General features: G+C 39.2%; 65 protein-coding genes and 5 pseudogenes. 29 read left to right on the forward strand and 41 right to left on the reverse strand.

All coding sequences use genetic code 11. The annotated features are described in order from the left end of the window. Positions 1-198: 198 nt before the first annotated feature. The gene (locus tag ACQVGS_RS12145) at positions 199-1596 is read right to left on the reverse strand and encodes an alanine/glycine:cation symporter family protein (RefSeq protein WP_106021643.1); all 1398 of its coding nucleotides are present in this window, start codon (positions 1594-1596) and stop codon (positions 199-201) included. A 457-nt stretch (positions 1597-2053) separates the two neighbouring features. Between ACQVGS_RS12145 and ACQVGS_RS12150 the strand changes: the two genes are divergently transcribed. After that, positions 2054-2404, forward strand: coding sequence for a hypothetical protein (locus ACQVGS_RS12150; RefSeq protein WP_044155717.1), 351 nt, complete (start codon positions 2054-2056; stop codon positions 2402-2404). 24 nt (positions 2405-2428) lie between these two features. Next, positions 2429-2554, forward strand: a complete 126-nt coding sequence (locus ACQVGS_RS12155) for a hypothetical protein (protein WP_010334426.1) — start codon at positions 2429-2431, stop codon at positions 2552-2554. Positions 2555-2604: 50 nt separating this feature from the next. On the opposite strand, the gene parC is transcribed toward ACQVGS_RS12155, so the two are convergent. From parC to ACQVGS_RS12170, 3 genes are all read right to left on the reverse strand, one after another. Continuing rightward, positions 2605-5022, reverse strand: a complete 2418-nt coding sequence (gene parC, locus ACQVGS_RS12160; RefSeq protein ID WP_491830270.1) for a DNA topoisomerase IV subunit A — start codon at positions 5020-5022, stop codon at positions 2605-2607. 3 nt (positions 5023-5025) lie between these two features. Further along, the gene (gene parE / locus ACQVGS_RS12165; protein WP_095713928.1) at positions 5026-6993 is read right to left on the reverse strand and encodes a DNA topoisomerase IV subunit B; all 1968 of its coding nucleotides are present in this window, start codon (positions 6991-6993) and stop codon (positions 5026-5028) included. A 390-nt stretch (positions 6994-7383) separates the two neighbouring features. Next, entirely contained in the window at positions 7384-7791 is a 408-nt protein-coding gene (locus ACQVGS_RS12170) for a CoA-binding protein (RefSeq protein ID WP_024121592.1), read from the reverse strand. Positions 7792-7958: 167 nt separating this feature from the next. Between ACQVGS_RS12170 and plsY the strand changes: the two genes are divergently transcribed. Further along, positions 7959-8540 (forward strand): glycerol-3-phosphate 1-O-acyltransferase PlsY, encoded by a 582-nt coding sequence (gene plsY / locus ACQVGS_RS12175; protein ID WP_316961247.1) that lies wholly within the window; start codon positions 7959-7961, stop codon positions 8538-8540. 93 nt (positions 8541-8633) lie between these two features. Further along, positions 8634-8921, forward strand: a complete 288-nt coding sequence (locus tag ACQVGS_RS12180) for a HesB/YadR/YfhF family protein (protein ID WP_024121590.1) — start codon at positions 8634-8636, stop codon at positions 8919-8921. A 32-nt stretch (positions 8922-8953) separates the two neighbouring features. On the opposite strand, the gene ACQVGS_RS12185 is transcribed toward ACQVGS_RS12180, so the two are convergent. From ACQVGS_RS12185 to acnA, 7 genes are all read right to left on the reverse strand, one after another. Beyond that, entirely contained in the window at positions 8954-9253 is a 300-nt protein-coding gene (locus tag ACQVGS_RS12185) for a hypothetical protein (protein ID WP_024121589.1), read from the reverse strand. A 14-nt stretch (positions 9254-9267) separates the two neighbouring features. Next, entirely contained in the window at positions 9268-9684 is a 417-nt protein-coding gene (locus tag ACQVGS_RS12190) for a YbgC/FadM family acyl-CoA thioesterase (RefSeq protein WP_316961246.1), read from the reverse strand. A gap of 80 nt (positions 9685-9764) precedes the next feature. Further along, a complete protein-coding gene (gene tlp, locus ACQVGS_RS12195) occupies positions 9765-10016 on the reverse strand; it encodes a small acid-soluble spore protein Tlp (protein ID WP_105991921.1) in 252 nt (83 codons plus the stop codon). A gap of 34 nt (positions 10017-10050) precedes the next feature. Further along, the gene (gene sspN, locus ACQVGS_RS12200; protein WP_024121586.1) at positions 10051-10197 is read right to left on the reverse strand and encodes an acid-soluble spore protein SspN; all 147 of its coding nucleotides are present in this window, start codon (positions 10195-10197) and stop codon (positions 10051-10053) included. Positions 10198-10261: 64 nt separating this feature from the next. Further along, positions 10262-10387: an FbpB family small basic protein gene (locus tag ACQVGS_RS12205; RefSeq protein WP_003244964.1), complete on the reverse strand. Its 126-nt coding sequence runs from the start codon at positions 10385-10387 to the stop codon at positions 10262-10264. A 79-nt stretch (positions 10388-10466) separates the two neighbouring features. Beyond that, entirely contained in the window at positions 10467-10976 is a 510-nt protein-coding gene (locus ACQVGS_RS12210) for a redoxin domain-containing protein (protein ID WP_024121585.1), read from the reverse strand. A gap of 70 nt (positions 10977-11046) precedes the next feature. Further along, positions 11047-13776, reverse strand: coding sequence for an aconitate hydratase AcnA (gene acnA, locus ACQVGS_RS12215; RefSeq protein WP_283913007.1), 2730 nt, complete (start codon positions 13774-13776; stop codon positions 11047-11049). 227 nt (positions 13777-14003) lie between these two features. On the opposite strand from acnA, the gene sspO reads away from it, so the two are divergent. From sspO to ACQVGS_RS12235, 4 genes are all read left to right on the forward strand, one after another. After that, on the forward strand, positions 14004-14150 hold the full coding sequence (sspO, locus tag ACQVGS_RS12220; RefSeq protein WP_003221239.1) for a small acid-soluble spore protein SspO: 147 nt from the start codon (positions 14004-14006) through the stop codon (positions 14148-14150). A 31-nt stretch (positions 14151-14181) separates the two neighbouring features. Beyond that, positions 14182-14328 (forward strand): small acid-soluble spore protein P, encoded by a 147-nt coding sequence (locus tag ACQVGS_RS12225; RefSeq protein WP_003221237.1) that lies wholly within the window; start codon positions 14182-14184, stop codon positions 14326-14328. A gap of 78 nt (positions 14329-14406) precedes the next feature. Beyond that, positions 14407-14799: an outer spore coat protein CotM gene (gene cotM / locus ACQVGS_RS12230; RefSeq protein ID WP_081638313.1), complete on the forward strand. Its 393-nt coding sequence runs from the start codon at positions 14407-14409 to the stop codon at positions 14797-14799. Between the two features lie 232 nt (positions 14800-15031). Beyond that, a complete protein-coding gene (locus tag ACQVGS_RS12235) occupies positions 15032-15460 on the forward strand; it encodes a DUF2621 domain-containing protein (RefSeq protein WP_024121582.1) in 429 nt (142 codons plus the stop codon). A 30-nt stretch (positions 15461-15490) separates the two neighbouring features. Here the strand turns inward: ACQVGS_RS12235 and ACQVGS_RS12240 are convergent, their stop codons facing one another. The 3 genes from ACQVGS_RS12240 to ACQVGS_RS12250 all read right to left on the reverse strand — a co-directional run bounded on the left by ACQVGS_RS12240 (position 15491) and on the right by ACQVGS_RS12250 (position 17222). After that, positions 15491-15982 (reverse strand): CcdC family protein, encoded by a 492-nt coding sequence (locus ACQVGS_RS12240; protein ID WP_081638316.1) that lies wholly within the window; start codon positions 15980-15982, stop codon positions 15491-15493. An 80-nt stretch (positions 15983-16062) separates the two neighbouring features. Then, the gene (locus ACQVGS_RS12245; RefSeq protein ID WP_010334411.1) at positions 16063-16425 is read right to left on the reverse strand and encodes a response regulator; all 363 of its coding nucleotides are present in this window, start codon (positions 16423-16425) and stop codon (positions 16063-16065) included. 89 nt (positions 16426-16514) lie between these two features. After that, positions 16515-17222, reverse strand: coding sequence for a cytochrome c biogenesis protein CcdA (locus tag ACQVGS_RS12250; protein WP_095713924.1), 708 nt, complete (start codon positions 17220-17222; stop codon positions 16515-16517). 220 nt (positions 17223-17442) lie between these two features. Between ACQVGS_RS12250 and ynzD the strand changes: the two genes are divergently transcribed. Further along, positions 17443-17616, forward strand: coding sequence for an aspartyl-phosphate phosphatase YnzD (ynzD, locus tag ACQVGS_RS12255; RefSeq protein ID WP_024121579.1), 174 nt, complete (start codon positions 17443-17445; stop codon positions 17614-17616). A 73-nt stretch (positions 17617-17689) separates the two neighbouring features. Here the strand turns inward: ynzD and ACQVGS_RS12260 are convergent, their stop codons facing one another. The 6 genes from ACQVGS_RS12260 to yneA form a co-directional block, all read right to left on the reverse strand. Continuing rightward, on the reverse strand, positions 17690-17908 hold the full coding sequence (locus ACQVGS_RS12260) for a YneF family protein (protein ID WP_003221221.1): 219 nt from the start codon (positions 17906-17908) through the stop codon (positions 17690-17692). An 85-nt stretch (positions 17909-17993) separates the two neighbouring features. Beyond that, positions 17994-18440, reverse strand: a complete 447-nt coding sequence (gene sirA / locus ACQVGS_RS12265) for a sporulation inhibitor of replication protein SirA (RefSeq protein WP_095713923.1) — start codon at positions 18438-18440, stop codon at positions 17994-17996. A gap of 152 nt (positions 18441-18592) precedes the next feature. After that, positions 18593-20596 carry a transketolase gene (gene tkt / locus ACQVGS_RS12270; RefSeq protein ID WP_105954358.1) on the reverse strand — a complete coding sequence of 668 codons (2004 nt, stop codon included), beginning with the start codon at positions 20594-20596 and terminating at the stop codon, positions 18593-18595. A gap of 174 nt (positions 20597-20770) precedes the next feature. Beyond that, positions 20771-21004, reverse strand: a complete 234-nt coding sequence (locus ACQVGS_RS12275; protein ID WP_024121576.1) for a DUF896 domain-containing protein — start codon at positions 21002-21004, stop codon at positions 20771-20773. A gap of 63 nt (positions 21005-21067) precedes the next feature. Further along, positions 21068-21721 (reverse strand): YneB family resolvase-like protein, encoded by a 654-nt coding sequence (locus ACQVGS_RS12280; protein ID WP_024121575.1) that lies wholly within the window; start codon positions 21719-21721, stop codon positions 21068-21070. A gap of 17 nt (positions 21722-21738) precedes the next feature. Continuing rightward, positions 21739-22050, reverse strand: a complete 312-nt coding sequence (yneA, locus tag ACQVGS_RS12285) for a cell division suppressor protein YneA (RefSeq protein WP_059291742.1) — start codon at positions 22048-22050, stop codon at positions 21739-21741. Between the two features lie 155 nt (positions 22051-22205). On the opposite strand from yneA, the gene lexA reads away from it, so the two are divergent. Beyond that, positions 22206-22823: a transcriptional repressor LexA gene (gene lexA, locus ACQVGS_RS12290; protein ID WP_010334405.1), complete on the forward strand. Its 618-nt coding sequence runs from the start codon at positions 22206-22208 to the stop codon at positions 22821-22823. Positions 22824-23217: 394 nt separating this feature from the next. On the opposite strand, the gene ACQVGS_RS12295 is transcribed toward lexA, so the two are convergent. After that, the gene (locus tag ACQVGS_RS12295) at positions 23218-23646 is read right to left on the reverse strand and encodes a hypothetical protein (protein WP_024121573.1); all 429 of its coding nucleotides are present in this window, start codon (positions 23644-23646) and stop codon (positions 23218-23220) included. Positions 23647-23727: 81 nt separating this feature from the next. Next, complete coding sequence (gene fosM, locus ACQVGS_RS12300; protein ID WP_127695122.1) at positions 23728-24150, reverse strand: FosM family fosfomycin resistance protein; 423 nt, start codon at positions 24148-24150, stop codon at positions 23728-23730. Positions 24151-24346: 196 nt separating this feature from the next. On the opposite strand from fosM, the gene ACQVGS_RS12305 reads away from it, so the two are divergent. From ACQVGS_RS12305 to ACQVGS_RS12315, 3 genes are read left to right on the forward strand one after another with little or no spacing between them, the layout of a single operon-like run. Then, positions 24347-24550, forward strand: coding sequence for a DUF892 family protein (locus ACQVGS_RS12305; RefSeq protein ID WP_024121571.1), 204 nt, complete (start codon positions 24347-24349; stop codon positions 24548-24550). Continuing rightward, a complete protein-coding gene (locus ACQVGS_RS12310) occupies positions 24547-24846 on the forward strand; it encodes a spore coat protein (protein ID WP_059335692.1) in 300 nt (99 codons plus the stop codon). The genes ACQVGS_RS12305 and ACQVGS_RS12310 overlap by 4 nt, the downstream gene beginning before the upstream one ends. Before the next feature lie 8 nt (positions 24847-24854). After that, positions 24855-25307: a YndM family protein gene (locus ACQVGS_RS12315; RefSeq protein WP_095713920.1), complete on the forward strand. Its 453-nt coding sequence runs from the start codon at positions 24855-24857 to the stop codon at positions 25305-25307. A gap of 22 nt (positions 25308-25329) precedes the next feature. Here ACQVGS_RS12315 and pghL read toward each other — a convergent pair whose 3' ends face one another. The 6 genes from pghL to ACQVGS_RS12345 form a co-directional block, all read right to left on the reverse strand. Continuing rightward, positions 25330-26088, reverse strand: a complete 759-nt coding sequence (gene pghL, locus ACQVGS_RS12320) for a gamma-polyglutamate hydrolase PghL (RefSeq protein ID WP_491830271.1) — start codon at positions 26086-26088, stop codon at positions 25330-25332. Between the two features lie 239 nt (positions 26089-26327). Further along, a complete protein-coding gene (locus tag ACQVGS_RS12325; RefSeq protein ID WP_286109234.1) occupies positions 26328-26639 on the reverse strand; it encodes a hypothetical protein in 312 nt (103 codons plus the stop codon). A 110-nt stretch (positions 26640-26749) separates the two neighbouring features. Continuing rightward, complete coding sequence (locus ACQVGS_RS12330) at positions 26750-28381, reverse strand: YndJ family protein (RefSeq protein WP_491830272.1); 1632 nt, start codon at positions 28379-28381, stop codon at positions 26750-26752. Continuing rightward, positions 28375-28995 carry a DUF4166 domain-containing protein gene (locus ACQVGS_RS12335; protein ID WP_127695128.1) on the reverse strand — a complete coding sequence of 207 codons (621 nt, stop codon included), beginning with the start codon at positions 28993-28995 and terminating at the stop codon, positions 28375-28377. Before ACQVGS_RS12335 ends, ACQVGS_RS12330 begins: the two co-directional genes overlap by 7 nt. Before the next feature lie 4 nt (positions 28996-28999). After that, complete coding sequence (locus ACQVGS_RS12340; protein WP_106021654.1) at positions 29000-29800, reverse strand: hypothetical protein; 801 nt, start codon at positions 29798-29800, stop codon at positions 29000-29002. Positions 29801-29869: 69 nt separating this feature from the next. Next, positions 29870-30058 carry a hypothetical protein gene (locus tag ACQVGS_RS12345; RefSeq protein ID WP_059335696.1) on the reverse strand — a complete coding sequence of 63 codons (189 nt, stop codon included), beginning with the start codon at positions 30056-30058 and terminating at the stop codon, positions 29870-29872. Between the two features lie 579 nt (positions 30059-30637). On the opposite strand from ACQVGS_RS12345, the gene ACQVGS_RS12350 reads away from it, so the two are divergent. Beyond that, the gene (locus tag ACQVGS_RS12350) at positions 30638-31072 is read left to right on the forward strand and encodes an SRPBCC family protein (RefSeq protein WP_059335697.1); all 435 of its coding nucleotides are present in this window, start codon (positions 30638-30640) and stop codon (positions 31070-31072) included. 91 nt (positions 31073-31163) lie between these two features. Here the strand turns inward: ACQVGS_RS12350 and ACQVGS_RS12355 are convergent, their stop codons facing one another. Continuing rightward, on the reverse strand, positions 31164-31562 hold the full coding sequence (locus ACQVGS_RS12355; RefSeq protein ID WP_059291751.1) for a YndA family protein: 399 nt from the start codon (positions 31560-31562) through the stop codon (positions 31164-31166). A gap of 262 nt (positions 31563-31824) precedes the next feature. Here ACQVGS_RS12355 and ACQVGS_RS12360 point away from each other — a divergent pair, with 262 nt between their 5' ends. The 3 genes from ACQVGS_RS12360 to ACQVGS_RS12370 all read left to right on the forward strand — a co-directional run bounded on the left by ACQVGS_RS12360 (position 31825) and on the right by ACQVGS_RS12370 (position 33498). Then, complete coding sequence (locus ACQVGS_RS12360) at positions 31825-32013, forward strand: twin-arginine translocase TatA/TatE family subunit (RefSeq protein ID WP_024121563.1); 189 nt, start codon at positions 31825-31827, stop codon at positions 32011-32013. A 194-nt stretch (positions 32014-32207) separates the two neighbouring features. After that, complete coding sequence (locus ACQVGS_RS12365; RefSeq protein WP_024121562.1) at positions 32208-32411, forward strand: spore coat protein CotC; 204 nt, start codon at positions 32208-32210, stop codon at positions 32409-32411. 364 nt (positions 32412-32775) lie between these two features. Next, a complete protein-coding gene (locus tag ACQVGS_RS12370; protein WP_127695132.1) occupies positions 32776-33498 on the forward strand; it encodes a YrpD family protein in 723 nt (240 codons plus the stop codon). Between the two features lie 125 nt (positions 33499-33623). On the opposite strand, the pseudogene ACQVGS_RS12375 reads toward ACQVGS_RS12370, so the two are convergent. Then, positions 33624-33928: pseudogene (locus tag ACQVGS_RS12375) on the reverse strand (hypothetical protein). A 533-nt stretch (positions 33929-34461) separates the two neighbouring features. Between ACQVGS_RS12375 and ACQVGS_RS12380 the strand changes: the two are divergent. From ACQVGS_RS12380 to ACQVGS_RS12400, 5 genes are all read left to right on the forward strand, one after another. Beyond that, the gene (locus ACQVGS_RS12380) at positions 34462-36882 is read left to right on the forward strand and encodes a peptidase G2 autoproteolytic cleavage domain-containing protein (protein WP_491830273.1); all 2421 of its coding nucleotides are present in this window, start codon (positions 34462-34464) and stop codon (positions 36880-36882) included. Positions 36883-37449: 567 nt separating this feature from the next. After that, positions 37450-38124, forward strand: a complete 675-nt coding sequence (locus ACQVGS_RS12385; RefSeq protein WP_491830274.1) for an SOS response-associated peptidase — start codon at positions 37450-37452, stop codon at positions 38122-38124. Positions 38125-38447: 323 nt separating this feature from the next. Beyond that, entirely contained in the window at positions 38448-38930 is a 483-nt protein-coding gene (locus tag ACQVGS_RS12390; RefSeq protein ID WP_105991905.1) for a DUF2975 domain-containing protein, read from the forward strand. 10 nt (positions 38931-38940) lie between these two features. Further along, on the forward strand, positions 38941-39162 hold the full coding sequence (locus ACQVGS_RS12395) for a helix-turn-helix domain-containing protein (RefSeq protein ID WP_003181209.1): 222 nt from the start codon (positions 38941-38943) through the stop codon (positions 39160-39162). 132 nt (positions 39163-39294) lie between these two features. After that, on the forward strand, positions 39295-40092 hold the full coding sequence (locus ACQVGS_RS12400; RefSeq protein WP_101861277.1) for a DUF817 domain-containing protein: 798 nt from the start codon (positions 39295-39297) through the stop codon (positions 40090-40092). 291 nt (positions 40093-40383) lie between these two features. Here the strand turns inward: ACQVGS_RS12400 and ACQVGS_RS12405 are convergent, their stop codons facing one another. Beyond that, positions 40384-41295: a VanW family protein gene (locus ACQVGS_RS12405; RefSeq protein WP_491830275.1), complete on the reverse strand. Its 912-nt coding sequence runs from the start codon at positions 41293-41295 to the stop codon at positions 40384-40386. A 258-nt stretch (positions 41296-41553) separates the two neighbouring features. On the opposite strand from ACQVGS_RS12405, the pseudogene ACQVGS_RS12410 reads away from it, so the two are divergent. Next, a pseudogene (locus tag ACQVGS_RS12410) lies at positions 41554-41651 on the forward strand (tyrosine-type recombinase/integrase); the annotation flags it as partial. A gap of 191 nt (positions 41652-41842) precedes the next feature. Then, positions 41843-43024 carry an alanine racemase gene (gene alr, locus ACQVGS_RS12415; RefSeq protein ID WP_095713908.1) on the forward strand — a complete coding sequence of 394 codons (1182 nt, stop codon included), beginning with the start codon at positions 41843-41845 and terminating at the stop codon, positions 43022-43024. Between the two features lie 198 nt (positions 43025-43222). On the opposite strand, the gene ACQVGS_RS12420 is transcribed toward alr, so the two are convergent. The 4 genes and pseudogenes from ACQVGS_RS12420 to ACQVGS_RS12435 form a co-directional block, all read right to left on the reverse strand. Beyond that, positions 43223-43624, reverse strand: coding sequence for a UPF0715 family protein (locus ACQVGS_RS12420; protein WP_317615558.1), 402 nt, complete (start codon positions 43622-43624; stop codon positions 43223-43225). 418 nt (positions 43625-44042) lie between these two features. Beyond that, a complete protein-coding gene (locus tag ACQVGS_RS12425) occupies positions 44043-44945 on the reverse strand; it encodes a CPBP family intramembrane glutamic endopeptidase (protein ID WP_268544032.1) in 903 nt (300 codons plus the stop codon). A 279-nt stretch (positions 44946-45224) separates the two neighbouring features. Continuing rightward, a pseudogene (locus ACQVGS_RS12430) lies at positions 45225-45588 on the reverse strand (hypothetical protein); the annotation flags it as partial. A 288-nt stretch (positions 45589-45876) separates the two neighbouring features. Then, on the reverse strand, positions 45877-46518 hold the full coding sequence (locus tag ACQVGS_RS12435) for a glycoside hydrolase family 11 protein (protein ID WP_095713905.1): 642 nt from the start codon (positions 46516-46518) through the stop codon (positions 45877-45879). Between the two features lie 448 nt (positions 46519-46966). On the opposite strand from ACQVGS_RS12435, the gene ACQVGS_RS12440 reads away from it, so the two are divergent. The 3 genes from ACQVGS_RS12440 to ACQVGS_RS12450 all read left to right on the forward strand — a co-directional run bounded on the left by ACQVGS_RS12440 (position 46967) and on the right by ACQVGS_RS12450 (position 48507). Then, positions 46967-47086, forward strand: a complete 120-nt coding sequence (locus ACQVGS_RS12440) for a phage holin (RefSeq protein WP_487446192.1) — start codon at positions 46967-46969, stop codon at positions 47084-47086. 115 nt (positions 47087-47201) lie between these two features. After that, positions 47202-48338 carry a response regulator aspartate phosphatase gene (locus ACQVGS_RS12445; protein ID WP_106020823.1) on the forward strand — a complete coding sequence of 379 codons (1137 nt, stop codon included), beginning with the start codon at positions 47202-47204 and terminating at the stop codon, positions 48336-48338. Next, positions 48328-48507 (forward strand): hypothetical protein, encoded by a 180-nt coding sequence (locus ACQVGS_RS12450; RefSeq protein ID WP_024121541.1) that lies wholly within the window; start codon positions 48328-48330, stop codon positions 48505-48507. The genes ACQVGS_RS12445 and ACQVGS_RS12450 overlap by 11 nt, the downstream gene beginning before the upstream one ends. 40 nt (positions 48508-48547) lie before the next feature. Here ACQVGS_RS12450 and ACQVGS_RS12455 read toward each other — a convergent pair. Continuing rightward, positions 48548-48750 (reverse strand): annotated as a pseudogene (locus tag ACQVGS_RS12455) (UV damage repair protein UvrX); the annotation flags it as partial. A 114-nt stretch (positions 48751-48864) separates the two neighbouring features. On the opposite strand from ACQVGS_RS12455, the gene bglS reads away from it, so the two are divergent. After that, complete coding sequence (gene bglS / locus ACQVGS_RS12460; RefSeq protein WP_491830276.1) at positions 48865-49596, forward strand: beta-glucanase; 732 nt, start codon at positions 48865-48867, stop codon at positions 49594-49596. 180 nt (positions 49597-49776) lie between these two features. Here bglS and ACQVGS_RS12465 read toward each other — a convergent pair. The 5 genes and pseudogenes from ACQVGS_RS12465 to ACQVGS_RS12485 all read right to left on the reverse strand — a co-directional run. Next, a pseudogene (locus ACQVGS_RS12465) lies at positions 49777-50445 on the reverse strand (DinB/UmuC family translesion DNA polymerase); the annotation flags it as partial. 298 nt (positions 50446-50743) lie between these two features. After that, positions 50744-52033 carry a Na+/H+ antiporter NhaC family protein gene (locus ACQVGS_RS12470; RefSeq protein ID WP_151175054.1) on the reverse strand — a complete coding sequence of 430 codons (1290 nt, stop codon included), beginning with the start codon at positions 52031-52033 and terminating at the stop codon, positions 50744-50746. A 458-nt stretch (positions 52034-52491) separates the two neighbouring features. After that, positions 52492-52848 carry a hypothetical protein gene (locus ACQVGS_RS12475; RefSeq protein WP_024121536.1) on the reverse strand — a complete coding sequence of 119 codons (357 nt, stop codon included), beginning with the start codon at positions 52846-52848 and terminating at the stop codon, positions 52492-52494. A 325-nt stretch (positions 52849-53173) separates the two neighbouring features. Further along, positions 53174-53716, reverse strand: a complete 543-nt coding sequence (locus tag ACQVGS_RS12480) for a GNAT family N-acetyltransferase (protein ID WP_127695140.1) — start codon at positions 53714-53716, stop codon at positions 53174-53176. An 823-nt stretch (positions 53717-54539) separates the two neighbouring features. Beyond that, complete coding sequence (locus ACQVGS_RS12485; protein ID WP_024121532.1) at positions 54540-54860, reverse strand: hypothetical protein; 321 nt, start codon at positions 54858-54860, stop codon at positions 54540-54542. A gap of 169 nt (positions 54861-55029) precedes the next feature. Between ACQVGS_RS12485 and blyA the strand changes: the two genes are divergently transcribed. Next, on the forward strand, positions 55030-56133 hold the full coding sequence (gene blyA, locus ACQVGS_RS12490) for an N-acetylmuramoyl-L-alanine amidase BlyA (protein ID WP_254518255.1): 1104 nt from the start codon (positions 55030-55032) through the stop codon (positions 56131-56133). Positions 56134-56189 lie beyond the last annotated feature (56 nt).

Raw genomic sequence — 56189 nt, forward strand, 5'->3', positions numbered from 1 at the left:
TTTTTAGACAGCAAAAAAGCCTGTCAATTGACTCTTTTTGTGTTGCTTCTTATACAGCTGACACGTGTATATCAGGGGATAAAAGTGCTTGTTCAGGACTTTACACGTTATTTTTTGATGAAATCAAAAGATTCCGCTTTTTTTCGGCAAATAAAAAGCTGCATTCAATGACTTGAATGCAGCCGTATTCTTTATAAATTATGCTTCTTGTTTCTCTTCTTCCCAAGTTTCAGCGTGTTTCAGTCCTGGGATATTTTTCGCTTTAAACACAGGATCAAGTCCTTGTTTGCGCTGTTTCGCGTAATCTTTATAGACTTTGTATGCTACGTTTGACAGCAGTGTGATCACAACTAAGTTAATTAGCGCCATGAGCCCCATAAAGAGATCCGCCATGTCCCAAACAAGTTGAAAGTCTGCCATACATCCGTAAACAACCATAAAAATAACCGCGATACGGTAAATATTCAGCCATAGCTTGCTAGTTTTAATAAATTCAATATTTGTCTCACCATAATAATAGTTTCCGACAACTGAACTGAATGCAAATAAGAACATTGCGATGGCTATAAAAGTCGGCGTCCAGCTTCCAATATGGTGATTTAATGCAGCCTGTGTTACTTGAATACCGTCACCTTTTGGCGTTACGCTGTAAAGTAATACGATAAACGCAGTGGATGTACAGACAATAAATGTATCGAAAAATACACCCAATGTCTGAATAAGACCCTGTTTTGCCGGGTGCGAAACATGAGCTGTCGCAGCTGCATTCGGCGCGCTTCCCATTCCTGCTTCGTTAGTGAATAGTCCCCGTTTTGCGCCGGTTATAATGATGCCTCCTAAACCGCCGCCGACAATTTGTTCGAAGCCGAAAGCGTTCTTGACAATTGTTGCGATAATTCCCGGGAATGCAGAAATGTTAGTAATCACTACATATAAAGCAATAAGAATATAAATGCCTGCCATTACCGGAACAATTAATTGTGATACCGCCACAATACGTTTTAAACCGCCAAAAATAATAAACGCAGTTAAAACAGCAAGAACGATGGCTACTGCTGTTTTATTCACATGAAAAGCGCCATCTAAGGCACCCGCTATTGTGTTAGTTTGAACAGCGTTAAAGATTAAACCGAACGATACAGTAATTAAAACAGCGAATACAATGCCGAGCCATCTAGCTCCAAGACCCTTTTGGATATAGTAGGCCGGTCCGCCGCGGAAATCCTCCCCGTCTCTCACCTTATAAAGCTGCGCTAACGTACTCTCAACAAAGCTTGAAGCCATCCCTACAGCAGCTACAACCCACATCCAAAATACAGCTCCTGGTCCGCCTGTTGCAATTGCTAAGGCCACACCAGTCAAATTTCCTGTACCAACTCGGGATGCCGCAGAAATAAAGAACGCCTGCATAGATGAAACGCCTTTATTTCCTTCAGGCTTCTCACCTACTATTCTAAACATTTCAATAAAATATCGGAATTGGATAAAACCAAAACGAATTGTAAAAAATAATCCAAGCCCTACTAAAATATAGACTAAATAATCCCAAATAAAGGCACTTGGAATATTAATCATTTTGCTGAAAAAAGACTCCATACTTACCTCCCGTTTTTGCAATTCATGCTGAATTCATTTTTGATGTTAGATTTTTTAACACAACGAGTATTATTATATCACAATATGTCGAATTAGAAAGTTTTTTCGGAAGAATATTATGTTAGTTTGATTTTTTATTTTCTATGAATAAAATCATTAGAAATCAATAAAAAGAGTCTCCCTTTCTATTCATTCTCCGCTTGTTTCTCCCTAACCTTAGGGTGTATATCGTGATAATTTTTGAGCTGCAAACATAACTTTAAAATATGTTTTGAATCACACCCTAGATCGGGTATACATATACTAATAAAAGACATTTCACTTTAAAAAGGAACTGAAACGATATATACTTAACAAAGTGAATTTTATTTTTAAATTTAATAAATCAGGTTTACTTTTAAGATGGTCTGGGGTATCATTATAAAAATATTCAGTAATATCGAAGGGGGGAGATCATTTGAAAAAAGTAACGATACTTAAAGCGTCCATCTTATTTTTGGCGATTGCCAGTTTTCATTTGTTCTCAATTCCCCACGCCTTTGATATTGGCCATCATTATAAAGCGGTAGCCGACCAGCAGGAAATGCATGAGATGAAAGCTGGCCAAAATGCAGATGATGAAAAAAAATCCATCACCGGAGCTTTTGCGCTGACTGCCTTCTCAATGGCTGTGCTGCTGATGACCGCGGAAAACAAAGATATATGTTACTCCCGGAGACGGCAGCGAAGAAAAAGCTTTATACTGGCCAAATTTTATCAATCGTCTTATTTCGACAAACTTCATGTTCAACATCACCCGAATATATAACGAAAATATGAGGAGGCTGTTAACATGTTGTTTATCTTAAGAATGGTGATTTTAGGCTTGTTCTCTTTCACAGCGCTGAACTTATTTGTATGGCAAGGTATTGAAGTCATTCATGCCGTGACAGACTTATTCACCAGCCATGAAAGCTGATGAAAAACAAAATATACCCGCTCACGATATGTGGGCGGGTTTTTTAATGATTATTCAGTTGTAAGACGCCAGACAGCTGTGACCTTGCCTGATTCTTCTTCATCAATAAAGAATGAACCATTGCTGTATCTGTCGTTTGTTCGCAGCTCTTTAGCCTGCAGTTCTTTTCTGTCCCCTTTTTCCGTCTCTGCCATAAACCGCTCATCAAGTCCGCACGCGAACAGCGAAACGACACGATGCGGATTTTTCTTCAGTTCACGCAGCATAACGACTCCCCGTTTTGCACGGGAGGTCTTTTCAAACTCAGAAAGACTCATACGTTTGACCGCTCCCCGCTGTGTAAACAATACGAGAGAATCAGACTCATTCAGAATTTCTCCTGACACGACAAAGTCTCCATCTTTCAAGTTAATTCCTTTAACGCCAGCTGCACGTGCGCCCACAACATTTACTTCATCTTCTCCAAACCATAGGCCATATCCGAGATGTGTCGCCATCAAGATCTGACTGTCACCATTTGTCACATGTACATCAATCAGCTCGTCTTCACCCTTTAGATTTAACGCCACAAGTGCTTTAGAATAACGCTGTGCTTTGTAATGGGTGAGTTCTGTCTTTTTCACCATGCCGTTTTTCGTGAAGAATAAAAGATAAGCAGTTGGATCAAACTCTTTTATCGGTATGGCCTTTACAATCGTTTCGTCACGTTCAATCGTGATTATGTTAGAAAAGTGCTGGCCCATGTCCTTCCATCTGATATCAGGCAGCTGGTGAACCGGACAATAGATATAGCTTCCCTTATTCGTGAAAAGCAGCAGCACATCTGTCGTATTCATTTCAAACTGGTGCAGCATCCTGTCTGTGTCCTTCATTCCAAAATCCTGTCCGTTTGAAGCGGCAAAGGAACGCTGGCTTGTGCGCTTTAAGTAGCCATCTTTTGTAACGGTCACGTATACATCCTCAGAGGCAACCATGACTTCAAGATTAATTTTGATTTCCTCAATTTTTTCTTCAATGACAGAGCGTCTCGTGTCCGCATATTTCTTTTTCAGCGCTTTTAAGCTGTTTGTAATGACCTTTAACAGCTTTTTATCATTGCTCAAAATCGATTCAAGCTCTTCAATATTTTTGCTGAGCTCTTCAGCCTCTTCCTTGAGCGCTGTGATATCGGTATTTGTTAAACGATATAGCTGCAAGGACACGATAGCTTCAGCCTGAGGCTCAGTGAATTCATATTTCGCCATTAAATTGTTTTTGGCGTCACGTTTATCGCTTGAGGAGCGAATCGTTGCGATAACTTCATCCAAGATCGATAAAGCTTTCATAAGACCTTCTACAATGTGATGTCTGTCTTTTGCTTTTTGAAGCTCGTAAACGGATCGGTTTGTGACAACTTCTTTTTGGTGGCCGATGTATGCATCTAAAATAGATGGCAGACTCATCAGCATTGGACGGCGGTTGTGGATCGCCACCATATTAAAGTTATACGTAATCTGTAAATCAGTATTTTTATATAAGTAATTCAAAATGCCCTTGGCATCTGCTTCTTTCTTTAGTTCTACGACCACTCTAAGGCCGGTTCGGTCTGTTTCGTCTCGAACCTCGGAGATGCCCTCAACCTTTTTATCAATACGGTACTCGTCCATTTTTTTCACAAGGTTGGCTTTATTGACTTCAAACGGAATTTCTGTAATCACAATTTGCTCACGTCCGCCTCTGATCGTTTCGATCTCAGCTTTTCCGCGGATAATAATTTTCCCTTTTCCGGTTTCGTAGGCTTTTCTAATGCCATCAACGCCCTGGATAATTCCGCCTGTCGGAAAGTCAGGCCCTTTGATCACTTCCATGAGATCGTCTACAGAGCATGACGGCATTTGAATGCGTTTAATAACAGCATCAATGACCTCTCCTAAATGATGAGGCGGTATATCAGTCGCGTATCCTGCAGATATACCGGTAGATCCGTTGACCAGCAAGTTAGGGAACATAGCCGGAAGTACAACAGGCTCCTTGCTTGTATCATCAAAGTTTGGGACAAATTCAACAGTATTTTTGTCAATATCCCGCAGAAGCTCTGATGCAATCGAAGACAACTTCGCTTCTGTGTAACGCATGGCCGCCGGAGGATCTCCATCTATACTTCCGTTATTCCCGTGCATTTCAATTAATACATTCCGCACTTTCCAATCCTGGCTCATCCGCACCATTGCTTCATACACCGAACTGTCACCGTGCGGATGGTAGTTACCGATGACATTACCGACCGTTTTGGCCGCTTTTCTGAAATTTTTATCAAATGTGTTTCCGTCCGTATGCATCGCATACAGAATTCTGCGCTGTACGGGCTTTAAACCGTCGCGCGCATCAGGAAGCGCCCTGTCTTGAATAATATATTTACTATAGCGTCCAAAACGGTCGCCGATCACCTCTTCTAATGGTAAATCATGAAATAATTCTGGCTGTGACAATCATTAAACCTCCTCAGCGACCGATAAGTTTTCATTTTCTAAAATATTGCTTTCTTCATCCAAGCCGAAAGCTACATTTTTCTCAATCCACTTTCTGCGCGGCTCTACTTTATCGCCCATTAATGTCGTCACGCGTCTCTCAACACGTGCCGCGTCGTCAATTTTGACCCTTACAAGCGTACGGGATTCCGGATTCATCGTCGTTTCCCACAGCTGATCTGCGTTCATCTCACCAAGACCCTTGTATCGCTGGATTGTATAGCCCTTGCCGACTTTTTTCAGTACATCATCCATCTCTTCATCAGACCATGCATATTCAATGATTTCTTTTTTCCCGCTGCCTTTGCTGACCTTATATAAAGGAGGCAGTGCAATAAATACCTTTCCATTCTCAATGAGCGGCTTCATATAGCGATAGAAAAAGGTTAAAAGCAGTACTTGAATATGAGCGCCGTCAGTATCGGCATCCGTCATAATGATGATTTTATCGTAGTTAATGTCGTCGACTGAAAAATCAGCCCCGACACCGCCGCCGATGGCATGAATGATCGTATTAATCTCTTCGTTTTTAAAGATATCAGCAAGCTTTGCTTTTTCCGTGTTAATGACTTTACCGCGCAATGGCAGAACCGCTTGGAATCTGCGGTCTCTTCCCTGCTTTGCTGAACCACCCGCAGAGTCACCCTCAACGAGATACAATTCATTTTTTGCCGGATTTCTCGAACCCGCAGGTGTCAGCTTACCGCTTAATGTCGCTTCTGATTTTTTTCGTTTTTTGCCGCTTCTGGCTTCTTCCCGGGCTTTACGTGCCGCTTCTCGCGCCTGGCTCGCCTTTATTGCTTTTTTCACAAGAAGAGTAGCGGTGTCCCGATTTTCCTCTAAAAAGTAAGCAAGCTGTTCTGATACGATTGCGTCTACAGCAGATCTTGCTTCGCTTGTGCCGAGTTTTCCTTTTGTTTGTCCTTCAAATTGAAGAAGTTCTTCAGGAATACGGACAGAGATTATAGCTGAAAGCCCTTCCCTTATATCTGTGCCTTCAAGGTTTTTATCCTTTTCTTTCAGCAAAGCCACTTTTCTCGCATATTCATTAAAGGCTCTCGTCATCGCTGTCTTTGCACCTGACTCATGAGTACCGCCGTCTTTTGTTCTGACGTTGTTAACAAACGACAGGATATTTTCTGAATAGCCGTCGTTAAACTGAAACGCAAAATCCACTTCGATGGAATGATGCTCTCCTTCAAATGAGACCACTTCAGACAGAGCATCTTTTTCCTCATTTAAGTAAGCAACAAACGCTTCTATTCCGTTCTCATAATAAAAGACTTCACGCTGGCCGTTCCGCTCGTCAATCAGTTCAATTTTTAATCCTTTTAATAAAAACGCTGATTCCCGTAAGCGTTCAGAAAGCGTTTCAAAATTATAAGTTGTTGTGCTGAACATTGTCGGATCAGGCTTAAAGTGAGTAAGTGTGCCTGTCTTTTTCGTTTTGCCAATCTTTTCGAGAGATGTGACCGGTTTACCTCCGTTTTCAAAACGCTGCTGATAGACGAAGCCGTCCCGCTCAATCGTAACCGTTAGCCATTCAGATAAAGCATTCACGACAGATGCGCCGACGCCGTGAAGCCCTCCGCTTGTCTTATAACCGCCTTGACCGAATTTTCCGCCTGCGTGAAGCACCGTTAAAATGACCTCAGGGGTTGGTTTGCCGAGTTTATGCATTCCAGTCGGCATGCCGCGGCCTCTATCCTGTACAGAAATACTGTTGTCTTTATGTATTTTAACGATAATGTGATCTCCATGGCCGGCAAGTACCTCATCGACGGAGTTATCTACAATTTCATAAACCAAGTGATGCAAGCCTCTCGCGTCGGTTGAGCCAATATACATACCCGGCCTTTTCCTTACGGCTTCAAGGCCTTCCAGCACCTGTATGGCATCTTCGTTGTAATCAAATTGCTGTTTTCTAGCCAAACGTACAAACCCCTTTCAAAAAACTAACATTCTCTTTTTCATTGTTACTTGTCAATTGTATAAAAGTATTTTTCATAATCCTTGCCCCGGTGCGCTTCTGCCTTGGACTCTTCATTATAACCAATGTCATCCCATTCTCAACATACAGCTAACGAATCATTCCGTAAAACATCCAAAAGTGCTGTTTTTCCGAGATGAGAACGTATGTTTGTTTATTATATATAAAGCAGCGGACCTTCGCAAATCGAACGGCCGGAACCCAGCTTAGCAAGGCATTCAAAAAAAGCTGTTCAAGCTTTATTGTATCTGTTTCACAGTAATTCGCAAACAATATCTTTACATGAAAAAGCAAAAATCCTTGAATTCACAAGGATTTTTGCAGCTCTGCACCTATTTTGTTACAGCGTGTGCCACTTTTATGCACAGATCCATGATGACCGTTCTGCCTTCTTCCTTCAGCATCTGATAAGCCTCTTCGTTTACCAGTCCTTGCTGCGCCCAAAATACCGGGGCATCTGTCTCCAGAAACTCTTTAGCGACATCAGGAAGCTGTTCTGAACGTCTGAATACATTTACGATATCAATCGGACCGTCAATTTCTTTTAACGATGATACGGCTTTTACACCAAGCGCCTCTTCGATCGTCGGATTTACTGGTATGATTTCGTATCCCGCATCCTGCATCGCTTTTGATACCATATACGATGTTCTATCGGGACGGTCTGAAAGCCCGACTACAGCAATTCTCTTACTTCCATCAAGAATTTCTTTGATTTCCGCTTTTGAAGGGTTTTGCATGATAGACCACTCCTTTTTGTTTATTCTACACGACCGAAAAGGAAGAAATCAAAATATGATGTATGGCTGATTAGATTTGTAAGCAACTTTACAAAAAAACTTATCATCAGATCATGACATCTCATGTTAAAATAGAGATTAGGGACATTGAAAAAGGAGAAATGTAGATGTTAATTGCTTTATTGATTATTTTGGCCTACTTGATAGGCAGTATTCCATCTGGCTTAATCGTAGGTAAGCTTGCCAAGGGAATTGATATTCGGGAGCATGGAAGCGGAAACTTAGGCGCTACCAACGCGTTCCGTACACTGGGCGTAAAAGCTGGTTCGGTTGTCATAGCCGGAGATATTTTAAAAGGGACACTGGCAGCAGCATTGCCTTACCTCATGCATGTTGATATTCATCCGCTCCTTGCGGGAGTCATAGCGGTTCTTGGCCATGTATTTCCTGTGTTCGCCAAATTTAAAGGCGGCAAAGCCGTAGCAACTTCGGGAGGCGTCTTGCTGTTTTATGCTCCTCTGTTATTCATTTCAATGGTTGCGGTCTTTTTCATCTTTTTATACTTGACTAAATTTGTCTCTTTGTCATCAATGTTAACAGGGATATATACTGTCATATATAGTCTCTTTGTACATGATAAGTATTTATTGATTGTCGTCACGCTGCTTACTGTTTTTGTAATATACAGGCACCGGGCGAATATCAAACGAATTATCAATAAAACAGAACCTAAAGTCAAATGGTTATAAATGTTTAAAAAACTTCTATTTTGACACGAGATAGCCTTATACGTTTATAATAGAGAAAATCAAATGATAACAAAGGGAAAAGGGGGTCCTGTTATGAATATGACAGTTAACGAAGACGCGCTGAATTGGTATAAAGAAGAGCTCGATTTACAAAACGGAGACCAAGTTCGATTTTTCGTCCGCTATGGCGGCTGCAGCAACGTTCAAAAAGGCTTTTCTCTCGGAGTGGCGAAAGATGCTCCCCAAGAGGCAGGAGTCACGGCAGAAGTCGGCGGCATTACCTTCTTTATTGAAGAAAGTGATCTTTGGTACTTTGACAACCATGATCTTCTCGTCAGCTATTCAGAGTCGGCTGATGAGCCTGTATTTGAATACCATTAAGAAAAAGAACGCATATCATATGCGTTCTTTTTTTATAAATGAAAACGTGTGAGATGGTCGGTCAGCTTTTCTTGTTCTAAGATATATTTTTGCGTCTCGCCCAATAGATCAAAGTGGGGAAATTCGCTTTTTTTATGTATCCATTCTTCCTTCAAACCGTACGCCGCACCCCATTGAACCAGCTTATCAATATCTGCACAGCCTGCTTTTGTCACGGTTTTAGATTCGGGGAAACGGTCATCCAGCCAATAATGTGTTAAAAATGCGATTTCCCCTCTTTTGACTGCCTTCTTCCAGCGGTTAACTTCCTCCCGTTTCACGCCAAATGCCATATGTCATTCACTTCCTATTTTTTGGCCTTTTCATATGCTGCGTGCCAATCGGGGAAAGCCTTACGAAACTGAATCGGTTTAAAACTTTCTTTATCCACACAAATATGAGATGATTTCGATTGAATAGATAGCTCACCAGCCGGATTATAAATATGGTAGCCATATATGGTTTTAAAGCCGTTGTATTCCTCAATCCATGTGTGCACCACCGCAGTTTCTCCATAGTGGAGGGGTTTTTTGTAGGAAATATTGATATCAACGACTGGAGAAAGCACGCCTTTCTTTTCCATATCACTGTACAAAAAGCCTAGGTCTTTAATGAGTGCCGTCCTTCCGACCTCCATCCAAACAAGATAATTCGCATGATACACGATCCCCATTTGATCTGTTTCGGCGTAACGCACTTCTATTTCTGTTTTTGATACATGCAAGATACTCTGCTCCCTTAATCAGTTTAGCCCCATTTTACCACATCCAAATCAGAAAGAAAAAAACCAGGTTTCCCTGGTTTTTACGAACGGTATCCGTTTTCTCTCGCTTCGGATTCGTCTTGAATTTCATTGCGAAATGCTTCGATGCTCTCTTCCCGTCTTGCGTTTTTTTCTTTGATGCGCTGCTTATCTTCTCCTGAAGCAAACTCCATTGATTCCTTTGCTTCTTCTATATTTTCGATTGTATTTTGGACCATATCCTGCAGTTTCTCTACGTTATCGGAACGGTCGTCAGGATTGGGCTGCTGATATTGATTTTGGTTTTTTGTCATTGGATGGACCTCCTAGAATAAAATCAATCCGGCGCTACTCGCCTTTCGTCTGCATGATAATTGGCTGCTGACCAGAAGTATCGTGCATTTTTTCCCCTTTATTGCGTTTATATTTAACAGGCTTTGTACCCAAGTGGCTTGGAGCATATTGAGGCTGACCGTTTTTCTTGTTGTTTCCCATGTTTATCCCTCCTCAACAAATAGGATTCTCAAAAGGAGGGGCAAACATGAATACAAATTAAAGGTTATTTTTGCTTAAATCGCTGTTCAAGCTTTTCCTCAAGCTGATTTAAATATTCCGTATTCGTCATCAGCTCTTTTTTGTTTTCCATGACGAGCTCATGAAAAGAACGTTTTCTCATCTTCTTCACTCTTCTCACCTCCGCGTATTCTTTTATTTTTTCCAATTCTGAAAATTTGTAAGCATGTTTGCACATAAAAAAACTGAATCTAATGAAGATCCAGTTTTTCTTTCATCTCTTTTTTTGTCATGGTCCCAATATGTATGTCTTGAATCACGCCTTTTTCATCTAAAATATACGTAGTTGGGTATGAAAACACATTATAGTCAGCATTAATTCCTTTTTTATCAATCAAAATGGGGAAGGTTAAATGATACGTATCAGCAAAGGTTTGCACCTGTTTCTCGCTTTTCTCAGCTGAAGTGAAATTAACTGCAATAACCGCTACATCTGAGTGCTCCTTTTGCAGTTCCTCCATCGCCGGCATTTCCTGTCGGCACGGTTTGCACCAAGTTGCCCAGAAGTTAAGCAGAACTTTTTTGCCTTTGACATCTGATAAAGAGGTCCTTTCTCCTGATAGCGTTTTCAGAGTGAAGTCAGGCGCTTGCTGTCCCTCTTCAATGCCTATTTCTTTTTTGCTAAATTGCTGATAGATGTTCCAGCACATGTATCCGGCAAGCCCAATCAACAGGATTCCTGCCACCCATTTTTTCAGCATAAATTCACCCCCGGAGCTATCTTATTTCATAAAAAGAAGAGAAAGCAGGCTGCCTTCTCTTCTTCATACATTATGATTGCTTCATTTTTTCGCGAAGCACCATTTGCAGAATTCCGCCATGGCGGTAATAATCAATTTCAACTTCACTATCGAAGCGCACAAGTGCTTCAAATGTTTTTACACTTCCGTCTTCATCAATTGCTCTTACTGTAACGATATCACGAGGGCGTACGCTTTCATCAACATCCACCTCGATCACTTCTTTACCGCTTAAGCCGAGTGTATCCGCATTTTCACCTTGTTTAAATTGAAGCGGGAGCACACCCATGAATACCAGGTTACTTCTGTGAATTCTTTCAAAGCTCTCAGCAATTACAGTTCTAATGCCGAGCAGGTTTGTTCCTTTTGCAGCCCAGTCACGGGAAGATCCCATACCATAATCTTTGCCCGCTAAGATGGCAAGGCCTGTTTTATCTTCTTTATATTTCATGCAGGCATCATAGATTGATGTCACTTCACCAGTCGGCCAGTACGTTGTAAATCCGCCTTCTGTGCCCGGCGCGATTTGGTTTTTGATGCGGATGTTTGCAAATGTTCCTCTCATCATAACCTCATGGTTTCCGCGGCGTGAACCGTAGGAGTTAAAGTCACGAGGTGACACACCTTTTGCTTGCAAGTATTTTCCGGCAGGTGTATCTTTTCCGATTGCCCCTGCTGGAGAGATATGGTCGGTTGTGACTGAATCGCCGAATTTACCGACAACACGAAGGCCTTTTAAAGGTTCAACCTTGCCTGGTTCAACTGACATTTCTTCGAAGAATGGCGGGTTTTGGATATAAGTTGACTCATTATCCCATTTATACAGCGCTTCATCTGTTGTCTCAATCTCATTCCAGCGTTTGTTGTCATCGAATACTGTTTCGTACTCCTTGCGGAAGAGCTCCGGTGTAACAGTTTGTTTAACAAGTGAATTAATTTCGTCCATTGACGGCCAAATATCGTTGAAGTACACTTTTTGTCCGTCTTTTCCGACACCGATCGGATCAGTCTTCAGGTTAATGTTCACTGTTCCAGCTAGCGCATAAGCTACTACAAGCGGCGGAGAAGCAAGATAGTTACCTTTCACAAGCGGATGAATACGTCCTTCGAAGTTACGGTTTCCAGAAAGAACAGACGTAATCAACAGGTCATTTTTCGCAACTGCTTCTTCAATTTCCGGTGAAAGCGGACCTGAGTTTCCGATACATGTTGTACATCCGTATCCGACGAGGTTAAAACCAAGCTCTTTCATGTATGGAAGAAGGCCTGAATTAACAAGATATCCTGTAACAACCTTAGAACCCGGTGCAAGTGATGTTTTCACGTAGTTAGGCACTTTGAGTCCTAATTCAACCGCTTTTTTCGCCACAAGGCCGGCGCCGATTAAGACGTATGGGTTAGATGTATTTGTACAGCTTGTAATCGCAGCAATAGCGATTGCACCCGTTTTCATGACTGTTTCTTCGCCGTTAAGCAATTTAAATTTAATTTCTTTGTCTTCCTCTTCGGCGTTTAATCCGAATCCTTGGTTACCCGCAGGGCTGACTAAGTGCTTTTTAAACGTTTCCTGCATAGCAGAAAGCGGGATCAAATCCTGAGGACGTTTTGGACCGGAAAGGTTTGCTTCAATTTTAGACAAATCAATTTCAACGACATCAGTAAATTGCGGGTCTTCTACATCTGGAGTGTAGAACAAGCCGTTGCTTCTGCAGTATGCTTCTACTACGTCAATATGTTCAGCATCGCGGCCTGTCAAACGCAGATAATTTAGAGCTTCTTCATCTACAGGGAAGAATCCGCATGTTGCACCGTATTCCGGAGCCATGTTAGCGATTGTCGCACGGTCTGCCAGCGGCAGTTCAGCAACTCCCGGTCCGAAGAACTCAACAAATTTACCGACTACGCCTTTTTCACGCAGTACTTGTGTCACTTTTAACGCCAAGTCAGTGGCTGTTGTTCCATTCGGAAGCTTTCCGACGAGTTTCGCGCCGATTACCTCAGGAACAGGGAAATAAGAAGGCTGCCCAAGCATTCCGGCTTCCGCTTCAATTCCGCCGACACCCCAGCCGAGAACACCGATTCCGTTAATCATTGTTGTATGCGAGTCAGTTCCTACCAGCGTATCAGGATACGTAATCAGTTCTCCGTCTTCTTCGACTGCGTGGACAACACTTGCCAAGAACTCAAGGTTTACCTGGTGAACGATACCTGTTGCTGGCGGTACTGCCTGGTAGTTATTAAACGCTTTCTTTGCCCAGCTTAAAAATTTGTAACGCTCTGCATTTCTTTCGAATTCCAAGTCCATATTAATAGCCAGAGCATCTTCTGTGCCCGCTTTATCAACCTGTACAGAGTGGTCGATGACAAGATCAACAGGAATCTCAGGGTTGATTTTGTCAGGATCTCCGCCGACAGCTGCCATTGCTTTACGTAATGAAGCAAGGTCAACTACTGCCGGTACCCCAGTGAAATCTTGTAAAATAACGCGTGATGGTTTAAACGGAACATCGATTTCCTTTAACTCGGCAGTTCCCCATTTTGCCAAATTTTCCACGTGTTCTTTTTTGATGACGAATCCGTCAACTTGACGCAATACAGATTCTAAAAGAACTTTAATGGAATAAGGAAGCTTCGACACATTTCCGATCCCCAAATCTTCCAATGCTTTCAAAGAGTAGTAATGATAAGTTTTCCCATTTGTAGTAAACGATTTTCTCGCTTGGAAAACGTCTTTTGCTGCAGTTTTTTGCTCGTTTGCCATTCTCCAAAATCCCCCTTCAGATCAGTTCATTCTCAGATGAACATTACATTCCATCACAATTTTCTCACAATTTCATATTAAAACAAAATCATACATAAGTAAATATCAATGTTTTTATTAAATACAATAAGATTGGCTTATCAGGGCGAAAAATCGGGAAATTTTACTGTCTGCACTCTCTCATATTCCTCATTGAAAGAAGCCATATTATGATTGAGGTGATAATGATGGTCAAACGAAAAGCAAATCACGTAATAAATGGGATGAATGACGCGAAAAGCCAAGGCAAAGGCGCCGGCTATGTAGAAAACGATCAGCTTGTACTGACTGAAGCAGAACGCCAAAATAACAAAAAAAGAAAAACCAATCAATAACGTTGAACTCTTTTAAGGAGGTTCTCATTTTATGACCAATAAAAATACAAGTAAAGATATGCATAAAAACGCTCCTAAAGGACACAATCCGGGTCAGCCGGAACCCCTCAGCGGAAGCAAGAAAGTGAAAAACAGAAATCACACAAGACAAAAGCACAATTCAAGCCATGATATGTAATAAAAGCAGACCTTAGCGTCTGTTTTTTTATGCGTTCACCCATCTCTGACCAACTGCATAAGCTAAAGCAAGGTTGATATATGGAGGAATGCTTCCATGACCCATTCAAAACGAAATGATGCTAATGATTTCGATGGTATGGAGGAATGGCTTCGGCAATTTTTTGAAGATCCGTTCGCCTGGTACGACGAAACATTACCTATTGATCTATATGAAACAAGTCAGCAATATATTATTGAAGCAGATCTGTCGGCTATACAGCCGACACAAATCACAATTACCTTGTCCGGATGTGAGTTCATCCTGACGGTTAAATCCTCAGAACAGACTCTTGAAAAACAAATGATGCTTCCTTTTTATTTGAATGACAAGTCGATTGAGACTGAATGCGAAAATCAAATTCTCACAGTTGCCGTCAATAAAGAGACGAATGATGGCTCTTCTTTTTCTCTTCAATTCCCTCTCAGCTAAAATCAAAAGTCACTTTCATCCCCTATAATGAAAGTGACTTTTTTTCCGTCCATTTATCGTCAAATACCCTCTAGTGACTCTCCCATGGCCAAATAGCAGATTCACTATACAATAGAATATGATCTACCATCTCTTTTGACTAGACGTCTATCATTTTTTTCTATTTTTTTTAAACATTGTTCTTCTATTCTTTCTTCATATACAATATGGTTAGTATAAGGGGGAATGATTGATGCTGGAAGGCTGGTTTTTGTGGTTTATTCTGTTTTGGGTGATCACGATGATTGTCTTGTTATCAATCGGCGGATTTTTTATGTTTCGAAAGTTTTTAAAGCGTTTACCAAAAGAGGACGGCAAATCTGAGCTGGATTGGCAGGATTACTATATTGAAAACAGCAGACATCTATGGAGCAATGAAAACAAACAATTTCTCGATGAATTGGTCACACCTGTTCCGGAGCTGTTCAGAGATATAGCTCGAGCAAAAATTGCCGGAAAAATCGGAGAGCTGGCATTAAAAGAAAACGCAGCAGCGATTGATCAGCGGCTTATTATCAAAGGTTATATCCTGGCTACTCCGAAAAGAGACCATACCTTTTTAAAGAAACATCTAAGAGACAAGAAAATCGATATTGAACCTTATCAGGCCCTTCTTAAATAAAAAACCTTTCCCGCAAGGAGGAAAGGTTTTTTAATTCATTTGAATGTCTGCTGACTGAAGCTCGCTTTGAAGTTTTCGGTATGACAGATACATGGCGATTCTCCACGGCACAATCATACCGAAAGCCAGAATCCAAAACATTCCGCTCAGTGCGCCGTAATCAACCGATGTGCTTAAAATTGATTTCATCACAATTCTGATCACTAAAAGGCCGATTAATATAAAGACAAATGCCTTAGAGCGTTTCATGTAAATTTCATTATTTTTAATTTCAAACTTTGAAGTTTTTATAAGAAAAATAGAGAAAATCACGCCTAAAGTGATCGCTTCTAAAAACTCTTCACCCGTTACCCAAAAAACCGGAAATAAAAACATTAACGCCCCCGTACTCATAAAAATCGGCGGGAGAATGATTTTTTTCGGTGAAACGGGCTTATCGGAAGACTTAATTCTGACCACCATCACAGCTGCAGCCATTAAAACAGCAACAATTGATGAAACTATAATCATCATACTTATCATTCCTTTGTTTTCTCGGAGTGTTGACACTATATACTATACTCCAAAACAATAAAAAAAACCATTTTGAAAAGAAATGACTTTCAATTTCCCATAACGCGGTTGACAGCTTCTAATACTTTGGACTCCTCAAACGGTTTGACAATAAAATCTTTTGCCCCAAGTTCAATGGCTTCCGTCACAATTCTTTGCTGGCGCATTGCGGTACACATGATGATCTTTGCTTTAGGGTCAAAGGATATGATCTCACGAAGCGCCTTAATGCCGTTTTTCACCGGCATCGTAATATCCATGGTCACTAAGTCAGGTCGAAGTTTTTTATACAGGTCAGCCGCTTGCTCGCCGTCCGCCGCCTCGCCTGCTATTATGTAATTTGCCTCTTCCAAGATCTCTCTGATTTTTACTCTCATGAACTTGGCGTCGTCTACAACTAAAACTCTTGTCATATTCCCCTCCAAAAATCGAATTCCTCAGGTAATAGTCTTATTGTACCAAAAACAAAAGGATTAGTAGTAGTGCAAAAGTAATTTAACAGTCAGAAACCTGTAAATCCACCAAAAAGATCCGACAGCAAAATAATGATCAAGTTCATCCAGTCAAAAAATAGCAGTACCCCAATAACAATCATAAGTACACCGCCCGCTTTCATGATCAAAAGCTGATTCTTCCTGATCCACTTCAGTTTCGTGATGAAGAACGACAATAATACAAACGGAACGGCAAATCCGAGAACATATAGCATCATATACGGTATCGCTGAGCCAGGATTCGTACCTGCTAATGTGATAACAGCCCCCAAAATGGGACCGGTGCAAGGCGTCCATCCGGCCGCAAAAGCCATACCGATTAAAACGGAACCGAAAAAACCGCCTGGCCTATGCTTAAAATGGACTCTGCGTTCTTTCATGATAACTTCAGGCCGAAAGACGCCAAGCGTAATAAAACCGAACAGAATAATGAGCAAAGCGCCAACTTGCCGAATGGCATCATGATAATCCCTAAACAGGGTTCCAATAAAAGATGTTCCATATCCTAAAGCTATAAAAATCACTGAAAACCCCAGCAAAAAAAACAGCGTATGGGCCAAGCTTCTTTTTTGCAGCAATAGTTTCTCTGTTTTCACATCATCCATGCTGACTCCTGTAATATATGACAGGAAAGCCGGATAAAGCGGCAGGCAGCAAGGCGAAATAAATGATAAAAATCCCGCGCCGAATGTCAGAAAATAATTCACATCTCCCATGTCATCATCCCTTCATGATTTGACATTCCTTCAAGTTATGACAAAATCATTTCATTTTTTTAACACTTTCACTCGAAGGATTTCTATTTTCAAAAAAAACTTATATAATTTAATTTGACATTGAGACATTGTACTCCTTCTCATTTGAAAATTAGTATAAATATGGATATAATATAAACATTCACTTTTGAAGATCTAATGTATGAAAGGATACATCCCTGTGATTAGAGAGCATCTATTAAATGAAATTGAAAAAAAAAGAGCAGAGCTGCTGCAAATTGTCATGGCGAACGGAATGACATCTCATATTACGATAGAACTCAGTCAGGAGCTTGACCATCTTCTCATACAATATCAAAAGCAGCGCCTTCGAGCAGTAGCGGGTGATGAATGATTGCAAAATAAAAAACCCGATAAAGGGTTTTTTATTTTATAACCATGTTTCTCTATATCATAATCTTTACGTATTATTTCGTTTGATTATTCATGGCTTTCATCATTTGATTGATTTTCTTTTGAGAAGGTTTCATTCCCATTTGCATCATCATCATGCGTAACATTTGTTCATTAATAGGCGGATTCTTTTTAAGGTAGCTCATCATATATTTACGAGCAATAAAAAACCCGAGTGCAACACCTATGAGCAGTGCAACAACGCCCACTAGGATGCCAACCCATAAAGTCATTTTATTTCCTCCTTCATGTTGTCTAGTTTAAAGTGTACTAAACCAAAAGCTATTATACAACATTTACATCTCTTTTTCTTCGGTTTTAGACAAAATTTCTTTCTTTCACCGGATTTAACCACCCATACCGCTTCGTATTGAAATCCATTGCGAGAAAGCAAGGGCTTACTTTGCGAAGAACTTCAAAAAATATCGTTTCCGCCTCGTAATCTCCGTTAGCTACAATTTCAATCATGTGTTCTTTCATCATAAAAGACGCTTGTCCCTTTGCTTTTGGGAGAGATAATCTATAAATATAATCCAGCTGTGTATAGTTTGTATTGTTCAAATTCATTTTTAACCGCTGATGCATATGTAAAATCGGAATGGGTTTCGTAATATATTGAATTTGTTTCTCTGTCATTTCATACTGCTGCCTCGTCAGGCTTGTCCAATGATAGTCTTGAAACAGATCAAACATAACCGATTCCCGCCCGAAATAGTGATTGGCAAATTCCTCTTTGATCAGGTACGTATAGTAGTGACGTTCCATCTTCTCATCCCCTTTTCCAGCAGCATTTCATTTGCATTCTATTATACAAAAGAAGAGAAGAAAGAATTGTCTATTACTGTTAAACAGCCAATACTATTTTTGTCGGATAAACAAGAAAAAGAGGATGATTTGACTCATCCCCTTTGAAAAACTTATTTATTGATTAATGCTTTGACTCGATCCACAACGTTTGCAACTGAGAAGCCGTATTCATTGATAATGGTTTCGCCAGGAGCGGAGGCGCCGAATTTGTCAATACCGAGCACGTCTCCTTCAAGCCCTGTGTATTTGCCCCAGCCAAATGATGAGCCCATTTCAATCGCAAGACGTTTTCTCACATCTGACGGAAGCACGGAGTTTTTGTATTCATCCGATTGTTTCTCAAAACGATCTACTGAAGGCATGCTGACGACAGAAACATCAATATTTTCTTTTGCCAATTCTGCCTGTGCCTCGATTGCGAGGCCAACCTCTGAGCCCGTAGCGATGAGAAGAGCGTCAGGTGTTTCGTTTTTAGACTTAGAAACAACATATGCACCTTTTTCTACACCAGCCAATGCCTCTTCAGCTGTTTGGTCGATTGTAGGAAGGTTTTGACGTGTCAATACAAGCGCTGTTGGGTGATTTGTGCTCTGCACCGCAAGCTTCCAAGCCGCTGCTGTCTCATTACCGTCTGCAGGGCGGATTAAAGAAAGGTTAGGCATTGCCCGTAATGAAGCAAGCTGCTCAACCGGCTCGTGAGTCGGTCCATCTTCACCGACCGCGATACTGTCGTGAGTAAAGACATATGTCACAGGAAGACCCATTAATGCTGCAAGGCGAATGGCCGGACGCAAGTAATCAGAGAAGACAAAGAATGTTCCGCCGAATACACGAAGTCCGCCGTGAAGCGCCATACCATTTAAGGCTGCACCCATAGCAAATTCGCGAACACCAAACCAGAAATTTTTTCCTGAGTAATCAAGCGCTGTATAATCACCGGAATTTTTAATCGTCGTTTTGTTTGATCCTGCTAAGTCTGCAGAACCGCCGACAAAGAACGGAATTTTATTCGCAAGGCCGTTCAGAACTTCACCTGAAGAGGCACGGGATGCCAGACTGCTTCCTTTTTCATAAACAGGCACCTCTTGATCCCAGTCTTTCGGAAGTTCTCCTTTGATAGCCAGCTCAAGCTGTTCAGCGAGTTCCGGATAAATTTCTTTATATTTAGCGAATTGGTCATTCCATTCCTGTTCCTTTTTCTCGCCGGATTCTTTTACTGTTTTTGCGAAATGCTCATATACTTCTGACGGAACGTAGAAATCTTCTTCATACGTCCATGCATAAGCTTCTTTTGTTAATTTACTTTCTTCTTTGCCAAGCGGAGCACCGTGAACACCGGAAGTGCCGGCACGGTTAGGAGAACCGAAACCGATTGTCGTTTTTACTTCAATCAATGTAGGTTTCTTGTCGTTTTGGCGTGCTTTTTCAATTGCCGCAGATAATTCTTCAATATTGTTTCCATCTTCAACGTAAAGAACTTCCCAATTCATCGCCTCGAAACGCTGTTTCACGTTTTCAGAGAATGAACGATCCAGATCTCCGTCCAAGGAGATGTCATTAGAATCGTATAATACGATCAGACGGCCAAGCTGAAGATGGCCTGCAAGTGAAGCGGCTTCAGAAGAAATACCTTCCATTAAATCGCCGTCACCGCAAATGCTGTATGTATAGTGATCGACTACATTGAATGAATCGCGGTTGTAAGTTTCGGCTAAATGGCGTTCTGCGATAGCCATTCCGACCGCCATTGCGATTCCTTGTCCAAGCGGCCCTGTTGTTGCATCAACACCGGCTGTATGTCCGAATTCCGGATGCCCCGGTGTTTTGCTGCCCCACTGGCGGAATCCCTTAAGATCTTCAATGCTGAGATCATACCCGCTTAAATGAAGCATGCTGTATAAAAGTGCTGATCCGTGTCCCGCAGATAAAACAAAACGGTCGCGGTTAAACCACCCAGGGTTTGCCGGATTTACATTCATAAATTTTGTCCATAGCGTATATGCCATTGGCGCTGCCCCCATAGGCATACCAGGGTGACCAGAGTTTGCTTTTTCAATAGCGTCTATTGATAGTGTGCGAATGGTAGCAACTGATTTCTTTTCAATTGTATCCATAAAAATCCCCTTCCTTATATGTTGTACCCTTTCATCATAAATGTCTGACGACTTTTTCTCAACTGTTTCAGCTTAAATTTGAGAGAAACTTGATGAATTTTGTCACCTGAAGAAAGCGCTGTTGTTTGTAGTATATACAAAAGAGGAATACGATATTGCCGTATTCCTCTTATATTAGTGAAGTCTGTTATTATTTTTTTCTCTTTTTAACTTTTCAGGTGTTACGTCATTGCCTTCAGGATCAATGATTTTTACACTTTTTAATGTGTTTTTCATAGAAGAACGAAATCCTTTTAGGTACTCTTGACGGAGCTTTTGCTGTTCAGCTTTTTCTTCTTCTGTAATAACGCCAGCTTTAGCTTTTGCGGCAAGTTCATTGATTCTGGCAATTTTTTCGTTTGAAATCATGATAAACTCCTTTATTGCATTTTGTCTATATACTACTAAAACAAGAGGAGTTTTACAACTGATTCACTCGCCTGTCTGCTCATTCTCTATGTATTCCTGAAAACGCCGATGGACTGTCGCCTTTGACACATCATAGCCAAAACCTCTCAACGTAGCCGCGATTTCAGCAAACGTCAGTTTATTCGCTCTCAACCGGACAATCTCCGAGATCGGAACTTCTATTCTTTCTTTTCCGCTGTTTTCATGCTGGTTTTTCAGGTTCTTTTGTGGCTTAAAACCATTTTTCACTGCGCGTTTCATTCCGCGTTTAATTTTCATGTTGTGGATTTTCCGCTGGTATTCCTCCACAATGCTGACGATTTCCAGCACCATAGAGTCAGCCTCTGATAACTCCAGCTCACCTCTGTGAGCGGTCGTATATACTTTCACACCTTCCCTGTAAATACAATGAAGAAGTGCAATTTTCGCGTTTCCCCGGCCGAGTCTTGTTTCATCCTGAACTAAAATCACATCAATATTTGAATTCTTGATATGATCAAGCAAATCAAATACACCATCCCGGTCCATTTCATATCCGCTGGCTTTTTCAGAAATCACTTTGACGACTTCCATGCCGTTCTCGGCAGCAATGGCCGTAAGCTCCTCCTCCTGCCGCTTTAATGAGGTTTCTTGCTGTTCTTTATTTGTGCTTACTCGGGCATAAATGAGTGCTTTCACCTTTCTACCTTTCCTCTCTATTTAACAGTAGCCAGTTCGTATGCAGCCGGGTGTTCCTTTTTTAATGGAATCACCAATTCATCCCCCGGCTGAATCTCAGACGTCTGGAGATTATTTTTTTCAGCTACCCATTCAACAAAATCACTTTTATTTATCTTTTTTGAGTCATCCACCTGATCAGCAAGCGACCAGAGCGTATCCCCAGACTGAACTTTTATTTTAACATATTGATTAAGCTCCTGGTCGCTGCTTGTATATGACAACAGAAGGATAACCACGCTTAGAATCACAGTGAACAGGCCGACAAAAATAATAGATTCTTTATTCATGATAACAACCTCCGACAAGAATGTTTGTTCGCTTTTTATAATTTCAGTATATACGAACAAATGTTTCTGTCAATTGTTTTCTTCGAACCTATGTTTGTACTGTCAGGAAAATCATGCTATAATCTATTTAAAATCGACGTTTAGAGGTGCAAAAAATGACGAAGCTATCAAAAAGGCAACTTGATATCCTCCGTTTTATTAAAGCAGAGGTTAAATCAAAAGGATATCCGCCTTCGGTTAGAGAGATCGGAGAGGCTGTCGGCCTTGCGTCCAGTTCTACTGTCCATGGCCATTTGGCCCGTTTGGAAACAAAAGGGCTGATTAGACGCGATCCGACAAAACCAAGAGCGATAGAAATTCTGGATGAAGAAGTAGAGATTCCAAAAAGCCAAGTCGTTAATGTACCGGTAATCGGAAAAGTAACGGCGGGCTCACCTATTACAGCGGTTGAAAACATTGAAGAATACTTCCCGCTTCCTGACCGTATGGTTCCTCCGGATGAGCATGTGTTTATGCTGGAGATCATGGGTGACAGTATGATTGACGCAGGTATACTTGATAAGGACTATGTTATTGTAAAACAGCAAAACACGGCGAATAACGGTGAAATCGTAGTGGCGATGACAGAAGATGATGAAGCTACGGTAAAACGTTTCTATAAAGAGGATACACACATTCGCTTACAGCCTGAAAATCCAACCATGGCTCCGATCATACTGCAGAATGTCAGCATATTAGGAAAAGTAATTGGTGTGTTCAGAACTGTCCATTAAACTATTGAACTATCAGTTACAAAGAATAAACCCCCTCTTCCTTTGTGGAGTGGGGGTTTTGTTTTTTAAAAAAAGCAGGCTCGCCCTGGCTTAGGTGCGAACCTGAATAGGAGGAAAAAGAACATCATGTTTACACCATAATTATCCATCATTCAATTATTGAAGTCAAGAAATTTTCTTTCCTTAATGAAACTTTTTTTTAAAAAAGTGCTGTTTAAAAAATTAGACGTTCTTTTCTTATAAATGTTTCGATTTTCGGACGTGAAAAGATGAGTTATACTCTCCTCTTTTATATTGAGCGAGGCAAAAGGAAATATACTGAATATTTAGTACATAGTTTATTTAGTTAATTTATTCCGCAAAAAAAGCTCACTTCTTTTCAAAAATGTGAGCATCAATCAAAATTAAAATATTCTACACCATAGCGGCCTTTTACATGAACACTTGCACAGTTTTCTGAATGTTCTTCAGCTAATATTCGATACCGGTGATAAGGTTCAATGGAAACCTTATCGTGAGCGCTAAAGTCAAACCAATTACCGGTGAATTGTTTTGTGCTTAACGTAGTATAATCCCCTGCAAGTCCCATTCGCTGAAGCTTAATGTTAACTGAACAAGTGTTCACTCCTAATATCGTAAATTGGTATCCTAAAAAATAATCCATTGCCGGTACATCACTAATGTTTTCTACATAAAGCGCTTTTGTTCCGTCATTTAGAATAAAGTCGGTTTTATGCTCAAAATGTGAAGTTGCTGCATGAATGGTCCCGGTTCCAAAAACACATAGCAAAACAGCTGTCATGAGCAATATTTTATTTCTCAACTGCAATCCCCCTCCTTTACCATATATTAACCCCATAAGATAAATATGTATATTCCCTGTTACTCTGTTTCCCGTGCTTTTTCAATCGTTAAAATCCATGTGGGTTTTAGCTTGCTTATAATATTGAAGTCTGTCTTGAAGAGTTCCTGTATGGAATTCAAATTTATGGCCGTCAGGATCAGTGTAATAAATTGATTTTCGATCACGTACATCTCGTTCTCTCCCAGACAAAATAGTAACATGAAGGTTTTTTAATTTTGCGGACATTTCTTCAAACTTGCTTTCCTCAATTGTAAAAGCGATATGGGTATAAGAAGCGTTAATATCATTTCTGGGAATGTCACGCTCTTCGTTGAGAGCCAGCCATATGCCGTTTAAATCGAAATATGCAGTGCTCTTTCCTTTAACCAGCAGTTTAGCATCAAAGACATTTTGATAAAACTCGATGGAAGTCAGTAAATCAGAAACAGAAAATAACAAGTGATTGATCCCTTTGATCTCCACTGTGTCTCCTCCTTAGTATTTAAAGATAGATGATTAAAAACCAGTGAATAATTGATTATTTTAACAGAAGCTCATCCCACCCCTTGTGTACGGGCATTGCAGCCAGAAAGTTTCAAACGACCAGCAAAAAATACCAGTGTAAACAAAAGCAATTTGTTCAAAATAAACCATATTACTTCAGAAGGGAATGACCGTTATGAATGGCTACGGCCTTCATGAAACGTTGGAATTGCACGAATTGCTTACGTTTAAGAATCTTTGTTTGACAAAATCTTCAACCATGACGGGACTTGTACAAGATGAAGAATTAAAGAGTATTCTTGAGCAGGATGCTCAAAAAACAAAACAGCAGGTTGCGCGTTTGCAGGAATTGCTGTCAGTGAGAGGTGAACAAGCGTGAATGAGTTCTTTCAAAAATTAGCCGGAATGGGCAGCATGACCGAACAAGTGATCGCAACGGATTTTTTAATATCGGCAAAGACAGGCGTAAGGAATATTGCAGCTGCCATCACAGAATCTTCTTCCCCAGAAGTCAGGGAAACGCTGCAGCAATATTTACATGACGCGATGAATACCCATGAACAAATTTTTCATTATATGGCTGCAAAGGGTTTTTATCATTCTAAAGATTTAACTCAGCAAATAAGTGTCGATCTTGAGGCTGCAGATACCGCTAAAGATTTGCCACAAATATAGGTGATCAAATGAAACATATTATCGCTCTTGCTTCTAAGACAGCTTTAACTCTTGCCCTATTGTATGTGATTTTGGATAGAGTTTACCATGCTTCCTTTTTAAGTGTGCTGTTTATTGCATTTTTCTTAAGCTTTGTAACATACCTTTCCGGTGACATCCTGATCTTGCCGAGAACCAGCAATATGATAGCTTCACTGGCTGACTTCGGACTTTCACTCGTTATTCTTTGGGTCTTTCTTGAAACGCAAACTAGAAACGGTTTCTCACCGTTTGCAGCCGCTCTGATTGCGTCTGTCTGCCTTACTGTTTTTGAATATTTTTTTCACCGGTATTTACTGAAAAATGTGCTGGATGAAACATTCCGAAACGAACTGACTGTCAAAGATAACACCTTGCAATATCAAACTGAGGCATCAGATGAATTGTTTCCTGAAGCCAATGATCAGAAGGACGAAAAATAAGGAGGCGCAAAGCCTCCTTATTTTAATAGCTGTTTTCTATGAAATGGGTCATCACTTCTGTAAAATCATAAAACCTCTCATTTTGAGTCACGGATCTGCTTTTTAAAGAAAAGATGCCAAACAAAGATTCTCTGAAACCTGTACTCATCTCTAACTGGATGCTCAAACCGGTTTTTGATTTATTCGCTATATTGTTTGGACTTACGCCTGCATGCGGATGATCCGTACCAAGCAATTCAGCCGGAAAACCGGCTTTTTGCAGTTTTGAAACTAATTCTGCCGCTCTTGATCGGTCTGTTCCGCCGATTTGTATCTGTTGGTCCTCTCCTGCATATCCATGCAATGAAATGACATACTCATGACTTGCTACAAGCTTCAGTGCCTGAGGCTCATCAAAATGTGTGCTTGTTATATGCAGTACTGAATTTCCAGACGTCTTCAAACCTTCAAACAAATACATGGAATATTCTTTGCTGAGCTCTCTCGCTAATTCACTTGTGCCGCCTTCAATACCTCCTCCGTGAATAGCTAAAACAAGCACAGAGCTGCCGGTTTCTTTTGTGGCAATGTTATAATCTGAAGGATCTTCGTGATTCTTTAATTCCTCGAAATTCTGATAGATATCCTCTGCATATACAGAAGAAACCGGAACAAACAACAAGAAAATTAACAACAATTTTACATTTTTTAAAGTTGATGGAAAACGTTTGACTATGTTACAATCAACATGCTTCAAGGAATGGAGCAAACGGCGGAGCAGGGATACTTTGGCCGGTTTCATCTACTCCGCCTCAAAACCAAAAACACAGGATGCTGGACTCTTTGAGGCTTTAGCACGAATTATCTCGTCCTCCTTGTTAAATTTTTGTTAAATTCACAATATTATATACCATTAGCCCGGGCGCTGTTCTTCACATTTATGAATTTATACTCCTTAGCAAAAAAGTAAGATTGCACCGGCTTTGTTCTCATTCCCCATTAAATAAAAAAAATGCACCCGCCTGCTGGCTTGTGCACCTTTTACTTTCTGTTATTCCGGCGTTTCTTTACTTTATTGAGCTTATTAATGTCTTTTTCAATTTTTCTTATTCTCCGCTTTTGCGGCATGGCTTTTATTTCACTGTAAACAGCAATAAACCCGCTTAAAGTAACTGCTGCAATATAAATGAAACGGTGTTTGATAAAACGGTCAACAAGATCATAGTCACCTGCTTCTTTTTCAAGCCTTTCGATTACATCTTTATCGAATAGCTCATCGACATAAACTTGCTTCATCCCCACTGCAAATCCCGCAGCCAGCCATACAATCAGAAACAAACTGATATAAAACATAAAAACCCTTCCTTCCCCGTCTGTATGAGGTGCAGCATGAAAATGTGCCGAACCGATTGTTTACCGGACGAGAGACTGTCAGATGAACTATTGTCTTTGTTTTATATTATTCATTTGGACGGGCAATATGTAATGTCATAATCTACAGTTAGAAATTGAATCCCAAACAGCCACATTTCATGAACAGCTGTTAACCTGCTTGCGCCCGCCGGAGCCTTTATAAGAAAGGTTTCAGATAATGGAAGCGGGCAGGTCCCGACTTTTGTTCTAAGATAAATCCCTTCATCCCCAGCACCGCTTTTTCTCCGCCTGCTGGTCAAAATCAGGTTCTCTTTGTGATGATAAGGCTTTAAAATGCCTGTCATGTTACTGAAAGGAAGCGGCAGAGAAATATTCATGTACCCTTCCCCTTTTGAGCGATATACAGAATATAGCGCGGTGAAAATGGTTTCGCTTTTTTCATTTGTTCTGATCCAGGCACGTACCTTTTTTCTTCCGTCTTTTTTTGAATGGACACCTTTTATTGTACTGTGCATCCTATACCAGTCAGGATTCGTTGACAGATGTATTTGTCCGGTTCTTTTGCTGATGTATTCATACATTTTCGCAAAGGGCTGAAACCAAGTGCTCCACGTCACTTTTGCTTTTACCTCATAATCTTTCGTCTGTTCATAAAAAGAAACAATCAACGGTGTCAAATGCTCCGGTGAAAAATCGTTTGAACGAAGGCTTCTCATATCATCCACAAGTCCGCTATATTGAATGTTATTTTCAGCGTGAATGTTGTGCAAAAAGTTCTTTCCGATTGTTCTCTTTCCGTATATACGGCTGAAAACCTTGACACTCGCATCCGATAGCTGAGGATTTTCTTTTCTCCATCCTGCAAGAGCCGGCAAAATAACACCGAATGCGTTCACGACACCGTGTATCCAAATCATTTGGCTGATGGTTAGCGTGACTTCTTGCCGGAATACACCGAATGAGTAAATGAAAGAGAAACAGATCGTTATCATTAACACGACAGAAGACAGTCGGATAAGCACTTTTCCTGTCTTACTGCGAAAAGCTGTCTTAAATATTAAGTATGAGTTAAGATAAAGTGCCGCCATATAGATACCAACCGCCAAGATATCAAGTGTTTTTGAGTATGTTATTCCGAGTGCGATGAGGAGCGGCGACAGTAAAATAATCCATGTCACCCAACCGTACATAACCCGTTTTTCTCTATTGACTCTGCCAAGTAAACCATTAAAGATCGGGATTAGAAAAGCAGAATAGTGAAAATGAACAGCTGTGAGCAAAATAATAAGAGGACCGAAGTGCAGGATATGTAAATGCGCAGCATAGGCAAAAAACCAAAATCCCCCTCCTCCTAAATAAAAGAGTCCAAATAAAATAGATGTTTCTTCGATTCTATGTATTTTTGTTTTCAAGAGCCGCAACAAACCATATAAAGCCAACAAAGCAGTGTATATCCACCAGATCAGTGCAAAATACCCCACGTCGGTCACAAGGGCTAACACCGCGAAAACAGCTGCTGCCGGATAGATGTGCATCAATAATTTTTCCGAAAATTGAATAGTCCTGTGAGCTGATTGATGAAAAACAAAAGGAAAAATTCCCGGCACAAAAAAGAGAATGGAAAACAAGACAAGCGCCTCCGCAACTGATATGTCGGGAGCTTCAGATACAAGAAACCAAATGAAACAAAGCGCACTAATGATGCCGTTTCGTTTTAACATACTTCTCCCTCTGTTTCCTGAAACGTCCCTTTATAATAAAAAAGAGTTCCCAGAATTGCATTTTCCACATGAACTTGAATAGTGAAACAGTTGTTGCTTTCATCAAAAGTTTCGCAAACAGTGGAATTACCGCTCAGCCATTTTGGCAAAGGAATTCTTTTTCCGCATATTAATAGCCATTGCTTTCCTGATGTAATGTAGAGAGACCCGTCAGAGAGTGCTTCAAAAGTTAAAACGGACAGCATAATATGAGGTTGGCCGAAAAAATCAAGTATTCGTTTTTCATTTTCGTCGTATACCATAACTGCATCAAAGAAACGCTTTTTATCTTTAAAGACAAAAGTCCGATTCCATTCAATCCCCGTATGTTCCTGCTTCGTAAGACATGTTCTGTTTTTAATTGTAAAAGGGATGTCCTTTCCTCTTTCTGAAAAGAAACATCTAAAAAACACCCCGCACTTCAGCAGCATTCTGACAAAAAAAGAACCTCCGCTTATTTCTGACATCGTTCCTCTTCCGCTGAATGTATGTGACCTGTCTAATTGATAACGTTTCTGCAGCTTGGGATGTAATAGATGATAATTTATAATTGTTTTTTTATACATTGAACTCACCATTTCACTTCTTTCTTTTTCGTTTCGTATGCCGAGCACTTGGAAGCCGGAGACTGATCAAGCCGCTTGCCGCAGTAATCACACTTAACAGTAAAGAATATATTCCAGCATCTAGAAAAGCGAAGACAGCAAAGATACAGGTCTGCACAGCATGAAGTGTCCATTTTCTCTTTAATGGACTCAGCCATAAAATGCCCAATCCTATCTTCGCAGCTCCTGCCATGTTGTTCGTTTCAAGATCTATAAACCCGTGGTAAAACCAAAACAGACTAAAAAACAAGCACGTCAGCATATAGACAAACGCATAACGGATCAATTGTTTCGGATGTTTATTTTGTTCAATCCAAAGTCTCAATGAATCAAAACTCCATGCTGTTGCCCAGCCCAACAGCGGCCGAAATAATAAACGGTCAATCCATCTTCCTAGAAAGCCATATGCCGTTTCATATTGATACTGCGTCATAAATGTAAGCTTCCCGTTATCATGCTGTATGTATTTCCAATACCCGCTGCCTTTTTTAATCAGGGATAACGGATGGTTGGAGGAAAAGGCCAGGGAGGATACTCTTTGAGAGGAATGCAATTTCGTACCCACGGTTTCACCAGCACCTGACACCTTTAATCCAAAGCCAATTCTTGTCTCGTAAAGAAACCTCTGCGCTTCATTTACGCTTCTGTGTAAATATGTAATATCAGAAAACCGCAGATCCCATTCCTTATGTAGCGATGGGTTTTGCGTATATTCCCAAAGCTTGTCTAGGTCAGATGTCATCTCGATTTCGACATAAATCGGCTTCTGTTTCACAACCCCTCCTCCCTTCTTTTTCTAGCAGTTCCTATATTAGCATATTTATAGTATTAAAATATATTAACGTTAAAATTTGAGTTCAAAGCCTTCTACATCATCTGAAACCTCCACAGGAATCCCCATAATGGTTTTAGGTTTGGAAACATAAACAAAACGCATCTCTTCTTTTAACTGCTGAAGTGTGCTTTCATTAACTACAATTTTCGCGGGTTTTCCCGGACTATTATCAATGGCCGCTTTTATTTTACCGAGCACGAAGAACCCTCCTTCTTTACCTTCTCATCACAATATAAAAAGCAGAGTTATCAGCATAATTACATTAACTACAGCCAAAATGCCTGAGACATATGCTATGCTCTTCTTTTTTTCCAGAAAAACAGCACATTGGCCAATAACACAAAACTGATCAGTGCACAAATACCCGAAATGCCTGAGACATATGCTATGCTCTTCTTTTTTTCCAGAAAAACAGCACATTGGCCAATAACACAAAACTGATCAGTGCACAAATACCCGAAATGCTAATTGATTAAAAAGAAATCTTTGTTCATAAAAGCCCATTGCAGCTACACAAATCATCAAGAATGAAAAGACCGTGATATATATTTTCCGCTCTCCTGCTGTATTTTCGTTTTTTTGCATGAGACTTCCCCTGCCTTTCACCACTCAATATAACAATAAATGGATAATAAATTCACTTTTAATCGTGAAATTTATAGAATGAAACACTTGCTGACAACAGATTCAGCATAATTCATGCTCACTATGGACATGATTTCGTTAGATGATATAAAATTTGCTTGAAAGTATATATTGGATAAAGAGGAGCAATATATGGATAAATATCAAGAAAAAACATTACCGGACATTACGAAACATGTAACATTAGAGGCGCCTATTCAAAAGGTTTGGGAGACAGTCTCAACTTCAGAAGGCATAGCCAAGTGGTTTATGCCGAATGATTTTCAGCTGAAGGAAGGATATAAATTTCATTTACAATCACCATTTGGACCATCACCTTGCAAAGTTTTGACGGTTCATGCTCCCGGAGAGCTTTCTTTTGAATGGGATACTGATGGATGGATTGTTACATTTCAATTAACAGACGTAGGGAACAAAACAGAATTCACTCTCATCCACAGCGGTTGGAAGAAGCCTGATGAAATGATCGGTAAGGCAAACGAGAAAAGCTCAGTCATTCGGGATAAGATGGATGGCGGCTGGACAGGCATTGTGAATGAACGACTTCGCAAGGCTGTTCAAGAGTAAGGTATTTCATTGCTCATACAGTATAAAAAGAGAGAGCTCCCTCTCTCTTTTATTCATGACATAGTTATATTCACTGAACTGTATCTCCGAATCAATCGTAAAACGTAACTGTTTTTGATTTACCAGAGTAATCAGTAACAAAGAACTCTGCCTTGTTATTGCTTCCATCTACAAATTTCCCGATACTGCTAAAGGTATGACATTCTCCGGGTGAAAAATAATTAGAACCCACATATTCATCAGGGTTGTCACCAGCATCATCCTCATATAGATGCAGCGATACGGAGAAAGGTGTACTTCCTGAAAGACAAACTCTAAAATCACCTCCGCTCGAGTATACCGTCGGACTTGAATAAGTATAAGTGTAAGTCCCAAGCTTATCCCACTCTCCGGCTCCAGCAGTTCCCGCTTTTTCTGCATGTGCAGATAATGGAAAAGCGACAGCGAACATGAAAACAGACAGGCACCCTATTAGCTTATTGCATCTCATAATTAATATCTCCCCCTTATTTTGATCATAGCAACTTACAGTTATATATATATCACCCCCCTTTAAATAAAATTGCAGGTATGTGTATGGCATTGGAAGCCATACGTTTTATCATCAGCATTTTTTCCTGAATAAATCACATCATTCTCCCTTCGCCTGTGTTATACAAAATATTCAAAACAGACGTATTCTCATTTGAACCGCCATCTTTTATAATTTGTTAATAAGGGTTCGTACTTCAAACAAGAGGAGGAGAAGCATCATGGAATTAAGCGTCACAAAAATTTTAGTTATTTTATTTGTAGGTTTTTTAGTGTTTGGTCCTGATAAGCTGCCTGCGCTTGGCCGATCTGCCGGAAAAGCCTTATCAGAATTTAAAAAAGCGACCAGCGGATTGACTCAAGACATAAGAAGTAGTGGTTCAGAAAACAAAGAAGACAAGCAAATGTAAGGTAAAATGATTTGGCCGATGCATATCGGCTTTTTTTATATTGTTGTTTCTGCATGATCCCTCAGTTTTCCTCTGATTTTTCCTCAACTTCTTTTTTTGGACAGCCCTTTTTTACTTTTGCAATTTAAACTGTCCAATCCGCAAACTCTAACTTCCATATAATAAAGCGTATGATCATAAAAGGAGGGGTATTTATGGGTTATTACAAAAAATATAAAGAAGAGTATTATACGGTTAAGAAAACGTATTACAAGAAGTATTACGACTATGACAAAAAACATTATGATCACCATGACAAAAAAGATTACTACTGTGATTATGACAAAAAACATTATGATCACGACAAAAAAGACTATGACTACGTTGTAGAGTATAAAAAGCGTAAGAAACACTGCTAATACTCCATTTAATCTCCTCAATTTTGCTTCCCCGGTCAATGGCCGGGGGTTTTTTTGCAGAAAAAACTATGTAACTTCAATGTCTAAACGAATCATAGGTCTAATTTGTTAAAAAAGGATAAAGCTTTTTTACCTTTGGTGAATGTCTTACAATTATTATTTGCTCCTTAATGCCGATTTTTTAATAAAAATTGAACATTTGGTACATAGTTTAATTAGTTTATTTTTAGATCTATGGTGTCAATATATAAACATAACCCATTCATAAACAAGAGATTTTAACGATTTTGTCGATTTATCTTAATAAAAGAAGTTCCAAAATAAGGTATAATAATTGAAGAAACCACTTTTAAAAGGGGGAATTTTGTTGAAAAAAGTATTAATTGCAGGTGCAGTAGGAACAGCTATTCTTTTCGGAACTATTTCTTCAGGAGTTCCAGGTCTTCCAGGAGCAGACACTCAAGTGGCAAAAGCGGCTTCTCAGCTGCCTAAGGGAATCGGCGGACGCGCCTACCTAAACAGTACAGGCGCTGTATTCACGGCTAAAATTAAGCTTCCCGACACTGTGAACATCCAAGACTCTGTCTCTACCCCTTATATTTATTCAGGCTTTAGCGCAAAAAACGGAACTGAGGCAGATATCGGCCTTCAGTACAGCAAACAATACAACGTCTGGAAACCGCTCATGAAAGTCGGTTCTAAAAATGATGAAACGTATATCGAAGGAAAAGAGAAATTCACTTATAATAAAGGCTTTCGTCCCGGAAGCACAGTGCAAATGACGATCTACAAAAACTTGAACGGGAATACTCGCATGACCCTCTGGGGAACGAACAATGACGGCTATACCGGACGTATTATCATGGAAATTCAAGGAACAAACATCGGCACTCTGTCGAAATGGAAAACGCTTGCCACCGCTGCGGTTTCAGCTGAAAGCCAACGCTCTGCCATTAAAGCAACTTTTTCAACAACTTTTAACAATATCACAATCGACAATAAAGCAGTGACCCCTGTCGTAGATACACAGGATTTTGCAAAAGTCCTCCCTTCTGGAAATAATGTCACGATTTCTGTTAATAAATAAGGAATGCTGTAAAGGGCGCCGGCAATGCCGGCGTCCTTTTTTATTGTATAACCTAAAAATTCAATCCACTGAATAAAATGATGATTCCAATACTAAGATGTCATCATTTACCACATTTTCTCTCTTTACGAATTGAAAAATTCCCTCTCTTTTTTCTTGTTTAGCTTAAAAGCTATTAAAATGTTGATTAATGCAGCTGGGAAATATAAAAAACCTACTCCTAGAATACCTAAAATTGTACTTGAACTTATGATAAAACTTTTGTCATCTCTTGACTGTCAATAAAAATAAGAAGGTTAATCAATCCTGCTAATACACCTTCGAACCATGCGTTACCCACTGCATAAGAATCGTCTAACATTCCATTCAGCTGTCCGATGATTGAGATGACAATAGCAGTAAAACTTGATAACAAGGCAAGTCTTTTCATTCTTCTCTCACCTTTTTCATATATTTAATCCGGTACATATTAACACTTCTTAACGTGCGTCAATGCTTGAATTTCCCCTACTTAAATGTTTTTCAATTTCTCTTGCCCCTTAATAACTACTACCATTGAATACACCGCAGAAGCTAATCAGACTCTTTTAATACCTTGGCTCTCTAACGAAACCGAATAGGTAAAGTGTATTCAAGTCTGCTACGGAGTTGGAGTGAATCTTTTCTTAAATTAAAAGGGCTAATGACATCTTTCCTTACATTAATTTTAGTATTTTTGCTTTTGTTATAGTCCCATTTTTTAAATCAGCGCTGGAATCTGAGCCACTGCTTTTATGGACATTAACTAATTTCCCTATTTTCCATCGATTTCTTGTTCAAGACTTACTTATCTTTGAAAACTAATATGGATTTAAAAGGAATTCTAGCAACAAATACAGAATTGGAAAGATAAGCGCAAAAGGCGCTACAGAAACTGCAATACTGAAAACTGCGCTTATATTAAAAGAAAGAGGTGTCTTTAGAATGGTTCATTTTAAAAACTACCCCGATCCTTCTCTAAACGCCAAATCTGAGTCACACCCGGAATATACATCTGAAATTGAACATGTCAAGGAGAGAATGCAAAACCTTATTAAGCATTCCGTTACAGATCAAAACGTCGAAGTTACTGACGCAAGGGTGACGGCAGAAGGAGAGATCGCCTCTCTTTTAAAAGAACGTCTTGACAGAGAATACCATAAGCTTTTAAGTAAAATCACCCGGGAAGTAAATGTGGAAGACTTCGGAGCTGTTCCCGATGGACGAGACAATACAGAAGCTTTTCGAAAAGCAATCGGTAATGGTCGCGTCAAAGTAAATGTTCCTGCCGGAGAATATCTGGTTCAAGGGATTAAACTTCCGTCCTGGACAACTATTGTAGGGCAAGGTAAAGGAATTACCGTAATTAAACTTCATGAAGACACTCCCGCTCATGAATGGGTAATCACAAATGATGATTACCAAAATGGGAACCGCAATATTTTTGTTCAAGGAATGTCATTAGACTGGAATCCAAATAGACAATGCGGTGTGAAAAATCCTGGTGGTCAATTCTCCAGCTGTTTAACTTTTGCTAAAGTTGAATATGGATGGATTAGAGACGTGGAAGCCATTAACGCAGGTCTTCACGGTATTGATATTACATCCCCAACGTACGATCATTTACCTGATACCGACTGGACCAAAGACGGCTCAAAATATATTTGGATTGATAACTGTGTGGCATATGGTTCAGGAGACGACGGCATTACTACCCATTATAGTGAATACATCTTTATTTCAAATTGCCATTCCGGTAATCCGCGAGGAACGGAGTTTGCAGAGGGTGTATCCAACTCCAACGGAATAGAAATCGACGATGGGTCTAAGCATGTGTGGCTTTTGAATAACTTTACAAGCGGAAACATTCGTGGAGTAGAGGTTAAAGCGCATGCAATGTGGCCAGCCTCTCAAAATGTCCATATCATCGGCCATGTTTCTTATCGTGATGTCCGGGCATTTGATCTTCGTCATATTGGTCATCATCAAGCCACCGATCCTGAAAGCACAACGGCTTATGATGTCACACTCATTGATTGTTCAGCAATTGAACCGGTTTTCAACTCTCTTTATGAAGCTGTCACGCCAAGAGCGCTAGTTGTTTCAGCATATAAAAACGTTAATGTAAGCGGATTCACAGCAATTGGTGATCCCGACTATGACTATAAGGAAAATCCTGTCGTAGCTTTGCAATACCGCAGTCAGAATATCACCCTTAACGGTATTAAAATTCGCGGATTTAAAAAAGCCGGTGTTGATATTCATTTATCAGGCGGGTCAAATAAAACTGATTATATTAAAATTTCAAACTTTGATATTTATCAATCTGCTCCAAAAGGAATTTCAATTGGTGGCGGTCTCTATAATGTGAATATACTAAACGGTACAATGATTGCTGATAACGGAACGGTCGGAATTCAGTCGCCTAATAATCAAACCGTCATTCTCGGTGTACAGGCAGAAGGTTATAGTGCGGCGGTCACCATCAAAGGTCAAACATACCAGCATGTACCCATTAATTTAAAAGGCGGCGCACAGCTTGCAACAACCTCTGGCTTCGCCTTTAACCAAACGAGCGCAGTTATCGCTGGTACCGGAGACATTACGGCGAAGGGAGAAAGAAATGCGGTCATCGGCGCTTCGGGAGGCTCTAGCACAGAAGGCTCCCGGGCATTAATCGCTTCTTCAAACAATGCCCATATTAAAGGAAACAATGTTTCAAGAACAATTTTGTCTTCTGAAAGTATTATACTGGAAGAACCATACACCGTGGCAGGAGGCCATCAATCAATGAAATGGCTTCTTGACTCAGTTGGAGGAAACGGGACATTTGCAGGAGCGATCAGTTCTTCCTTAAATGGATATGGAGAGTATTTTGAGAGTTCAACTGGGCAGTTAATCCAGACAGGTACAATCGTAACTTTAAGAGGTGAAAAAATAGCGCCCGCCCACGTGGGTGATTATATGCTTGGAGTTATTTCGGAAACAGCAGCTTTCATTTCAGGAGCATCCAGCTTCGTCTGGCAGGACCGCTATTTGACTAATGAGTTTGGCGGATTCATTTATGAGGATCTGATCGACAAGGAAACCGGTGAATTGATACGTGTGCCAAAACAAAATCCAGACTATGATGCAGCGCTGGAGACCGCTTATCATTCACGGGCTGTAAGGGACGAATGGCATGTGGTTGGACTGGCGGGACAGCATTATGTACGTATTGACGAAACTGTGGGCCAAGGAGACTATCTTACTGCGCATAATGGGATAGGAACAAAAGCATCTGAAGGAACCTGGAAAGTAATGAAAATCACTACCATTCACACTCCGGAAAGAGGGTATGGCATCGCACTCACCGTCATTAAATAGTGAGAGTCTGGAACAAGTTCATTATACTGATGAAAGATTAAATGATATCAGTTTTTTTCATTTCCTGTTGGTTTAATATCAAGATATCTCAAGCTATAATAGCCCAAGATTCAGGCTCATTTTCTTGAAACTTGGGCTTCATGACCACTTCATTAAAAATCAAAAATACGTAACAAACCTAAATCACAATAATTTTATAAACATCCTTGTTTTGATCCCTATTCCCTTCTTCACATTTCCGGGAAGGTTAACATTAACCAACATTGCATTTTTACATCAATATTTAAAAACTCCGTGCATTCCAATTAAGGTGCTAATACTATCCAATACAAGGTACTCGCCTTTTTTATACATATCATTTTATAACTCTTAAATCTTGGAACGACTTTTATATCTTTAGCCTTAAAGCTTTCTTGCTACGCATAACGTTGAATGTTTCCGCATCTTTGATTTTCCCTATGTTTTTTATTCAAATAATTCGTTCTTCACTTGCTGCATCATACTCCCCTTTTTGATTTTCATATACCAACCCTGTACAATATTCAAAAAACCAAAAGGATGATGAACATGTGTGGCAGATTCACTTTATTCTCAGAATTTGACGACATCATTGAGCAATTCAACATAGGTCACTTCTTGCCTGAAGATGAATATCACCCCAGCTATAATGTCGCGCCATCACAAAACATCCTCACCATTATTAATGATGGATCAAGCAACCGTCTTGGAAAATTAAGATGGGGTCTCATTCCTCCTTGGGCTAAAGATGAAAAGGTCGGTTATAAAATGATCAATGCTCGTGCTGAAACATTGGCCGAGAAACCCAGCTTTCGAAAACCGCTTGTCAGCAAACGCTGCATCATTCCGGCCGACAGTTTTTATGAATGGAAACGCCTTGATCCAAAAACTAAGATTCCTATGAGAATCAAGCTGAAATCATCCAATCTGTTCGCTTTTGCCGGCTTATACGAAAAGTGGAATACGCTTGAAGGTTACCCGCTCTACACTTGCACAATCATTACGACAAAACCTAATGCGCTTATGGAAAATATCCATGATCGAATGCCGGTTATATTGAGTCACGATCATGAAAAAGAATGGCTGAACCCTAAAAATACAGATCCCGATTTTCTCAAAAGCTTGCTTTTGCCATATGATGCTGATGACATGGAAGCATACCAGGTTTCATCATTAGTTAACTCACCTAAAAACAATTCACCTGAGCTTATTGAAGCCCATTAAGTACCCTGCCAGATTGCTTTATATATCACCTTCGCCTAAGCAAAATAAACGAACGTGTACATGATTCAAAAACAACCCCTTATGTGCCATGCGTTATTTTTAAACCATAGTTAGTCAATGATTCAGTCAGCTGTCTAATTTTTAAATTGAATCGATTAAAGATATAGAGCATTTCTCTGTAATGAGGAATGCTTTTTTCTTGTCCAAAGTGAAAAGGATAGTTTTAAAACAACAAATAAATAATCCATTTCAATATTTTTTTATTGTAAAACGATAAATAATATGTTAAATTCAAATCGATAATATTAGGTGAGGTGCTTTTTATGAAACGAGGATCAACACTCTTTTTAAAGATAGCTGTTATTCTTATTGGAATTCCAGTTCTTGCTCTGTGCATATTTTTGGTGCCGCAGATAGCGAACTTTGCAGCGGAATTGTATCCAGATATTTCTTATCTGAAATATCTTGTTTATATCGATTTGTATGCAGCGGCGATACCTTTTTATTTCGCTCTGTATCAAGCCTTTACACTTTTAAGCTATATTGACCGGAATAAAGCTTTCTCGGAATTATCAGTAAGAGCTTTAAAGAAAATAAAATACTGTGCAATCACAATCAGTCTTTTACTTGTGGCAGGCATGCCACTCTTCTATCTCATCGCGGAGATGGACGATGCTCCAGGTATTATACTAATCGGATTGGTCCTTATTTTTGCCTCAATGGTTATCGCAGTCTTTGCTGCTGTTCTCCAAAGGCTTTTGCAAGAAGCTATAGATATAAAATCAGAAAATGATTTAACAGTCTGAGGTGAAAACAATGGCAATTATAATCAATATTGATGTGATGCTGGCTAAAAGGAAAATGAGCGTAACGGAACTGTCGGAGAAGGTTGGAATCACGATGGCTAATCTTTCTATATTGAAAAATGGAAAGGCAAAGGCCATTCGATTATCAACTTTAGAAGCGATTTGTAAGGCTTTAGAATGTCAACCCGGAGATATTTTGGAATACCGAAGTGATGAAGACACCCAGGATTAATAAAGCAGGGATAATCATGAAAGGAAAAGATAGTTGCTCGGCGGTGATTCTATGCACATAACCCTATGTCTATTTAGTACTATACTAAATAGGCCTTCCATTTAATCAAAAAAACCTTTGGAGGCAAAATTCATGAAAGCATTTAAACAGCTCGTTTGTTTTGGCTGGGAGCAGGCCCTATCATGTCTGTTTCCTGTCGTTATTTTTGCCTCTTTGGCAATTACACAAATCATACCGCTTCCCCTTCTGCCACGGTATGACTGGCTGCTCATCATCTGCCTGCTCATGCAATGGTGGATGGTGTATTCAGGGCTTGAAACACGTGATGAACTAAAGGTGATCACAATGTTCCACCTTATTGGACTTGCTCTTGAACTTTTCAAGGTACATATGGGCTCTTGGTCTTATCCGGAGGAGGGGTATTCCAAAATTTTTGGAGTGCCTTTGTATAGCGGCTTCATGTACGCAAGTGTAGCCAGTTATCTTTGCCAGGCATGGAGGAGGCTTAAGGTTGAACTGGTTAAGTGGCCGCCGTTTTGGGCCGTTGTACCTCTCGCCGCTGCGATTTATTTGAATTTTTTCATCCACCATTTTTGGATTGACGTCCGCTTTTGGTTATCTGGACTTGTCTTGATCGTCTTTTGGCAATCATGGGTTACATACGAGGTGAATGGGACTCGTTACCGTATGCCGCTCGCCCTTTCATTTATGCTCATCGGATTCTTTATATGGATAGCCGAAAATATCGCAACGTTTTTTGGGGCTTGGGAATACCCAAACCAAACCGATACATGGAGTCTCGTTCATCTAGGAAAAGTGAGTTCATGGCTCTTGTTAGTGATTGTCAGCTTTCTTATAGTAGCGACGTTAAAACAAGTTAAGGGGAAAAATTCCACCAGGATAGATACTAGTCCATTTTTATATCGTTAAGAATCTTCTTTAATAAAAGTCGAATCCCACATAGTAAGGAATTAGCGTACAACATTCTGAATAAGATAAAGTGGAAAAAGCAACGTTTGAATTGTTGCTTTTTTCTTTATAAATAGCTGCCGGAAAAATAGATGGCTATTTCAGTAAGATTTCGACCAGGAAGTAAAGATTTAATCAAAATCAGCTTTCGTTTAGAGAACTCAGCATTTGGACTTAACCTTATGTCTCTCTAACTCACCCTCCCATAAAAGAAGTCGTCAGGTTGCATAAGGTGAATGAATAGCTTATGATTTATCGCTCGGCATTTATTTCTTTTGGTAGCTGTGATGGCGCTTTTGGAACTTTTCGCAGTTTGATATTGATGACATCAGAGGAATAAAGCGTAACAATCATACTTCCCTCATATCGTTTGGCTCGGATTAGGACCGGTTGGTTATATTGATTATGAAAGCGAAAATCAGGGCCTCCCCAGCTTACGGTTGCATCGCGTCCGGACGGCACATATGGTACGCTTCTTGTATGAGAATAGCGCTGAACGATTTGCAGCCCTGCACGATCGACAGCATTAAATAATGTTGATGACACCTGACAAATTCCCCCGCCTACACCTTCAGACAACTCACCTTTCACGATAATAGGTGCACGCATGTATCCTTTGTCCTGAGTTCTTATCCCAACAACTTGGTTAAATGAAAACGTCTCATTTGGAAAAACAACATGATTGTCAATTGCTTTTGCAGAAAGAGAAATATTGTGTGAACGGCTTTTATTGCTTGAATTAAAATAAGTTACATACTGGCCTAATTGCTGCGTACTGATGTGAGCAAGCAACTCGCTGTCAACTTTCGGATAAATGTTCAATTCCGGCACTTCTATTTTGGATGGGCCATGACCAAAGAAATAGGCATAAAATTTCTCCTTAAACGCCTGTTGATAAAGTCTGTAACCCATTTTCCCCGGGATGATGATTCCTTGATCGTTAAGCTTGGCGTTTATGGGCTCCCGGTAAATTTGTTGATCAAGCCGTTTGATAAACTTACGGTATTTTTCATGATCAATCATTGGGGTACCGGGAAGAGGCATCGTAAAATCTTCGCGGTGAACAGTAGCAATCGTCCGTCCTTGTTGTGTGATCGCTAAACTGTCAGATGGCTCGCTGGGCTGAGCCAATAATAAAAGGCCAGTGATCCAAATATGTATCATAAGTCGGCATACCTCCCGACAATTAGTATGAACAGGACTTTATCCTTTGATGTATCTCGTCTTATCATATCGTTCTTAAGCGTCTGGTCTTTGTTTGAGCACAACGTGAGCCCTCGCTAATAGAGCTTTGACTTAAGTGAGTAATCAATGTCTACTTCAGCATCCACAACGCCTAGTGTTATGAAATCATGCCTTAACCAATACCAATGTTGTCAAGCAATCGTTGAATTAAATCAGTAAATGAAGTTACAGCCATAGGCAGGCTATTTTTGTTTAGATGTACTATCTGATCCTCGGTCACCGTATCAATCCTCACCTAAGTGAAGAAAATCAAAATTGAACTAATCAGCAAATATGCAAAAAAATGAAAGTACTGTCGACTTCGGCCATCGGTTAGCATCTTCTCGTTAGATCAAGAGTTTGCTGTTGAATGATTTCAGTTAAGGTTGAATAAAATCAGATTGAAAGCATCCAACCATCAATGTTACAGGATTTATTAACGGCTAAATGCGCTTTACACTATTCTATAAGAAGGAAGGAAGCGTCGATGACAAAGCTCTGCCGAGAAGTTTGGATCGAAGTAAATCTTGATGCCATTAAAAAAAATTTGCGAGCAATACGCCATCATATACCAAAAAAGACCAAAATTATGGCTGTCGTAAAAGCGAACGGTTATGGTCATGGGTCTGTAGAAGTGGCGCGCCATGCACTGGAACACGGGGCTAGTGAGCTCGCTGTTGCCAGCGTGGAGGAAGGAATCGTTTTACGAAAAGCGGGAATTACAGCGCCTATCCTTGTGCTTGGTTTTACATCCCTTAGTTGTGTGAAAAAATCAGCAGCTTGGAATATAGAGTTATCAGCATTTCAGGTTGATTGGATTAAAAAAGCTAACGATATATTGGAAAGTGAAGCGAGCACTAACCGATTGGGTATTCATATTAATGTGGATACTGGTATGGGCCGATTAGGTGTACGTACAAAAGAAGAACTTTTAGCAGTAGTGAAGGCATTAACAGCAAGTAAACTCCTAAGATGGGAAGGTATCTTTACACATTTTTCAACAGCCGATGAAGAAGACACCACTCTAACCAGACTGCAGCACGATCAATTTCTCCGTTTTCTCCGTTTTTTAAAAAACCAAGACATTGAGCTGCCCACCGTGCATATGAGCAACACGGCTGCGGCTATCGCTTTTCCGGAATTTAGCGCTGATATGATTCGTTTAGGTATAGGCTTATATGGATTATATCCTTCAGCATATATAAAACAACTACATCTCGTTAAGCTTGAACCTGCATTAAGTTTAAAGGCGCGTATCGCTTATGTGAAAACCATGCTGACAGAACCCCGGACCATTAGTTATGGTGCTACATACATCGCAAATCCCGGTGAAGTCATTGCTACACTCCCGATCGGATATGCTGACGGTTATTCTCGCGCGCTTTCCAATCGCGGGTTTGTTCTTCATCGCGGAAAACGAGTGCCGGTGGCGGGAAGAGTGACAATGGATATGATCATGGTTAGTTTAGGAGAGAGTGAAGGCAAACAAGGAGAGGAAGTTGTGATTTACGGTCACCAAAAGGGAGCTGAGATTCCCGTTGATGAAGTTGCTGAAATGCTTAATACGATTAACTATGAAGTGGTGTCTACATTAAGCCGCCGCATCCCCCGTTTTTATATAAGAGATGGCGAGATTTTTAAGATATCAACTCCAGTAATGTACGTGTAGATTTTTTCTTTCATTTTTTTGCAAATGTGAGGTCAATCCCTCTTTTATGCTGATTTAAGATCCTATAATAAGAGGGATTCAGTTTTACACACTTATCCCCCTATCGTCTGCAATTTTAGAAAGAGGATCACAATACCAAATAGGAATTTTAGGTATTATTTCTCGATTAATTAAGAAGAAGTATTGTGAATACTTAAGCTACTTAGTCGCTGCCTTTTTCTCGTTTTGCAGAAAAACAGAGTCCCAGATCCAAAAGATTACAGCAAATGATATACTAAATAAGTAAACTTCGTATTCCATTAGAAAGTCTAAGGTGTTCTTTGGATCAGTAATTACAGCGAAGAATAACCATACTAAGAAGGAAAAGAATATGTATATGAGTAAATATTTCGGGTTAAACCTCTTTGGATTGCGATTTACGAAATATTGAACAGGTGCAGCAAAGATTACATAAAAGATAAACAGAATAACACTTATTAAGAAGTATGGAATGTAGCCATCATAATCAATGCCAAAAACATAAACAACAGCAGCTGATAACGCAGACAAGACATGAACAAATAGGATCCTTAAAACTTGCATGTTTAAATCCCCTTTCATAATGTAAGCATCACTATGATGATCTCAATTATTGTTAAAATTGACATACCTACTTCCTGAATTAAATCTAGACTAGACTAAAGCTCCGTCACGTCCAAACTTTACAAATAGATTTACTTTGTTTCTTCAAAGTGACAAGAACAATAAACTGAATTGTGATCTCTATCTATAAAGTATGTATCCTGGATGAAGAAATTTGTGTAGCCAGCTGTCTTGAGTATCGCTTTACGCATCATGAGCATATCCATCTGAATATCTTAATCAGTTGGAAAAGCCACATTAGCAGTAAACGCTGCATGTACTTCAAAAGAAAGAATTATCAAATTTAAAGTTTAAGATTTTCATGGCAATCCCTCCGCACTATTCCCTTTGTACCAAGAGATTTATGTCTCATTAAAACTGCTGTTTTATTCAGATATCAAACATCTTGGGTATCTTTCTTATTCTTAAACCATTGAATAGCATTTCGGCGAGTTATTGCAACAGGTATTAATAGCAGAGTACCGACAATAAGCAACATAAAAAAGACCACAAACAACGCACCTGTTCCCGGAACAATTTCTTCATAGGTAATAAAGCGTTCCTCCCCCTGCAGGACGAAGAACCGAGAATGTTCGAGAAAGGCTAGATGAAAAGCGATTGACGTCCATAAGCTTCCTGTTACAATATGCAGGAGTTGAAGGATGAATCCAAAAGACAACAATAAAACGATGTAATCTAATGTGATAGCAGGTGACTTAATTCCAGCTATATACTGCAAACCACTTACAGCTATTGGTGCAAGCACAAACAGAATCGGCTGCAGGAGCAAGGTCATGAAACAGTTAAATCGCCTGTTTAGAGCAGAGTACACCGACCCACGAAAAGTTAATTCCTCTGGAAAAGCTTCATAAAAGAAAGCGATAATCATATTTAAGAGCAATGCTGTAACTAAATGGATAGAGAAATGAAATTGAGAAATTTTGACCCAGCCCAATAAATGGGCGATTGTGAATCCAGATCCGGAAAGAACAATGACGTACATTGCACCCATAATGACTTTCGGAATGGCTTGCCTCCACCCAGACAGTCCGATAGAGCAGAATGGCCTACTAGACGTCCGTTTGAGAAGAAAGTAGAGTAATGGAACAGTAATTAATGTTACTAAGCCTGATTGGATACCTTGCTGTAAGAGTTTAGAAGCTCCTGCTTGGCGGGCTATTGAACCGATTAAAGTAGCAAAAAACAAAGCAAATACGAATGTTCCCCAACTTAGCAAGATAGTTACCAACCATTTTGGATGATTGTTTTGTTTTCCGCTTTGGGTATGATGAAATTGCATATGGATACTCCTTTCACAACATTCATACGTTCTATAACTGTTATTGTTTCAAATTCCTGTATATCCCACTTCCCTTCTGATTAAAATTGTTGTTTTATTGAGGTGCCATCACAAAAAAAGCGTCCTAGCTTCAGTTGCCGGTACGCTTACTTTCTTAATATATGAACATATAACGACATTTCAGAGTTATCCGGATTTTCAAACTATATCTTCTGAAGTTGCTGACTCTTTCTTAAAATAAGCTTCTAACTGATCAAAAACTAAGAGCTGTGTGCATTCAACAATTTCACTCCACAACCACATATCCATTGTCTGTAAAGTAAATCCATCAGGAAAATTCTTCATTTTCACAATCATTGAACCTCTTGCCGGTTGTTTTATGGACAATAGCCAGTTCTTCTCCATTAACGAAACGTACAATGGCCTCATCAAATTCAATTGGTTGATTAACGGCATATCCTTCTTTTAAAGCCTTAATAAACAAATAAGGATCATCTTTTTACAGCTCCTAAAGAACATTGGCATATTGTTCATTTTTGTCTCTAAGCAATTCGAAATTAATCAACGATATGTATAAATCTTTATCTGATAAATTTAATTTAATGAAGGTGTCTCTTGTGAGCAAGCGCAGACTACAAAAAATATCGCTATTAAACAAAAAATTAATACTATTCTATTACACTTATAGGGAAAGTTATAAAACCTGCTGGAGAATACCCTACCTCCAGCAATGCCAAGGCCGTTCACCTAGTAGAAAACGACCTTTAACCATTCCTAACGATTTTAATAATCATTCACCATACTCGATCCATATATTGGGATTCCAACTAAAAGGCCGTCGCTTCTTAGTAAACTCACAATAACAACGATTATAAAATTTCTCAAGGAACGATCAGCAGCCCGTTAGCTACCCCTGATTAAAGATAATCTGTTACCACACTGTTACGTTAGAACTTCCACTACTTTGATATCCCTCTGTCGCTAATACTTGGTAAGACCAATTACTACCCAGATTCATCCCATATCTCTTCCATGCGTTAACGTGATTGCTGAAAGTGATTGTAGCGTTGCTTCCAGTTGGTCTCTTCGACTGGCGAACACTCCAGTACTGCGTAAAAGTAGTTTTATCGCCATCAATGGAAGGTGCATCATAACGTGTAGTTGTGTACACGTCATATGTACCCCCATCACTGTAAACCGTACCTTTATACGTTCCAGTAGGTCTATAAGTACCCCATGAATCCACTACATAATATTCTATGAGGGGTGATCGCGTCCAACCATATAAAGTCAAATATGCATTGCCATTCGGCGCCCAAACTCCGGCATTATAGTTTATCGTCCTAAATGGCGAACCTGTAGTCCAACCTTTACCAACAACGAAATTCCCGGTATTAGACCAATTCACACTGTAATTCCCGCCAGACCCATTGACAGCGTTTACTGTTCCGCCCCCATCAGTCCAATTTTGCCAGTAGTCTGTGTTAGCTGCAGAGGCGTTTGCCGAAAACAAGCTAATACTCATCAAAGCTGCCGTTAACCCAACTAAGAATTTCTTTGTAAACTTAAACATATGTTACCTCCTATAATATTTTTTCTGACTTTGACATGAGGTAGCACTCGTATCTATTTAAAACATCCTTAATTACTACGCCCCAAAGCTTTTGATCGTCCCCTTCAATATAATATCACGAATTCACAAGCAAATATTAAGAATATTTGTAATTTAATTACAAATACCTAAAAAATTATATTATAAGTGGTCTTGTTCCGCCATAGCCTGATCCTTTTTTCGCAGAATCACAATTCTTGTTTCTAAACCTGATGGAGTAATATCTGTAATTAACCTCCATTCGAACCATTTCGTTTAAAGTCTTACGTTTTACGTTCGTTTAATCCCTATTCACCAATCCAATTAGCAAATATCCTTATGTTTATCGCCTTTTTAAACTCTTTTTTAATTTTTACGATAAGCATGTTATTCGTGTACGATATATGACTTGATTGTATTTGTTGACAATTTGACAGAGAAATTTAATGCACTTCTAACTTTTTTAATTGCAATAGGAATTGTGGTTGACCCCACAACTCAAGGCATTTCTGACAGTGAACAAGCAATGGATGACGAATCTGCACAATAAACCCCTACGTTCTCTTAATTGAGGAGGGTATTTTTTCGTTTTTAAGATAACATTAATCTTCCTTATTCATTTAAATATGATAAAATATTACATATTTAATATAGGAGGGCTTGTCTTGGAGCAAATGATCTCTTCTTCTAAAGTCGGAGTGAAAATAAATGAGTGGTATAAATACATAAGATTGTTTAGTGTCCCAGATTCGGAAATATTGAAAGCTGAGGTCGAGGAAGAAATAAGGCATATGAAAGAAGATCAAGATTTATTGTTGTACTATTCTCTCATGTGTTTTCGTCACCAATTGATGCTGGATTACCTTGAACCCAACACAATGAATGAAGAACGCCCTAAAATTTCAGACTTATTAGAAAAGATCGAAAGTAACCAAACTGATTTGAAGGGAATTCTTGAATATTATTTTAACTTTTTCCGGGGTATGTATGAATTTGAACAGTACGAATATCTTAATGCCATAAGCTTCTATAAGCAAGCCGAGAAAAAGCTATCACTTGTCGCAGATGAGATAGAGCGAGCAGAATTCCACTACAAAGTTGCAGAGATTTATTATCATATGAAGCAGACACATATGTCGATGCATCATATTGTTCAAGCAATAGAAAGTTATAAAGCACATGAAACTTATACTGTAAGGGTTATTCAATGTTCGTTTGTTATTGGACTTAACTATTTAGATATGGAATATCCTGAAAAAGCGATTCCTCATTTTAAAGAAGCTCTAGACAAAGCAAGAGAAATCGACATGCCACGTTTAATCGGTTCGTCCCTATATAACCTTGGCTTATGTTCATTTGCTGAGGAAGTTTATGAAAAGGCAGCTGAGTACTTTAAAGAAGGTATACTAGTATACCAAAACAACGGGTACGAGCATTCAAATCGTTTATTAGATATCTTGTTAATGTTATCAAAAACCACATTTAAAATGAGGAATCAATCAGAAGCAATTTCTTGGTGTGCACATGGTCTGTCTTTGTCCAAGAATTTAAATGATGAAATTATGGCTAAAATGTTTGAATTCATTAATGCCTTACATGTTGATGACGACAAAGAAAAATTAAATTCGATTCTAAATTATTTAGAATCGAAATCAATGCTTTCAGACGTGGAGGATTTAGCCTCAGATGCAGCGAAGTATTATAATGAAAAAGAAGACCATAAAGTAGCTAATGTTTTTTATGAGAAAGTGCTTTATGCCCGTAAACAAATTCAGAGAGGGGATTGTCTTTATGAAACTTAAGCATGCATCTGTCTTTATTTTAGCCATTGTTTTAATTGGATTTGTCAGCATTTATTTAACTAACACTCAAAAAGATGTCCAAGAAGCACGTAGAGGGCATACAGCAAGTATTGGTTATTTCACTGATGGACATTCATTTGAAGTTGCTAGTAGAGGTCATACTTCTTAAATATGTATCATTCCCCCTTCAAATTTTGAAGGGGTTATTTTTACGATTTATGTCCACCAGTTAGACCTGCTTTCTGAAGCGCAGTTCCTGCAGGTGTATAAGAAACTGCTCTCAGGATCGCTTTCGATTCGTATTTATTTCTTTCCCATCCATTACAAACCCGAGCTTTCTTCTTTCAAATAGGCTTATTTGCTGATTAGAGTTATCTTCAATATTAGACAGAATAACTGAGATACTTCTTACTTACATGATTCTAGTAAGAAGATTGTTATTATCATTATTTTGACTGATGTTCCCTTTTAAAAGAATCATGTATGATCGATATAGAAAACGCTTTCAAAGAAAGGGGATACCAACATGTCTAATCGTATGAAACGAGTGTTGTTGCTTTTTATCACTGGATTGTTTATGAGTTTGTCTGCAGTCACTTCTACTGCCTCGGCTCAAACCGGCGGATCGTTTTTTGACCCTTTTAACAGCTATAACTCCGGATTATGGCAAAAAGCAAATGGTTATTCGAATGGAAATATGTTCAACTGCACTTGGCGTGCAAATAACGTATCAGTGACGTCATTAGGTGAAATGCGTTTGGCGCTAACAAGTCCATCTTATAACAAGTTTGACTGCGGGGAAAACCGCTCTGTTCAAACATATGGCTATGGACTTTATGAAGTCAGAATGAAACCAGCTAAAAACACAGGGATCGTTTCATCGTTCTTCACCTACACAGGTCCAACGGATGGAACTCCTTGGGATGAGATTGATATCGAATTTTTAGGAAAAGACACAACAAAGGTTCAATTTAACTATTATACAAATGGTGTAGGAAACCATGAGAAGATTGTGGACCTCGGATTTGATGCAGCCAATGCCAATCATACGTATGCGTTCGATTGGCAGCCAAACTCTATTAAATGGTATGTCGATGGGCAATTAAAACATACTGCGAAAAGCCAAATTCCGACAACACCAGGAAAGATCATGATGAACTTGTGGAATGGTACGGGTGTAGATGAATGGCTCGGTTCCTACAATGGTGTAACACCGCTATACGCTCATTACGACTGGGTGCGTTATACAAAAAAATAATACCATATGTGATAAGAGCCTGCAGCCTCAATATAGCCAGGCTCTTATGATTGTAATGAGAAAATTGTTGGCGTTCCCTATAGTGAAACTGAAGAGCAAATAGAAGTTTAAATTTATATGAGTTAGTTTCTTAACTAAATGATAACAAAAAACGATTATATTTTTAGTCACTTTTTGTGATGACTTATGCCCACCAGTAAGCCTAGCTCTGTGAAGCGCAGTTCCTGCAGGTGTATAAGAAACTGCTCTCAGAATCGCTTTCGAGCCATATTTGCTTCTAATCCCATCCATAACGAATCCAAGCTTTCTTCTCTTTTCATTATCCACTTCAAATAAACTCAACTGTTGATTAACTTCATCTTCAATATTTGATAACGTAACCGAGATACTTCTCACTGTCTTACCTGAGTAAAACTTATGAAAGAGCATCAAGCAGCATCTGTAGTCCATCGTGATATTTGTGGGAAGATCAATTGTTTTGGCTCGATGAAATCTACCACCAAGCTCATCTTTACTGTAACCAATTCCCAAGCTTATTGTTCGACCAACTTTGTTATGTGTACGTGCCCTTCTTGCAAATCTCCAAGAGAACAGCTTTAATCTCTTCCCTCTTTGTATACTCCCTCAGAAAAATCTGACTCTTACCAAAACTAATTTGCCTCTGCATCAAAGGAGCACCAATTTCTGATAAATCAATTTCCGTGATCATGGTAGCACAACTTGTTACCCTTTATTCCAAACTTTTTTCAAGCAGCTCTAAGGGAAACTTGGCTAACTGGTCTACAGTCAATATCTCATTCGGTTCAGGTTTCTTTCTATCCTCCCTCCTATCCCCCACATTTTAGACAACAAATGAAGCAATTTGTCTCGCTCCTTTATTGATCCAATATCAATAGAACAAAGGTTCGATGTAAATGCTGGTAATGCTATTCCATATCCTCGAATGATCCTTCCTTAAAACAATCTACACGTCTCCAAATAAATAAACCTCTAAAAATTAGAAGACATAAAAAATAACAAGAGCTTTAAAACCCTTGTGAAAGCTTGTTTTCATTACACTCTCTATCTTCCTTTTTCATCATTTCTATATGTTTTTACGAATTTTGGTAAAAAAGAAAAAGGTACCGTTTGGTACCTTTTTTTATATTTATTTCTCATTTCTTGTGAATTTTGGCAGTCCGAATATAATTGCTATGATGCCGCAGATCCCGATTAAAACAGGATAGAAAGAGTAATGCAAGATGCTGACAGGTGAAATATTCCCAAACTTCCCGGCCGATAACATCTGCGCGCCATAAGGAATTAAGCCTTGTATCACGCAGGAAAAGATATCTAAGATACTTGCTGACTTTCTATTATCGATTTTAAATTCATCAGAGATATTTTTGGCTATCGGTCCGGCTGCAATAATAGCAATCGTATTATTGGCAGTAGCTAGGTTAGTAACACTGACCAATCCGGCAATACCGGCTTCAGCACCTTTTTTCGAAGTGATTCTTTTGGAAATAAATCCCACCAAAAAGTCAATCCCTCCGTTTTGTTTCATGACGCCGACCATTCCGCCAATTAACATTGAAAGGATGATAAGATCAGACATTCCGGCAATTCCATCCGTAATTGCTTTAAAATAAGACTCAAGCGTCAAGCTGCCGCTTGCAAACCCTATAATTCCTGTTAAGATCAATCCTCCAAAAATGACAGCCACCACATTAAAACCAATTAACGCAAAGACTAACACGGCAACATAAGGAAGTACTTTAAACCAGCTGTAAGATTGAGCTCCGGTATGTCCTACGTGTCCTGTCGGTATAAAAAATAATAAAATGATAGTTATGATAGCAGCAGGCAAAACGATCAAAAAATTCGTTTTAAATTTATCCATCATTTGTGTTTTTTGTGACCGTACTGCCGCGATGGTGGTGTCCGAAATAAAAGAAAGATTATCTCCAAACATAGCTCCGCCGACAACAGCTGCAATAGCGATTGCAGTAGACAAGCCAAGTTCTCCGCTCAAACCGGCGCTAATTGGAGCAACTGCGGCAATCGTCCCCATCGATGTTCCCATCGAAACAGAAATAAAACAAGCAATGATAAATAGCCCTGGCAGTATAAACTGCTTCGGAATAATGCTCAAAGCAAGGTTGACGGTTGAGTGTACCGCTCCCATCATCTCAGCTGCAGAAGCAAAAGCACCCGCTAATATAAAAATGATAACCATCATAATAATATCAGGATGTCCCGCCCCGGAAGCAAACCATTCTATTTTCTGATTGAGAGATTGCTTCTGGTTAAATGAAAGCGCGAAAGCTGATGCTATAATTGCCGCAATCAATATCGGCAATTTATAGAAATCTCCAGTCAATACACCAGAGCCGACAAAAAGGCCTACAAATAAGACTAGTGGCAATAGCGCCCAAGGATTTCCATTTTGTTTCATCTAAGTAGCCACCTTTAATTTCAGTATCAAAGTCGTTAAACATAGTCTAAACAACATTCCATACTTTAAAAGGCTACAGTAAAAAAGTCAAGCGGAAAAATAGTATAGTAATTATTAAATTAAAAACAGAAAAGAAAGAAGGATTTTTCAAGAAGAGGAAACAACACTTTCATCAACAGATTATTTAGAAAGTTCCATATACAAATACAACTGTTTGATGAGGAGTGTTTGAGGGGGAAGATGGCAACACGCAACGATACTGGCCATAAAAACTGTTTTAGCTATTATCAATAATACTAATATAAAAAGGAAAGGGTTCATACCCTGCCTCTTTATGCACCAACTTAATCTGCGGTCATAGCAATTGTTATTCAAACAAGACATAGCAGCATCAGAGAACATGAGGAGCATATACAAGAAAATAAATTCAATAATTTAAAAGGGCGCTATTTTCATATTCAAATTGAGTTCTTGTAAGCACTAATTGCTTCGTTACGTAGTAACATGTTATCTTTGTTAACCATGCCTAAGTTGTAAGCTTTTTTAATAATATCTAATACCTTCAAATCCATTGCAGAAAGACTACCTCCACCATTTAATCTAGATTTCCAATAATCTAAAGACTTATTTATGTCAAGTGAGCTTTTTTTATTCTCGGGTTCAACTACCTCATTTTTCTCTAGTTTTTCACAGAATTCACTAAAACTAATGGATGAAGGAGTTGGATTATTCCCTCCATACCCTTCAGTAGCCAAGCTGCAAAATGCTAAGAATTTTGGATCATAAATAAGATCACTTGAGTTTACATTTACCATCGATAACCACAATCCTTTCAGAGCTTTTTATAATCTTAGAGCACCCTTTCCATCTTTACACATGTTAAATATCGACAATTATTCAAATGATTTAATAATTGAATAAAAAAAGAACCTGCATTAAGCATGTTCTCTCCCTAATTTGCAAACTTTTGTTTTATAACCATTATTTTATTTAGATTGAGGATGCTTACTCGGAAAAGCAACAATACTTTAACATTGTGTTTAATTCGTATAAGTCTCCTTATAGCTCCCCGTTTTATTTAAGTATATTTCTTCATAAACTTTAGGGTGAAAAGAGAGAGACTATTCCCCCTAAATTCTATTAACTGGGCTGTTGTTTTAACCATTCTTTTTTTAGCAATGCATATTGAAAAGTGTTTTCATATTTAGGTGTTCCATCCTCGTATTTAGTAAATGAAATAAATTCAAGAAAATAACCTTCTTTACGCATACCTAATCTTTCACATAATTTTTGAGACCTATAGTTATCATCTTCAACATATGCATAAAGCCTTCTTGCTCCTTTTTGCATAAAGAGATACTTTAAGAAAGCCTTCGCACTTTCACTTGCGTATCCCATCCCTTCGAATTGAGCATTGAAATTCCAACAAATACAATAGGTATCTGGCTCTTCTTTAAAATAAAATAGTTCTCCTATTATATCATCACTATCTTTTAAGCAGACTGCAATATAAGAGTCATCTTTGCTTCTTTTTTGCACTCTTAAGACAGCTTCTTCTAACGTAGAAATTCTGTCATCAAGAAAGCAGTTTACTCTTGGATTAGCCGAATATTCCAACAAGCCTTGAGAATCTGCCTCGCAAAAATTTCTTAAAATTAATCGGTGGGTTTCAATTTTTTGCATTTGTAATCTCCTAATTCAAATTTATCGATAATCTGATCAAGCAAGAAGATGGAATTTTATCACCCTCAAATACATCAACTATGAAGATTCCCCCAGGTGGAAAATACATGGGTAAATACAATTATAAATACAATTTGAAGGGAGTTTCAGTTGGTGTTGCTACCGCAGCAATCGCCGCAGTCTCAAAAAAGCACCTTACAATGTCATACTAAGTATTGTATCATTTTTAGCAGGTACACAAACAACTGCATATTATACGGTATTCCAGTATCGTTATGCCTTTAAATGTAATGCATAACCTTATGCCAATAGAACAAAATTCTATGAAGACTCGTCAAGAAAGAAAGTCTTAAGAACAGCAGACAGCGCTAAATTCTTTGGAAGCAGACCAATTCCGGCAAGTTGTCGGCCATAAAAACGAGGTGAAAATATGCAACAAGAAAAAACAACAGTTATTAATAGGATAATAAAAAGATATATCCTTTTTTCCTTGTTTTATGTGCTTGCTATTTCGTTTACATGGGGGTACTGGGGAACAAGTTTACTGTGATTCCACTGGCTATTTTCATTGTTGGCTCTTTAATTGGCGAGTTCGTAAGAATAGGGAGGATAAAAAGATAGGAGGTTCCACCTTCTATCTTTTTTGTTAACAGCTACAAACTCTCACTGAATCTTTACTGGAACTAAGAAAGAGTACCCCGCAAAACAGTAATGAAGATATTAGTCAACAAGAAGTAACTAATCTAAGTCTGAAACGAATATGCAACTAGTATTTCGATATTAAGGAGGTGGTTATGTTCTAGATAAAATAAAACCTCATCCGCTAAGAACGAGGCTTCTTCCAATCTATCGCTATATTCTGCTTGCATTTACGACAAGTAACATTGTGTTTTCCGTACATTACAAAATTGTTTTTAAATTCACATCGCGGACACTCTAGACGCTCTCCTCCAAAAAAGGCTCCAAAGATAAGAAAGACGCTGAGTGAACCCAGACCCAATCCCGGCAGGATACCGATTATAGAAATAATTAAGATAATACTTATTAAAAAAAGCACTAAACCAACAGTAAACATAAACAAACGAGGAATCCATCGTTTTGGAGTCATCCGTCTTCGCTCAACCTCTACTCTTACAAAGTCCATTCCCCTTACCTCCGTGACGTGATGGTAAAATTATACTACGGAATTAATTTAAACAGCAATGTGTTTTATGTATTTAAATCGAATATAGAAAGTTTTCTAAATGAGAGATTGGGTCAATCCCCTTCTCTCTTTTTTGTGTTCAAATTTTAATTTATAGGAGAGATGTTTTTTGTCAGCTTATACAAACAATTATATTCCAGTAAACAAATATACTCGCCCTGGTTTAAAGTTAAATGGTGTTAAGAAGTTAGTTGTTCATTACACAGCCAATCCGGGAGCCGGTGCAGATAATCACCGAAGATATTTCAGCAATGCGCAAGTTTATGCATCAGCTCACATTTTCGTAGATAGGACAGAAGCAATTTGTATTATTCCGTTAAATGAAGTAGCTTATCATGCAAATGATATTCAGCAAAGAGATAGTGCCGGAAATCCTTATCGAGGAGTTGCTGCACTGAAACCAAATGCGAACTTCTTATCTATTGGGGTTGAGATGTGCCTTGAGAAAGACGGTTCATTCCATTCAGATACAGTTGAAAGAACTGAGGATGTGTTCGTTGAATTATGTAATAAGTTTGGTTTAGATCCTATTAATGATATTGTTCGTCATTATGACATCACCCATAAGAATTGCCCTGCACCATGGGTATCTAACAGCCAAAAATTTGTAGACTTTAAAAATCGAATAAAGGCAAAAATGTCAGGCAAATCTGTTTCAAAAGCTTCGCCAACTAAACCAACTACATCCTCCCCTTCCTCTTCATCAGCAGCAAGTGGTTCACTAAAATCCAAAGTTGACGGCCTTCGCTTCTATTCAAAACCATCTTGGGAAGATAAAGATGTTGTCGGCACAGTAAATAAAGGTGTTGGATTCCCTACAGTTGTAGAGAAAGTTAAAGTTGGATCTGCGTATCAATACAAAGTTAAGAACTCTAAAGGCGCTACATACTACATCACTGCTTCTGACAAATATGTTGATGTTACAGGATCAGTTAAAACCTCTTCACCTTCCCCTAAAACAACATCAACTTCTTCAAGCTCCTCATCTATTAAATCCGTGGGAAAAATCAAAATTGTCGGTGTATCAAGCGCAGCAATCGTAATGGACAAACCTGATCGAAATAGTTCTAAAAATATTGGCACAGTTAAGCTTGGAAGCACTATTTCAATTTCTGGTTCAGTTAAAGGTAAAAACAATTCAAAAGGTTACTGGGAAGTTATTTATAACGGTAAACGTGGATACATCTCAGGACAATTCGGTTCAAAAATTTAATTATATTCAATAATCTCGGAGGATATTTGTTGATCTAATGTATCAGTGACTATCCT

Source organism: Bacillus sp. SD127, assembly GCF_058566445.1.

Excerpts from the sequence above, each read along its gene's own strand:
- ACQVGS_RS12260 (WP_003221221.1), bottom strand. The coding sequence starts at position 17,908 with ATGACTTTATGGGTTGGCATCCTAGTGGGCGTTGTTGCACTGCTCATA.
- ACQVGS_RS12385 (WP_491830274.1), top strand. The coding sequence starts at position 37,450 with ATGTGTGGCAGATTCACTTTATTCTCAGAATTTGACGACATCATTGAG.
- ACQVGS_RS12425 (WP_268544032.1), bottom strand. The coding sequence starts at position 44,945 with ATGCAATTTCATCATACCCAAAGCGGAAAACAAAACAATCATCCAAAA.
- ACQVGS_RS12185 (WP_024121589.1), bottom strand. The coding sequence starts at position 9,253 with ATGGCATTTGGCGTGAAACGGGAGGAAGTTAACCGCTGGAAGAAGGCA.
- ACQVGS_RS12305 (WP_024121571.1), top strand. The coding sequence starts at position 24,347 with ATGAATGGCTACGGCCTTCATGAAACGTTGGAATTGCACGAATTGCTT.
- ACQVGS_RS12480 (WP_127695140.1), bottom strand. The coding sequence starts at position 53,716 with ATGCAAAAAATTGAAACCCACCGATTAATTTTAAGAAATTTTTGCGAG.
- ACQVGS_RS12315 (WP_095713920.1), top strand. The coding sequence starts at position 24,855 with ATGAAACATATTATCGCTCTTGCTTCTAAGACAGCTTTAACTCTTGCC.
- ACQVGS_RS12240 (WP_081638316.1), bottom strand. The coding sequence starts at position 15,982 with ATGATAAGTATGATGATTATAGTTTCATCAATTGTTGCTGTTTTAATG.
- lexA (WP_010334405.1), top strand. The coding sequence starts at position 22,206 with ATGACGAAGCTATCAAAAAGGCAACTTGATATCCTCCGTTTTATTAAA.
- ACQVGS_RS12380 (WP_491830273.1), top strand. The coding sequence starts at position 34,462 with ATGGTTCATTTTAAAAACTACCCCGATCCTTCTCTAAACGCCAAATCT.
- yneA (WP_059291742.1), bottom strand. The coding sequence starts at position 22,050 with ATGAATAAAGAATCTATTATTTTTGTCGGCCTGTTCACTGTGATTCTA.
- sirA (WP_095713923.1), bottom strand. The coding sequence starts at position 18,440 with ATGGAACGTCACTACTATACGTACCTGATCAAAGAGGAATTTGCCAAT.
- ACQVGS_RS12170 (WP_024121592.1), bottom strand. The coding sequence starts at position 7,791 with ATGCAAAACCCTTCAAAAGCGGAAATCAAAGAAATTCTTGATGGAAGT.
- plsY (WP_316961247.1), top strand. The coding sequence starts at position 7,959 with ATGTTAATTGCTTTATTGATTATTTTGGCCTACTTGATAGGCAGTATT.
- sspN (WP_024121586.1), bottom strand. The coding sequence starts at position 10,197 with ATGGGAAACAACAAGAAAAACGGTCAGCCTCAATATGCTCCAAGCCAC.
- ACQVGS_RS12395 (WP_003181209.1), top strand. The coding sequence starts at position 38,941 with ATGGCAATTATAATCAATATTGATGTGATGCTGGCTAAAAGGAAAATG.
- ACQVGS_RS12365 (WP_024121562.1), top strand. The coding sequence starts at position 32,208 with ATGGGTTATTACAAAAAATATAAAGAAGAGTATTATACGGTTAAGAAA.
- bglS (WP_491830276.1), top strand. The coding sequence starts at position 48,865 with ATGTCTAATCGTATGAAACGAGTGTTGTTGCTTTTTATCACTGGATTG.
- ACQVGS_RS12155 (WP_010334426.1), top strand. The coding sequence starts at position 2,429 with ATGTTGTTTATCTTAAGAATGGTGATTTTAGGCTTGTTCTCTTTCACA.
- ACQVGS_RS12325 (WP_286109234.1), bottom strand. The coding sequence starts at position 26,639 with ATGTTTTATATCAGTTTGTTTCTGATTGTATGGCTGGCTGCGGGATTT.
- ACQVGS_RS12450 (WP_024121541.1), top strand. The coding sequence starts at position 48,328 with ATGAAACTTAAGCATGCATCTGTCTTTATTTTAGCCATTGTTTTAATT.
- ACQVGS_RS12405 (WP_491830275.1), bottom strand. The coding sequence starts at position 41,295 with ATGATACATATTTGGATCACTGGCCTTTTATTATTGGCTCAGCCCAGC.
- pghL (WP_491830271.1), bottom strand. The coding sequence starts at position 26,088 with ATGAAACCGGCCAAAGTATCCCTGCTCCGCCGTTTGCTCCATTCCTTG.
- ACQVGS_RS12360 (WP_024121563.1), top strand. The coding sequence starts at position 31,825 with ATGGAATTAAGCGTCACAAAAATTTTAGTTATTTTATTTGTAGGTTTT.
- ACQVGS_RS12400 (WP_101861277.1), top strand. The coding sequence starts at position 39,295 with ATGAAAGCATTTAAACAGCTCGTTTGTTTTGGCTGGGAGCAGGCCCTA.
- ACQVGS_RS12225 (WP_003221237.1), top strand. The coding sequence starts at position 14,182 with ATGACCAATAAAAATACAAGTAAAGATATGCATAAAAACGCTCCTAAA.
- ACQVGS_RS12390 (WP_105991905.1), top strand. The coding sequence starts at position 38,448 with ATGAAACGAGGATCAACACTCTTTTTAAAGATAGCTGTTATTCTTATT.
- ACQVGS_RS12250 (WP_095713924.1), bottom strand. The coding sequence starts at position 17,222 with ATGGGAGATGTGAATTATTTTCTGACATTCGGCGCGGGATTTTTATCA.
- ACQVGS_RS12355 (WP_059291751.1), bottom strand. The coding sequence starts at position 31,562 with ATGAGATGCAATAAGCTAATAGGGTGCCTGTCTGTTTTCATGTTCGCT.
- ACQVGS_RS12330 (WP_491830272.1), bottom strand. The coding sequence starts at position 28,381 with ATGTTAAAACGAAACGGCATCATTAGTGCGCTTTGTTTCATTTGGTTT.
- ACQVGS_RS12180 (WP_024121590.1), top strand. The coding sequence starts at position 8,634 with ATGAATATGACAGTTAACGAAGACGCGCTGAATTGGTATAAAGAAGAG.
- acnA (WP_283913007.1), bottom strand. The coding sequence starts at position 13,776 with ATGGCAAACGAGCAAAAAACTGCAGCAAAAGACGTTTTCCAAGCGAGA.
- ACQVGS_RS12210 (WP_024121585.1), bottom strand. The coding sequence starts at position 10,976 with ATGCTGAAAAAATGGGTGGCAGGAATCCTGTTGATTGGGCTTGCCGGA.
- ACQVGS_RS12245 (WP_010334411.1), bottom strand. The coding sequence starts at position 16,425 with ATGACAAGAGTTTTAGTTGTAGACGACGCCAAGTTCATGAGAGTAAAA.
- ACQVGS_RS12475 (WP_024121536.1), bottom strand. The coding sequence starts at position 52,848 with ATGGTAAATGTAAACTCAAGTGATCTTATTTATGATCCAAAATTCTTA.
- sspO (WP_003221239.1), top strand. The coding sequence starts at position 14,004 with ATGGTCAAACGAAAAGCAAATCACGTAATAAATGGGATGAATGACGCG.
- ACQVGS_RS12435 (WP_095713905.1), bottom strand. The coding sequence starts at position 46,518 with ATGTTTAAGTTTACAAAGAAATTCTTAGTTGGGTTAACGGCAGCTTTG.
- ACQVGS_RS12145 (WP_106021643.1), bottom strand. The coding sequence starts at position 1,596 with ATGGAGTCTTTTTTCAGCAAAATGATTAATATTCCAAGTGCCTTTATT.
- ACQVGS_RS12350 (WP_059335697.1), top strand. The coding sequence starts at position 30,638 with ATGGATAAATATCAAGAAAAAACATTACCGGACATTACGAAACATGTA.
- tlp (WP_105991921.1), bottom strand. The coding sequence starts at position 10,016 with ATGACAAAAAACCAAAATCAATATCAGCAGCCCAATCCTGACGACCGT.
- ACQVGS_RS12420 (WP_317615558.1), bottom strand. The coding sequence starts at position 43,624 with ATGAAAGGGGATTTAAACATGCAAGTTTTAAGGATCCTATTTGTTCAT.
- alr (WP_095713908.1), top strand. The coding sequence starts at position 41,843 with ATGACAAAGCTCTGCCGAGAAGTTTGGATCGAAGTAAATCTTGATGCC.
- ACQVGS_RS12470 (WP_151175054.1), bottom strand. The coding sequence starts at position 52,033 with ATGAAACAAAATGGAAATCCTTGGGCGCTATTGCCACTAGTCTTATTT.
- tkt (WP_105954358.1), bottom strand. The coding sequence starts at position 20,596 with ATGGATACAATTGAAAAGAAATCAGTTGCTACCATTCGCACACTATCA.
- ACQVGS_RS12275 (WP_024121576.1), bottom strand. The coding sequence starts at position 21,004 with ATGATTTCAAACGAAAAAATTGCCAGAATCAATGAACTTGCCGCAAAA.
- ACQVGS_RS12235 (WP_024121582.1), top strand. The coding sequence starts at position 15,032 with ATGCTGGAAGGCTGGTTTTTGTGGTTTATTCTGTTTTGGGTGATCACG.
- ACQVGS_RS12485 (WP_024121532.1), bottom strand. The coding sequence starts at position 54,860 with ATGGACTTTGTAAGAGTAGAGGTTGAGCGAAGACGGATGACTCCAAAA.